Source organism: Lichenihabitans sp. Uapishka_5 (genome assembly GCF_033947565.1).
In the GTDB taxonomy this organism is placed as follows: domain Bacteria; phylum Pseudomonadota; class Alphaproteobacteria; order Rhizobiales; family Beijerinckiaceae; genus Lichenihabitans.
In genome coordinates this window covers 112,455-168,771 of the sequence record NZ_JARPVX010000002.1, presented here as the reverse complement: position 1 = coordinate 168,771, position 56,317 = coordinate 112,455, and the positions used below count along the sequence as shown (strand labels likewise).

General features: G+C 66.0%; 54 protein-coding genes and 1 tRNA gene (2 of these 55 only partly in view). 33 read left to right on the top strand and 22 right to left on the bottom strand.

Annotated features, from left to right (window positions below):
* A protein-coding gene (locus P7D22_RS01805) for an MFS transporter (RefSeq protein ID WP_319932481.1) crosses the window boundary here: on the top strand, positions 1-1,097 show its 3' portion. The gene continues 172 nt to the left of window position 1, outside the view; the window shows 1,097 of its 1,269 coding nt (coding positions 173-1,269); its start codon lies beyond the left edge, outside the window; its stop codon occupies positions 1,095-1,097.
* A gap of 66 nt (positions 1,098-1,163) precedes the next feature.
* Positions 1,164-2,987, top strand: a complete 1,824-nt coding sequence (locus tag P7D22_RS01800) for an ABC transporter ATP-binding protein (protein WP_319932480.1) — start codon at positions 1,164-1,166, stop codon at positions 2,985-2,987.
* 27 nt (positions 2,988-3,014) lie between these two features.
* On the opposite strand, the gene mtnA is transcribed toward P7D22_RS01800, so the two are convergent.
* Complete coding sequence (gene mtnA, locus P7D22_RS01795; protein WP_319932479.1) at positions 3,015-4,115, bottom strand: S-methyl-5-thioribose-1-phosphate isomerase; 1,101 nt, start codon at positions 4,113-4,115, stop codon at positions 3,015-3,017.
* A 282-nt stretch (positions 4,116-4,397) separates the two neighbouring features.
* Between mtnA and P7D22_RS01790 the strand changes: the two genes are divergently transcribed.
* Positions 4,398-5,753 carry an NAD(P)-dependent oxidoreductase gene (locus P7D22_RS01790; RefSeq protein ID WP_319932478.1) on the top strand — a complete coding sequence of 452 codons (1,356 nt, stop codon included), beginning with the start codon at positions 4,398-4,400 and terminating at the stop codon, positions 5,751-5,753.
* Between the two features lie 4 nt (positions 5,754-5,757).
* Entirely contained in the window at positions 5,758-7,068 is a 1,311-nt protein-coding gene (gene preA / locus P7D22_RS01785; RefSeq protein WP_319932477.1) for an NAD-dependent dihydropyrimidine dehydrogenase subunit PreA, read from the top strand.
* A 50-nt stretch (positions 7,069-7,118) separates the two neighbouring features.
* On the opposite strand, the gene P7D22_RS01780 is transcribed toward preA, so the two are convergent.
* From P7D22_RS01780 to P7D22_RS01770, 3 genes are read right to left on the bottom strand one after another with little or no spacing between them, the layout of a single operon-like run.
* Positions 7,119-7,625: a hypothetical protein gene (locus P7D22_RS01780; protein ID WP_319932476.1), complete on the bottom strand. Its 507-nt coding sequence runs from the start codon at positions 7,623-7,625 to the stop codon at positions 7,119-7,121.
* Positions 7,625-7,831, bottom strand: coding sequence for a TOBE domain-containing protein (locus P7D22_RS01775; RefSeq protein WP_319932475.1), 207 nt, complete (start codon positions 7,829-7,831; stop codon positions 7,625-7,627). The genes P7D22_RS01780 and P7D22_RS01775 overlap by 1 nt, the downstream gene beginning before the upstream one ends.
* A gap of 53 nt (positions 7,832-7,884) precedes the next feature.
* Complete coding sequence (locus P7D22_RS01770; protein ID WP_319932474.1) at positions 7,885-8,523, bottom strand: TetR/AcrR family transcriptional regulator; 639 nt, start codon at positions 8,521-8,523, stop codon at positions 7,885-7,887.
* Between the two features lie 134 nt (positions 8,524-8,657).
* Between P7D22_RS01770 and P7D22_RS01765 the strand changes: the two genes are divergently transcribed.
* The 4 genes from P7D22_RS01765 to P7D22_RS01750 all read left to right on the top strand — a co-directional run bounded on the left by P7D22_RS01765 (position 8,658) and on the right by P7D22_RS01750 (position 12,935).
* Complete coding sequence (locus P7D22_RS01765; RefSeq protein ID WP_319932473.1) at positions 8,658-9,905, top strand: Zn-dependent hydrolase; 1,248 nt, start codon at positions 8,658-8,660, stop codon at positions 9,903-9,905.
* Between the two features lie 26 nt (positions 9,906-9,931).
* Complete coding sequence (hydA, locus tag P7D22_RS01760; protein WP_319932472.1) at positions 9,932-11,359, top strand: dihydropyrimidinase; 1,428 nt, start codon at positions 9,932-9,934, stop codon at positions 11,357-11,359.
* Between the two features lie 2 nt (positions 11,360-11,361).
* A complete protein-coding gene (locus P7D22_RS01755) occupies positions 11,362-11,805 on the top strand; it encodes a GNAT family N-acetyltransferase (protein WP_319932471.1) in 444 nt (147 codons plus the stop codon).
* A 68-nt stretch (positions 11,806-11,873) separates the two neighbouring features.
* Positions 11,874-12,935: a phosphoesterase gene (locus tag P7D22_RS01750; protein ID WP_319932470.1), complete on the top strand. Its 1,062-nt coding sequence runs from the start codon at positions 11,874-11,876 to the stop codon at positions 12,933-12,935.
* On the opposite strand, the gene pncA is transcribed toward P7D22_RS01750, so the two are convergent.
* Both pncA and purB read right to left on the bottom strand, forming a co-directional pair.
* The gene (pncA, locus tag P7D22_RS01745; protein WP_319932469.1) at positions 12,916-13,545 is read right to left on the bottom strand and encodes a bifunctional nicotinamidase/pyrazinamidase; all 630 of its coding nucleotides are present in this window, start codon (positions 13,543-13,545) and stop codon (positions 12,916-12,918) included. The genes P7D22_RS01750 and pncA overlap by 20 nt on opposite strands.
* A gap of 78 nt (positions 13,546-13,623) precedes the next feature.
* Positions 13,624-14,931 (bottom strand): adenylosuccinate lyase, encoded by a 1,308-nt coding sequence (gene purB / locus P7D22_RS01740; RefSeq protein ID WP_319932468.1) that lies wholly within the window; start codon positions 14,929-14,931, stop codon positions 13,624-13,626.
* Positions 14,932-15,167: 236 nt separating this feature from the next.
* Between purB and P7D22_RS01735 the strand changes: the two genes are divergently transcribed.
* The 6 genes from P7D22_RS01735 (at position 15,168) to P7D22_RS01710 (ending at position 20,794) form a co-directional block, all read left to right on the top strand.
* Positions 15,168-16,085 (top strand): branched-chain amino acid ABC transporter permease, encoded by a 918-nt coding sequence (locus P7D22_RS01735; RefSeq protein WP_319932467.1) that lies wholly within the window; start codon positions 15,168-15,170, stop codon positions 16,083-16,085.
* Between the two features lie 4 nt (positions 16,086-16,089).
* Entirely contained in the window at positions 16,090-17,478 is a 1,389-nt protein-coding gene (gene livM, locus P7D22_RS01730) for a high-affinity branched-chain amino acid ABC transporter permease LivM (protein ID WP_319932466.1), read from the top strand.
* Positions 17,478-18,404 carry an ABC transporter ATP-binding protein gene (locus P7D22_RS01725; RefSeq protein ID WP_319932465.1) on the top strand — a complete coding sequence of 309 codons (927 nt, stop codon included), beginning with the start codon at positions 17,478-17,480 and terminating at the stop codon, positions 18,402-18,404. Before livM ends, P7D22_RS01725 begins: the two co-directional genes overlap by 1 nt.
* Positions 18,401-19,168: an ABC transporter ATP-binding protein gene (locus P7D22_RS01720; RefSeq protein ID WP_319932464.1), complete on the top strand. Its 768-nt coding sequence runs from the start codon at positions 18,401-18,403 to the stop codon at positions 19,166-19,168. The genes P7D22_RS01725 and P7D22_RS01720 overlap by 4 nt, the downstream gene beginning before the upstream one ends.
* Entirely contained in the window at positions 19,168-19,521 is a 354-nt protein-coding gene (locus P7D22_RS01715; RefSeq protein ID WP_319932463.1) for a DUF6867 family protein, read from the top strand. Before P7D22_RS01720 ends, P7D22_RS01715 begins: the two co-directional genes overlap by 1 nt.
* 154 nt (positions 19,522-19,675) lie before the next feature.
* Complete coding sequence (locus P7D22_RS01710; protein ID WP_319932462.1) at positions 19,676-20,794, top strand: branched-chain amino acid ABC transporter substrate-binding protein; 1,119 nt, start codon at positions 19,676-19,678, stop codon at positions 20,792-20,794.
* 63 nt (positions 20,795-20,857) lie between these two features.
* Here the strand turns inward: P7D22_RS01710 and P7D22_RS01705 are convergent, their stop codons facing one another.
* Entirely contained in the window at positions 20,858-21,589 is a 732-nt protein-coding gene (locus tag P7D22_RS01705) for a cytochrome c biogenesis CcdA family protein (protein ID WP_319932461.1), read from the bottom strand.
* A 112-nt stretch (positions 21,590-21,701) separates the two neighbouring features.
* Positions 21,702-21,774, bottom strand: a tRNA-Ile gene (locus P7D22_RS01700).
* A gap of 15 nt (positions 21,775-21,789) precedes the next feature.
* Between P7D22_RS01700 and P7D22_RS01695 the strand changes: the two genes are divergently transcribed.
* The gene (locus P7D22_RS01695) at positions 21,790-22,632 is read left to right on the top strand and encodes a DnaJ domain-containing protein (protein WP_319932460.1); all 843 of its coding nucleotides are present in this window, start codon (positions 21,790-21,792) and stop codon (positions 22,630-22,632) included.
* A gap of 64 nt (positions 22,633-22,696) precedes the next feature.
* On the opposite strand, the gene P7D22_RS01690 is transcribed toward P7D22_RS01695, so the two are convergent.
* Positions 22,697-24,349, bottom strand: a complete 1,653-nt coding sequence (locus tag P7D22_RS01690) for a D-alanyl-D-alanine carboxypeptidase (protein ID WP_319932459.1) — start codon at positions 24,347-24,349, stop codon at positions 22,697-22,699.
* Between the two features lie 545 nt (positions 24,350-24,894).
* Between P7D22_RS01690 and clpS the strand changes: the two genes are divergently transcribed.
* The 4 genes from clpS (at position 24,895) to P7D22_RS01670 (ending at position 30,136) form a co-directional block, all read left to right on the top strand.
* Complete coding sequence (clpS, locus tag P7D22_RS01685) at positions 24,895-25,287, top strand: ATP-dependent Clp protease adapter ClpS (RefSeq protein WP_319932458.1); 393 nt, start codon at positions 24,895-24,897, stop codon at positions 25,285-25,287.
* A gap of 13 nt (positions 25,288-25,300) precedes the next feature.
* Positions 25,301-27,751 carry an ATP-dependent Clp protease ATP-binding subunit ClpA gene (clpA, locus tag P7D22_RS01680; protein ID WP_319932457.1) on the top strand — a complete coding sequence of 817 codons (2,451 nt, stop codon included), beginning with the start codon at positions 25,301-25,303 and terminating at the stop codon, positions 27,749-27,751.
* A gap of 97 nt (positions 27,752-27,848) precedes the next feature.
* Positions 27,849-28,988, top strand: coding sequence for an Mrp/NBP35 family ATP-binding protein (locus P7D22_RS01675; RefSeq protein WP_319932456.1), 1,140 nt, complete (start codon positions 27,849-27,851; stop codon positions 28,986-28,988).
* A 20-nt stretch (positions 28,989-29,008) separates the two neighbouring features.
* Entirely contained in the window at positions 29,009-30,136 is a 1,128-nt protein-coding gene (locus P7D22_RS01670; protein WP_319932455.1) for a TRAP transporter substrate-binding protein, read from the top strand.
* A gap of 13 nt (positions 30,137-30,149) precedes the next feature.
* On the opposite strand, the gene moaA is transcribed toward P7D22_RS01670, so the two are convergent.
* The 3 genes from moaA to P7D22_RS01655 form a co-directional block, all read right to left on the bottom strand.
* On the bottom strand, positions 30,150-31,154 hold the full coding sequence (gene moaA, locus P7D22_RS01665) for a GTP 3',8-cyclase MoaA (protein ID WP_319932454.1): 1,005 nt from the start codon (positions 31,152-31,154) through the stop codon (positions 30,150-30,152).
* Between the two features lie 75 nt (positions 31,155-31,229).
* Positions 31,230-32,774, bottom strand: coding sequence for a monocarboxylate uptake permease MctP (mctP, locus tag P7D22_RS01660; protein WP_319932453.1), 1,545 nt, complete (start codon positions 32,772-32,774; stop codon positions 31,230-31,232).
* 23 nt (positions 32,775-32,797) lie between these two features.
* Positions 32,798-33,013, bottom strand: coding sequence for a DUF3311 domain-containing protein (locus tag P7D22_RS01655; RefSeq protein WP_319932452.1), 216 nt, complete (start codon positions 33,011-33,013; stop codon positions 32,798-32,800).
* A gap of 71 nt (positions 33,014-33,084) precedes the next feature.
* Here P7D22_RS01655 and P7D22_RS01650 point away from each other — a divergent pair, with 71 nt between their 5' ends.
* On the top strand, positions 33,085-33,447 hold the full coding sequence (locus tag P7D22_RS01650; RefSeq protein WP_319932451.1) for a DUF971 domain-containing protein: 363 nt from the start codon (positions 33,085-33,087) through the stop codon (positions 33,445-33,447).
* Between the two features lie 55 nt (positions 33,448-33,502).
* Here P7D22_RS01650 and P7D22_RS01645 read toward each other — a convergent pair whose 3' ends face one another.
* The 3 genes from P7D22_RS01645 to P7D22_RS01635 all read right to left on the bottom strand — a co-directional run bounded on the left by P7D22_RS01645 (position 33,503) and on the right by P7D22_RS01635 (position 35,594).
* A complete protein-coding gene (locus tag P7D22_RS01645; protein ID WP_319932450.1) occupies positions 33,503-34,153 on the bottom strand; it encodes a L,D-transpeptidase in 651 nt (216 codons plus the stop codon).
* 91 nt (positions 34,154-34,244) lie between these two features.
* Positions 34,245-34,577: a hypothetical protein gene (locus tag P7D22_RS01640; protein ID WP_319932449.1), complete on the bottom strand. Its 333-nt coding sequence runs from the start codon at positions 34,575-34,577 to the stop codon at positions 34,245-34,247.
* A 129-nt stretch (positions 34,578-34,706) separates the two neighbouring features.
* On the bottom strand, positions 34,707-35,594 hold the full coding sequence (locus P7D22_RS01635) for a cation diffusion facilitator family transporter (protein WP_319932448.1): 888 nt from the start codon (positions 35,592-35,594) through the stop codon (positions 34,707-34,709).
* 141 nt (positions 35,595-35,735) lie between these two features.
* Here P7D22_RS01635 and P7D22_RS01630 point away from each other — a divergent pair, with 141 nt between their 5' ends.
* From P7D22_RS01630 to P7D22_RS01600, 7 genes are all read left to right on the top strand, one after another.
* Positions 35,736-36,677 carry a nucleoside hydrolase gene (locus P7D22_RS01630; RefSeq protein WP_319932447.1) on the top strand — a complete coding sequence of 314 codons (942 nt, stop codon included), beginning with the start codon at positions 35,736-35,738 and terminating at the stop codon, positions 36,675-36,677.
* A gap of 57 nt (positions 36,678-36,734) precedes the next feature.
* Positions 36,735-38,546 carry a glycoside hydrolase family 15 protein gene (locus P7D22_RS01625; protein WP_319932446.1) on the top strand — a complete coding sequence of 604 codons (1,812 nt, stop codon included), beginning with the start codon at positions 36,735-36,737 and terminating at the stop codon, positions 38,544-38,546.
* Between the two features lie 103 nt (positions 38,547-38,649).
* Positions 38,650-38,922, top strand: coding sequence for a hypothetical protein (locus P7D22_RS01620; RefSeq protein ID WP_319932445.1), 273 nt, complete (start codon positions 38,650-38,652; stop codon positions 38,920-38,922).
* A gap of 84 nt (positions 38,923-39,006) precedes the next feature.
* Positions 39,007-40,524: a histidine--tRNA ligase gene (hisS, locus tag P7D22_RS01615; protein WP_319932444.1), complete on the top strand. Its 1,518-nt coding sequence runs from the start codon at positions 39,007-39,009 to the stop codon at positions 40,522-40,524.
* A 133-nt stretch (positions 40,525-40,657) separates the two neighbouring features.
* Entirely contained in the window at positions 40,658-41,752 is a 1,095-nt protein-coding gene (locus P7D22_RS01610; protein ID WP_442916004.1) for an ATP phosphoribosyltransferase regulatory subunit, read from the top strand.
* Positions 41,749-42,750 (top strand): ATP phosphoribosyltransferase, encoded by a 1,002-nt coding sequence (hisG, locus tag P7D22_RS01605; protein WP_319932442.1) that lies wholly within the window; start codon positions 41,749-41,751, stop codon positions 42,748-42,750. Before P7D22_RS01610 ends, hisG begins: the two co-directional genes overlap by 4 nt.
* Before the next feature lie 137 nt (positions 42,751-42,887).
* The gene (locus P7D22_RS01600) at positions 42,888-43,337 is read left to right on the top strand and encodes an META domain-containing protein (RefSeq protein ID WP_319932522.1); all 450 of its coding nucleotides are present in this window, start codon (positions 42,888-42,890) and stop codon (positions 43,335-43,337) included.
* A gap of 31 nt (positions 43,338-43,368) precedes the next feature.
* On the opposite strand, the gene nagA is transcribed toward P7D22_RS01600, so the two are convergent.
* From nagA to P7D22_RS01585, 3 genes are read right to left on the bottom strand one after another with little or no spacing between them, the layout of a single operon-like run.
* Complete coding sequence (gene nagA, locus P7D22_RS01595) at positions 43,369-44,550, bottom strand: N-acetylglucosamine-6-phosphate deacetylase (protein WP_442916000.1); 1,182 nt, start codon at positions 44,548-44,550, stop codon at positions 43,369-43,371.
* Complete coding sequence (locus P7D22_RS01590; RefSeq protein ID WP_319932440.1) at positions 44,547-45,587, bottom strand: SIS domain-containing protein; 1,041 nt, start codon at positions 45,585-45,587, stop codon at positions 44,547-44,549. Before P7D22_RS01590 ends, nagA begins: the two co-directional genes overlap by 4 nt.
* Before the next feature lie 5 nt (positions 45,588-45,592).
* Positions 45,593-46,621, bottom strand: a complete 1,029-nt coding sequence (locus P7D22_RS01585; protein WP_319932521.1) for a 2'-deoxycytidine 5'-triphosphate deaminase — start codon at positions 46,619-46,621, stop codon at positions 45,593-45,595.
* Between the two features lie 330 nt (positions 46,622-46,951).
* Between P7D22_RS01585 and P7D22_RS01580 the strand changes: the two genes are divergently transcribed.
* The 6 genes from P7D22_RS01580 to mazG all read left to right on the top strand — a co-directional run bounded on the left by P7D22_RS01580 (position 46,952) and on the right by mazG (position 52,665).
* Entirely contained in the window at positions 46,952-47,254 is a 303-nt protein-coding gene (locus P7D22_RS01580) for a hypothetical protein (protein ID WP_319932439.1), read from the top strand.
* A 127-nt stretch (positions 47,255-47,381) separates the two neighbouring features.
* Positions 47,382-48,749 carry a cysteine--tRNA ligase gene (gene cysS / locus P7D22_RS01575; RefSeq protein ID WP_319932438.1) on the top strand — a complete coding sequence of 456 codons (1,368 nt, stop codon included), beginning with the start codon at positions 47,382-47,384 and terminating at the stop codon, positions 48,747-48,749.
* Positions 48,750-49,250 (top strand): GNAT family N-acetyltransferase, encoded by a 501-nt coding sequence (locus P7D22_RS01570; protein WP_319932437.1) that lies wholly within the window; start codon positions 48,750-48,752, stop codon positions 49,248-49,250.
* Complete coding sequence (gene cimA / locus P7D22_RS01565; RefSeq protein WP_319932436.1) at positions 49,250-50,836, top strand: citramalate synthase; 1,587 nt, start codon at positions 49,250-49,252, stop codon at positions 50,834-50,836. Before P7D22_RS01570 ends, cimA begins: the two co-directional genes overlap by 1 nt.
* A gap of 294 nt (positions 50,837-51,130) precedes the next feature.
* Positions 51,131-51,793 (top strand): cold-shock protein, encoded by a 663-nt coding sequence (locus tag P7D22_RS01560; protein WP_319932435.1) that lies wholly within the window; start codon positions 51,131-51,133, stop codon positions 51,791-51,793.
* A 62-nt stretch (positions 51,794-51,855) separates the two neighbouring features.
* On the top strand, positions 51,856-52,665 hold the full coding sequence (gene mazG / locus P7D22_RS01555) for a nucleoside triphosphate pyrophosphohydrolase (RefSeq protein ID WP_319932434.1): 810 nt from the start codon (positions 51,856-51,858) through the stop codon (positions 52,663-52,665).
* Here mazG and hflX read toward each other — a convergent pair.
* The 4 genes from hflX to P7D22_RS01535 form a co-directional block, all read right to left on the bottom strand.
* The gene (hflX, locus tag P7D22_RS01550) at positions 52,662-54,056 is read right to left on the bottom strand and encodes a GTPase HflX (protein ID WP_319932433.1); all 1,395 of its coding nucleotides are present in this window, start codon (positions 54,054-54,056) and stop codon (positions 52,662-52,664) included. The genes mazG and hflX overlap by 4 nt on opposite strands.
* Positions 54,057-54,078: 22 nt before the next feature.
* On the bottom strand, positions 54,079-54,339 hold the full coding sequence (gene hfq, locus P7D22_RS01545) for an RNA chaperone Hfq (RefSeq protein ID WP_319932432.1): 261 nt from the start codon (positions 54,337-54,339) through the stop codon (positions 54,079-54,081).
* A 114-nt stretch (positions 54,340-54,453) separates the two neighbouring features.
* Positions 54,454-55,821: a nitrogen assimilation response regulator NtrX gene (ntrX, locus tag P7D22_RS01540; protein ID WP_319932431.1), complete on the bottom strand. Its 1,368-nt coding sequence runs from the start codon at positions 55,819-55,821 to the stop codon at positions 54,454-54,456.
* Between the two features lie 6 nt (positions 55,822-55,827).
* Positions 55,828-56,317, bottom strand: the end of a protein-coding gene (locus P7D22_RS01535; RefSeq protein WP_319932430.1) for a sensor histidine kinase NtrY-like. Its footprint extends 1,754 nt past the window's final position; the window shows 490 of its 2,244 coding nt (coding positions 1,755-2,244); its start codon lies beyond the right edge, outside the window; its stop codon occupies positions 55,828-55,830.

The window sequence follows — 56,317 nt, the reverse complement described above, 5'->3', positions numbered from 1 at the left end:
TGACGGTTGCCGGCCTGATCACCCTGATGTTGCAGGTGCCGTGCGGGGCGCTTGTGGATTCGGTGCGATCGTTGCGGGCCGCGGCGGCGGTGGCGGTGTCCGCAATCGGGGCGGCGGCGTTTGCGCTGGCGGTCTGGCCGGTGTTTCCCGTGGTGCTGGCGTCGCGCATCATGCATGCCGCCGGCAGTTGCGTTCTCGGGCCCGCGATCGCGTCGATGAGCCTGAATTTTGCCGGTTCGGCCGGCATCAGCACACGCCTCGGCCGCAATGCCTCCTTCGCCTCGATCGGCACCGGCCTCGCGGCCGCCGGCATGGCGGCCTGCGGCTATTACCTGTCGAGCCAAGCCGTGTTCCTCGTGGCCGCGGCCTTGGTCGGACCGGCGTTGATCGCCTTGGGCCGGATCAGGGCCGCCGAAGTCACCCCGCAACATTCGGGAGCGGCGGCCGCGCATCGCGGGCCGTCGTGGCGCGAAACGCGACAGGGTTTGGCGACGCTATTGCGCGACCGGGCCCTGATGGTCTTCGCCTTCTGCATCGTGCTGTTCCAGCTTGCCAACGCCGCCATGCTGCCGCTCGCCGCCAGCATGGTGACGCTGCGATCCGCCTCGGCCGCCACCGTGATGGTGGGCGCCGCCGTGGTGGTGCCGCAACTCATCGTCGCGGTCCTGTCGCCCATCGTCGGCACCAAGGCCCAAAGCTGGGGGCGCCGGCCGTTGCTGATCATCGGCTTCGCGGCCCTGCCGGTGCGCGCCCTGTTGTTTGCCGTCATCGTCAACCCGAACCTGCTCGTGGTGGCCCAGATGCTCGACGGCATCTCGGCCTGCGTGCTCGGCGTACTGGTGCCCCTGACGATGGCGGACGTCACCCGCCGCACCGGGCATTTCAACTTGGCGCAAGGCGCGATCGGATGCGCGGTCGGCATCGGAGCCTCCATCAGCACCACGCTGGCTGGCAAGCTGTCGGACCTCTACGGCAGCTATGCGGCCTTCGTGGCCATGGGGGTCGTCGCGGCCGCCGCCGTGATCGTGGTGGCGCTGTTCATGCCCGAAACCCGCACGGCGCCCGGCGATGCCCCACGGGAGCAAACGCCGGCATGAAAGAGCGGCGATCCGCTGCCTAACGCGGGGCACAACGAAAATCTTTCGGCCTCGCCCGGAATTTGCATGACGCAGGTGCTACAACGACGCCAACGAAAGCGATGGGGCGGGCGCATCATTTCTGAATCGCTGGATGAATATGCGGACCGTCCGTTCGCCTTCTTTCTTCGTTACATCCGACGAAGGCCCGTCTCCCATGGGGCGATCCTGGTGTGCGTGCTCGGCGCCGTCGGGTTCTCGATCAGCACGCAATACGGCATCAAGTCCCTGGTCGACACGCTGTCGAAGGGCCAGGACGGCGGCGCCAACCCGTGGGCCGCCTTCACGCTGCTGGTCAGCTTCATTGCCTGCGACAATTTCCTGTGGCGCATCGCCAGCTGGATCGGCAGCTATGCCTTTGTGGGCGTCACGGGCGACCTGCGATCGGACCTGTTCCGCTACCTCACCGGTCATGCGCCGAGCTATTTCGCCGAGCGCCTCCCCGGCGTACTGACCAGCCGGATCACCGCGACCTCGAATGCGGTGTTCACCGTCGAGAACATGTTCGTCTGGAACGTGCTGCCGCCTTGCGTCGCCACGGTCGGGGCCATCGCCTACCTTTCGGCGGTCAGCGTCCCCATGGCGGGGTTCCTCATCGTCGTCGCGGGCGCCGTAATGGTGCTGATGTTCAAGATCGCCGCCGCCGGGCGACCGCTGCACCACGATTTCGCCGACAAGGCCGCAGCGGTCGATGGCGAAATGATCGACGTCATCGGCAATATGAACCTCGTCAAAGCCTTCGGCGGCATCACGCGCGAACATCTGCGCTTCGACCTGACGGTCGGGCGCGAGCTGGTGGCCCGCCGTCGCAGCCTGCAATATCTCGAGAAGATGCGCCTGCTGCACGCCTTTGTGGTGGTGGTGATGACCTGCGGCCTGCTGGGCTGGGCCATCACGCTGTGGAAGGCGAAGCAGATCAGCACCGGCGACGTGGTGCTGGTCGCCACACTCGGCATCTCGGTGCTGAGCGCAACCCGCGACCTGGCGGTGGCGCTGGTGGATGTGACGCAACATCTGGCGCGATTGTCCGAGGCGCTGCGCACCTTGCTGACGCCCTATCAGATGACCGACCATCCGCAAGCCGAGGCCCTGGTGGCCGGTGGGGCGCGCCTCACCTTCGAGCGCGTCACCTTCGCTTATCCGACCGGCCGCACCATCTTCGACACCATCACCATCGACATTCCTGCCGGACAGCGCGTCGGGCTCGTGGGCCCGTCCGGTGGCGGCAAGTCGACGCTGATTTCGCTATTGCAACGCTTCTACGACATTCAGGGTGGCCGCATCCTGATCGACGGCCAGAACATTGCGCGCATCACCGAGACCAGCCTGCGCGACGCCATTGCGATCGTGCCGCAGGATACCGCGCTGTTGAACCGGAGCCTCGCCGATAACATTCGCTACGGGCGGCCCGACGCCACCGATGACGAAGTCTGGGCCGCCGCCATCGCGGCCCGGTGCCGGCCCTTCATCGAGAACCTGTCCGAGGGGCTCGACACGATGGTGGGTGACCGCGGCACCAAGCTGTCGGGCGGCCAACGCCAGCGTATCGCCATCGCGCGGGCCTTCCTCAAGAATGCGCCGATCCTGCTGCTCGACGAGGCCACATCGGCGCTCGATAGCGAATCCGAGGAGGCGATCCGTCAGGCATTGGAACGCTTGATGAACAACCGCACGGTGCTGACGGTGGCGCATCGCCTGTCCACCCTGCGGGGCTTCGACCGCATCCTGGTCTTGCGCGGTGGTCAGGTGGTGCAGGATGGGCCGCCCGACGAGCTGATGCGCGTCGAGGGTCCTTATCGTGATCTGATCAACGAGGAGGTCAGCCGCTTGGCGCCGCAGGCGGTCGCCTGAAGGCTGTCCGAGCTAAGGACGTAAGACCTACGCGGCCGCCGCTTGGGGAAATAGGGACAGAAGCCCGGCTTCCGAAGCCTCGCACAGGCCGCGCTCGGTGATCAGCCCCGTCACCAGCCGGGCCGGCGTGACGTCGAAGCCGTAATTCAAGGCCGGGCTGCCTTTCGGGGTGACGCGCACGGTGGCGATGTCGCCAGCCTCCGTTTCACCGGTCATGTGCGTCACCTCGGCGGCCTCCCGCTCCTCGATCGGAATCTCACGCACGCCATCGCGCATGTGCCAGTCCACCGTCGAGGACGGCAGGGCGACATAGAACGGCACGCCATTGTCGTGGGCCGCCAAGGCTTTCAGGTAAGTGCCGATCTTGTTGCACACGTCCCCGGTGCGGGTGGTGCGGTCGGTGCCGACGATGCAGAGGTCGACAGAGCCATGCTGCATCAGGTGGCCGCCGACGTTGTCGACCACGATCGTATGCGGCACCCCTTCGGCCGCGAGCTCATAAGCCGTCAGGCTCGCGCCCTGGTTGCGGGGCCGCGTTTCGTCGACCCAGACATGAACCGGCACGCCGGCCCGATGGGCCTTGTAGATCGGCGCCAGCGCGGTGCCCCAGTCGACCGTCGCCAGCCACCCCGCATTGCAATGGGTGAGCACGTTGATCGGCCTGCTGCGGCCGGCGTCGGTCCAGGCCTGGGCGATGAGATCGGCGCCATGCTGGCCGAGGGCGGAACAGACCGCCACATCGTCGTCCGCGATGGCGGCGGCTTCCGCATAAGCGGCGTCGCGCCGCTGGTCCGGCCGCAAGGGCTGCAACAGCCGGCGCATGCGTTCGAGGCCCCAGCGCAGGTTGACGGCCGTCGGGCGGGTGCCGAGCAGGTGCTGGAAACTTTCCGCCAAGGCGGCATCCGATGGATCGGCCTGCATGGCGAGGGCAAGGCCATAGGCGCCTGTGGCGCCGATCAGCGGAGCGCCCCGTACCGTCATGTCCCGGATCGCGGTCGCGGCCTCTTGCCAGCTGCGAAGGGTCGCCACAACGAAACGGTGCGGCAGGGCCCGCTGGTCGATCACATGCACCGAAGGGCCGTCGCGATCGGGCCAAATGGTGCGGAAGGGCGTGTCACCGATCTTCATGCGCGGGGTCGCGGTCCTCTGAGGGATGATGCCGGGCAACCTAGGCGAAACCGCCGCTCCGGCGCAATCGGGCGGCGGCGACACGGAGTGCTGGGGCCAGCGTCGGCGTCATCGGCAACGAATCTGGGCTGGTGATCGACCAACCGGTTCGAAGCTGTGCAGCATGCCTGAAAACGAGGCGCAATCGTTCCACATGGGCTGGTGCTTCACCTTGACAAGAACCGTTCCAAACTGGGAACCTGACCGCACGGTCAGGTTCATGGCCGGATGTGGGAGGGTGCCATGGGTTATGCCTCCGCCGGGATTGCCAGCCACAGGCTGCCGGCTGACGATTATGCCAAAAATTTCAGCGACCTCACGCCACCCTTCACGCCCCATGAGGCCGTTGTGGCGGCCGACCGTTGTTATTTCTGCTTCGACGCCCCCTGCGTCCAGGCCTGCCCGACCCACATCGACATCCCGCTGTTCATTCGCCAGATCACCACCGGCAACGCGGATGGCGCGGCGGAAACCATTCTCGACGCCAACATCATGGGCGGCATGTGCGCCCGGGTGTGCCCGGTCGAGCAATTGTGCGAGGAGGCCTGCGTCAGGGAGCATGCGGAAGGCAAGCCGGTGCGGATCGGCTCGTTGCAGCGCTATGCCACCGACGCGCTGATGGCCAAGGATCAAGGGCAGCCCTTTGGGCGCCAGCCCGCGACCGGGCGGCGCGTGGCCGTCGTCGGGGCAGGGCCGGCCGGCCTGTCCTGCGCCCATCGCCTCGCCATGCTGGGCCATGACGTCACGATCTTCGACGCCAAGCCGAAGCCTGGCGGCCTCAACGAATACGGTATCGCCACCTACAAGACCACGAACGACTTTGCCCAGCGCGAGGTGGACTTCATCCTGTCGATCGGCGGCATCACGATCCGGCACGACATGGCGCTCCGCCGCGACGTGACGCTGGCGCAGTTGCAGGCCGACCACGATGCCGTCTTCCTCGGCCTGGGGCTGGCCGGCTTCAACAGCCTGAGCGGCTTCCCGCCCTTCGCCGAGGTCACCGACGCAGTGCCGTTCATCGAGGCCTTGCGGCAGGCGCCCGACAAGGCGGCCGTGCCGGTCGGCCGGAAGGTGGTGGTGATCGGCGGCGGCATGACGGCGGTGGATGCCGCCGTGCAGGCCAAGAAACTCGGTGCCGAGGAGGTGACGATCGCCTATCGGCGCGGGCCCGAGCACATGAAGGCCAGCGCCTTCGAACAGGATCTGGCGAAGACCAGCGGCGTGACGATCCGCCATTGGGTCACCCCCACCGGCTTCGAGGGCCGGGAGGGTCGGCTGGTGGCCGCCAGTTTCACCCATGCACCGCCCGGTCTGAACGGGTCTGCCGAGCCGCTCAGCATTCCGGCCGACATGGTGCTGGCCGCCATCGGCCAGACGTTCGACGGCGATCCGCTCGATGGCGCCATGACGCTTTCAGGCGGCCGCATTCTGGTGGATGCGGAGCGGCGCACCTCCGTGCCGGGCCTGTGGGCCGGTGGCGATTGCGTGTTCGGTGGCCAGGATCTGACGGTCGCGGCCGTGGAGGACGGCAAGCAGGCGGCCTTGTCGATCGACCGGGCCCTGCGCGATGCTCAACCCTCGTCCCAAGCGGCGGAGTGAACCCATGGCCAGCCTTGCCACCGATTTTCTTGGCATCAAGTCGCCGAACCCGTTCTGGCTCGCCTCGGCGCCCCCGACCGACCGCTACATCAACGTCACCCGCGCGTTCCGGGCCGGCTGGGGCGGGGTGGTGTGGAAGACGCTTGGCGAGGACGGACCGCCGGTCGTCAACGTGTCGGGCCCGCGTTACGGCGCCATCTATGGGTCCGACCGGCGGCTGATCGGCCTCAACAACATCGAACTCATCACCGACCGGCCGCTGCAGGTGAACCTGCAGGAGATCAAGCAGGTCAAGCGCGAGTGGCCCGACCGCGCCATGGTGGTGTCGATCATGGTGCCCTGCGAGGAGGAAAGCTGGCGCCGCATCCTGCCGCTGGTGGAGGATACCGGCGCCGACGGCATCGAGCTCAATTTCGGTTGCCCGCACGGCATGTCCGAGCGCGGCATGGGGTCGGCCGTAGGACAGGTCCCGGAATACATCGAGATGGTGGCGCGGTGGTGCAAGGCCACCACTCGCATGCCGGTGATCGTCAAGCTGACGCCCAACATCACGGACATCCGCCGCCCGGCCCGCGCCGCCAAGGCCGGCGGCGCCGATGCCGTGTCGCTCATCAACACCATCAATTCGGTGATGGGCGTCGATCTCGACCGCATGTGCCCGACCCCGCATGTCGACGGCAAGGGCACCCATGGCGGCTTCTGCGGCCCGGCCGTGAAACCCATCGCACTCTCCATGGTGAGCGAGATCGCCCGCGATCCCGAAACCTACGGCCTGCCGATCTCGGCGATCGGCGGCATCACGACGTGGCGCGACGCGGCCGAGTTCATGGCCATGGGGGCCGGCACCGTGCAGGTCTGCACCGCCGCCATGACCTACGGCTTCAAGGTCGTCGAAGAGATGATCACCGGCCTTCAAGGCTGGATGGACAGCAAGGGGTACCGCGACCTCGAGGCGTTCCGGGGCAGGGCGGTCGGCAACACCACCGATTGGCAGTTCCTTAACCTGAACTATGCCGTCAAGGCCCGCATCGACCAGGACCTCTGCATCAAGTGCGGCCGCTGCCACATCGTGTGCGAGGACACTTCGCATCAGGCGATCTGGCCGGTGGTCAACGGGCAGCGCAAGTTCGTCGTCAACGACGCCGAATGCGTGGGCTGCAACCTGTGTGCGGACGTGTGCCCGGTGGACGGCTGCATTTCGATGGAGCCGCAACACCAGGGCGTCGACCCGCGCACCGGCCTCGACTACGGCCGACCCTACGCCAACTGGACCACGCATCCGAACAACCCGGCCGCACGGGTCACGGCCGAATAAGTCCCGTTCCGGCCCTCAGGCCCGACCGCAGGCGGGCGTGAGGGATCGCATCATTGTTCCTTCGGCAGCACTTCGAGCTTCAGCGTGTCGGATGCCGCATCGCTGATCTCGATCGTGGCAGGCCCGACCGCCATCGGAAACCGCACGCTTTTGTGCACGACCTTGCAGCTGTGGCTGCCGGTGAAGCCGCTTTGCTTCACCGTCTTGCCGTTCTGCTCGACATCGACCCAGGCCTCGTCGGACAGCGTCACCTGATAGGTGTCGGCGGCCGCGAACGGCGGCAGCGTGAAGGTGCCGCCGTAGGCCGGCGCGTGCTTCGGCGTGCGGCCGGGCGATACCGCGTAGCCGACCGAGTCCTGCGGGACGAGCTTCAGCGTCACGGCTTCGGAGACGCCGGGAAGGGTTGCGCCGCTCGCGACGGAAGGCAGGCCTTCGCCCTTGAAGGCCGTCATCTCGCGGTTCATCGGCCACTTGAAGCTGGTGCAATCGGCGTCCTGCGCCTGGACGGGGCCGGCCAGCAGCGCGAGGGGCGACGCGAAAAGCGAGACGGCGCGCATCAATCGACCCCGACCATGACGTCGGACGCCTTGATGACCGCATAAGCATCCTGGCCCACCGTCAGCCCGAGGTCGGCCACGGCCTCATTGGTGATGGACGCCGTCACCACCGACCCGCCGACGTCGATGCGGACATGCGAAGTGGTTTGACCCTTGATGATGTCGAGGATCTTGCCTTTGATCTGATTACGGGCGCTGAGACGCATCGATGGCTCCATGAAAGCCACAACCATGCGCGACGCCCCGGCGGGCGACAAGACTATTCGGGCGCGATGTCGGCACGAGGCGCAGCCAGGACGCCGCCGACCAGGATCGCGATCACCTGCCGCTTGGCCTCCGCAAAGGCCGCGTCGTCGAGCGCCATGCCTCCGTTCAAGGTGGCGATCTGATGCGCGAAATCCGCGTAATGCTGGGTCGTGGCCCAGATCATGAAGAACAGCGTGCGCGGCTCGACCGGTTTCAGGGCGCCCGCTTCGATCCAGCGTCGCACCACGGCGCCCCGCGATTCGACCCAGTCCCGCAGCGTCGTTTCCAGAAAATCCTGGATTTCCGGCGCCCCGCGCAGGATTTCGCTGGCAAAAATGCGGGACCCTTGTGGCCGTTGCCGCGCCAGATCCATCTTGGCCCCGATATAGCGGCCCAGCACTTCGGCCGGTGGGGCGTCGGCCTCGAAGGCCTCGGCGGCCGACAGCCACGCGGTCAGCACGCCCTTCAACACCTGGCGGTAGAGCTCGGCCTTGGTGGCGAAGTAATAATGCAGGTTGGCCTTCGGCAACCCGGCCCGGGCGGCGATCTCGGCCGTCGTCGCGCCGCTGAAGCCACGCTCGGCGAAGACCGCTTCGGCGGCTGCCAGGATGGCGTCTTCGTGGCCGGTCCGTATCGATGAAGGCTGTCGCATCCTGCCCATAAGATTTGCAGCAGCCTCTAGACAAGGTGCAGGATGGAGCCGGTCGGGAGTTTGACCATCCGGTCAGAATGACGCTAGCCTCCGGGTGCCTTCGCATCTCAGCGGCGCGGTCACAAGAGTTCTGGATGTCCGACCTGTCCAACATCCGCATCGATGGCCGACGGCTGTGGGACAGCCTGATGCAAATGGCCGAGATCGGGGGAACCGAGAAGGGTGGCTGCAAACGCCTGACCCTGACCGATGTCGACCGGCAGGGGCGGGCGCTGTTCACGCAATGGTGCGAGTCGGCCGGGCTGACGATGAGCATCGACGACATGGGCAACATGTTCGCGCGACGGGCCGGGCAGGACCCGAGCCTCGCTCCGGTGATGATGGGCAGCCATCTCGACACCCAGCCGACCGGTGGCAAGTTCGACGGCGTGCTCGGTGTTCTGGGCGCCCTCGAGGTGATACGAACCCTCGACGATCTGAAGATCAAGACGAGGCGGCCGATCGAGATCGCCAATTGGACCAACGAGGAAGGCTCCCGCTTCGCGCCGGCGATGATCTCGTCCGGCGTCTTCGCGGGCGCCTATACGCGGGACTTCGCTTATGGGCTGACCGACGCCGACGGGCTCCGCTTCGGCGACGAGTTGGAGCGCATCGGCTTCAAGGGGTCGGAGCCGGTGGGCGAGCGGCCCGTGCATGCCTTCTTCGAACTGCACATCGAGCAGGGGCCGATCCTGGAGGACGAGGCCGTAGAGATCGGCGTCGTGACGCACGGGCAGGGCCAGCGCTGGTTCGAGGTGGTGCTGACCGGCTTCGAAAGCCACGCCGGATCGACCCCGATGCCGCGCCGCCGTGACGCCCTGCTGGGTGCCGCCCGCGTGGTCGAACTCGTCAATGGGCTTGGGCTCGCTCATCCGCCGCTCGCGGTGGCCACCTGCGGCATGCTGAACCCGTATCCGAACAGCCGCAACGTCATCCCGGGCCAGGTCTTCCTCACCTGCGAATTTCGCCACCCCGAAGCCGCAACGCTCGACGCCATGGAACATGACCTGCGCGACGGCATCGCCCGCATCGCGGCTGCCACCAAGCTCGAGGCCGAGGTCAAAAAGGTGTTCGACTACCCGCCTGTGCCGTTCGACGCGGGCTGCATCGCGTCGGTGCGGCGCGGTGCCGAAGCTTATGGCTACAGCCATCGCGACATCGTGTCGGGTGCCGGCCACGACGCCTGCTACCTGGCCCGCGTGGCCCCGACCGCGATGATCTTCACGCCCTGCGTCGATGGTGTCAGCCACAACGAATCCGAAGACATCAAGCCCGAATGGGCGACGGCCGGCGCCCAGGTGCTGATGCACGCCGTGCTCGAGACGGCGGACGTCGTCGGCTGAACCCCTGAACGGACGGAGGACGCATCATGTCGCTGGTCATCAAGGGAGGCACCGTCGTGACGGCCGACCGCACCTTCGCGGCCGACGTGCTGATCGAAGGCGAAGTCATCGCGGCGATCGGGCCAAACCTGTCGGGTGACACGATCGTCGACGCGACAGGCTGCTATGTCATGCCGGGCGGCATCGACCCGCACACCCACCTGGAAATGCCCTTCATGGGCACCACCACGGTCGACGACTACGCGATAGGCACCCGGGCGGCGCTGTCGGGCGGCACCACCATGGTGGTGGATTTCTGCATCCCCGACCACGGTCAGGGCCTGATGGACGCGATGGCGGACTGGGACCGCCGGGGCAGGGGCGCGGCCGCCGATTATTCGTTTCACATGGCCATCGTCGAATGGGACGAGCGGGTCAGCCGCGAAATGGCCGATGTGGTGGCGCGCGGCGTCACCACCTTCAAATATTTCATGGCCTACAAGGGCGCCCTGATGGTCGACGACGGCCAAATGTTCGCCTCGTTCCGGCGCTGCACCGAGCTCGGCGCCATGCCGCTCGTCCATGCCGAGAACGGCGAGGTCGTGGCGGCGCTGCAAAAGCATTACATGGACATCGGCATCACCGGCCCCGAGGCGCATGGCTATTCGCGCCCCCCGGAGGTCGAGGGCGAGGCCGCCAATCGCGCCATCATGCTGGCCGACCAGGCGGGTGTGCCGCTCTACATCGTCCATACCTCCTCGATCCCGGCCCACGAGGCGATCCGCCGGGCACGGGCACAAGGCAAGCGGGTCTACGGCGAACCGCTGATCCAGCACCTGTGCCTCGATGAAAGCGAATACCTCAACCCGGACTGGGACCATGCGGCGCGACGTGTGATGTCGCCGCCGTTCCGGGCCAAGCACCACCAGGATGACCTTTGGCACGGGCTGCAATCCGGGTCGTTGCAGGTGGTGGCCACCGACCATTGCGCCTTCATGACCGAACAGAAACGCTTCGGCCGCGGTGATTTCACCAAGATCCCGAACGGTACCGGCGGGCTCGAGGACCGGATGCCGGTGCTGTGGACCCGGGGTGTCGCCACCGGGCGGCTGACCATGAACGAGTTCGTGGCCGTGTCCTCGACCAACATTGCCAAGATCCTCAACATCTACCCCCGCAAAGGTGCGATCGCGGTGGGATCGGACGCCGACATCGTGGTGTGGGACCCGAAGGCCAGCAAGGTGATCTCGGCCAAGACCCAGAAGTCGGCGATCGACTACAACGTCTTCGAGGGCATTGCCTGCGAGGGTCTGCCGCGGGTGACGCTGTCGCGCGGCACAATCGTCTACCAGGAGGGCAAGGTCCTGGCCGAACCCGGACGCGGACAGTTCATCGCCCGTGAGCCATTCCCGGCCGCCGCAAAGGCGCTCGGCCTTTGGAAAGAAACATCGGCGCCGCGCAGCGTCGCGCGATGACGATGGATCTCGCAGAACCCCAGCCGGTCGTCGTCGCTTTCGGATCGGCCCTGCATCGCGACACCCTGGCGTTTCGGAACGCCCATCTACGCCGCCCCATCGGGCTGGTGCAGACCGAGGCGGAACTCGTCGGTGAGGCCGAGCAGATGCACATGGCCCTGGTGCGGGATGGCTCGGTGCTTGGCACCGTGGTGCTGAAGCATGGACACGGCGGCATCGCCAAGCTGCGCCAGATGGCGATCGATCCCGGCCTCAGAGGCACGGGTGCGGGGCGACACCTCGTGGCCTTTGCGGAATCTCATGCGCGCCAGGCGGGAGCCCGTCGGATCGAGTTGCATGCCCGGATCAGCGCCCGCGGCTTCTACGAGCGATTGGGCTATCTGGCGTTCGGTCCGGAGTTCCTTGAGATGACGCTGCCGCACATCGCCATGGCGCGCGACATTTAGCGGCTGCACGCCGACCGGAACCGCGTGGCGTCGTATGGGTTCGGGCAGGGACGATGAGGAGCCTGCCCTTGCCCACCGATACCGCGATCCGCTTCGAACAGGCCTTCTCCCGCTTCGACGCCACGAAGCCGATCCTGGTCGTCACCCATAACGATGCCGACGGCCTATCGGCCGGAGCTATCTTCCAGCGTGCCTTTGCGGCTTTGCGCCGAGCCTCGGAGGTGCGGGTGCTCGGACGCGGCGAGTCGGCCTGGGACGATGCGATTCAGGCCGAATGGCGCGACCGAGATCTCGGTGGCATGATCGTCGCCGATCTCGGCACGCGCGGCGGCCCGCTCGGCACCGACGCGACGACAATCCTGATCGACCACCACGTGCCGACCGGTGTGCCGGACGGCGTCACGGTGTTGTCCGGCTTCGATGAAGATCCGATTCCGACCAGCAGTTTGCTGGCGCTTCGCTGCGCCGCGCCGCTGACCGGCAACGACGACCTGTTATGGCTGGCGGCCGTCGGCCTCATCGGCGACCTCGGTGACAAGGCGCCCTTCGAGGCGTTGGCGACGGCCCGAGCCCGCTTCGGCGTGACAGCCCTCAAGGATTTGGTGGCGCTCGTCAACGCGCCGCGCCGGGCATCGGCTGGCGACGCCGGGCCGGCGCTGCAGCTTCTGTTGCAGGCCGAAAGCCCGAAGGACGCGCTGAAGGGGTCTCATCCGGAACGGGCGTTGCTTCAAGCCGCGCGGGAGGAGGTGAAGGCGGCGCTGGAGATCGGCAAGCGTCAGCCCCCTCGGGTCGTGGGGGATGTGGCCTTGATCGCCCTCGATACGGCCTGCCAGATCCATCCCCTGGTGGCCCAGGCCTGGCGCATGCGGCTGAAAGACAAGATCGTCATCGCGGCCAACACCGGCTACCGGCCGGGCTGGGTGCATTTCGCGACCCGCAGCGCCACCGGCCGCAACCTGATCGAGTTTTTGCGCACGGTTCGACCTGAGGGTGCCGACGATCATTACGGCAATGGGCACGAGCAGGCGACCGGCGGCGCCCTGCGGACCCAGGATTGGCCGGAGTTCCTCGACCGACTCGGTTTTTCGCCCGCGCCCTGGGGCTTGCGGGCTAGAAGTCCGCCAGCGTGAGCGGACGCACGCCGGCCGCCTTCATGTCCTGCGCGGCCCGTGCCATCGATCCGGCTGCGTCAATGCCGCGGGTCGCATCGGTGACGAGCCACGTTTCAAAACCGGCGCGTGCGGCATCGATGGCGCTCCAGCCCGCACAAAAATCGGTGGCGAGGCCGCACACCACCACGCGGCGCAACCCGCGCTCGCGCAGGTAGCCCGCGAGACCAGTGCCGGTGCGCCCATCGGCTTCCACGAAGGCCGAATAGCTGTCGAGCGCGCGTCGGTAGCCCTTGCGGATGATCAGCTCCGCACGCGGGATGTGCAGGCCATCCGCCAGCGCCGCGCCGGGTGACCCCTGCACGCAATGGTCTGGCCATAACATCTGGCTGCGCCCGTCCGGCAAAGCCACGCTGCCGAAGGGCGTCTGGCCCGAGTGGCTCGACGCAAACGAGACATGGCCGGCGGGGTGCCAGTCCTGGGTCAGCACCACATGGGCGAAGCGACCCGCGAGGTCGCGGCAGGGTGCCACGATCTCGTCGCCCCCGACCACCGCCAAGGCGCCGCCGGGGAGGAAGTCGTTCTGCACGTCGACGACCAGCAGGACGTCGGTGGCTTCCGGTACGAACATGCTGGCTCCGGGTTGGTGGGCATCCTTGCTGGGGTCGGCCCGGTGCTACGCGCCGGGCGGCATGTCGCTAAGCGACCGTCACGCCGTCCCGAACACGCGGGCGAAGATCGTTTCGACGTGCTTGAAATGATAGTCGAGGTTGAACAGGCCCTCGATCGTTTCCGGCGACAGCTTGGCCGACACCTCGGGATCCGCCTTCAACAGCGGCAGGAACGCGCCCTCGCCCCGCCACACCGGCATGGCGTTGCGTTGCACCAGCCGATAAGCGTCTTCGCGCGAAACGCCGGCTTGCGTCAAAGCCAGCAGCACGCGCTGCGAATGCACGAGGCCCCCGAGCCGGTCGAGGTTCTTCTGCATGGTCTCGGGATAGATCAGCAGCTTGTCGACCACGCCGGCGAGCCGCGCCAGGGCGAAGTCGAGCGTTACCGTGGCATCCGGCCCGATCATGCGTTCCACCGACGAATGCGAAATATCGCGTTCGTGCCAGAGCGCGACGTTCTCGAGCGCCGGTGTGACCATGCCGCGCACGAGCCGCGCCAGACCCGTGACATTCTCGGTCAGCACCGGGTTGCGCTTGTGCGGCATCGCCGAGGAGCCCTTCTGCCCCGGCGAGAAATATTCCTCGGCCTCCAGCACCTCGGTCCGCTGCAGGTGGCGGATCTCCACGGCGAGCCGCTCCATGCAGGACGCCACGACCCCGAGCGTCGCGAAGAACATCGCGTGACGATCGCGCGGGATCACCTGGGTGGAGATCGGCTCGATGCTGAGGCCCATCTTGGCCGCCACATGGGCTTCGACGCGCGGGTCGATGTTGGCGAAGGTGCCGACCGCGCCCGACAAGGCGCAGGTTGCAATTTCCTGGCGCGCCAACACCAGGCGGGCGCGGCAGCGGTCGAATTCTGCGTAAGCGTAGGCGAGCTTCAGCCCGAAGGTGACCGGCTCGGCGTGAATGCCGTGCGATCGGCCAATCGTTGCCGTGAACTTATGCTCGATCGCCCGCTTCTTGAGCGCCGCCAGCAGGGCGTCGACGTCGGCGATCAGGATGTCGGCGGCCCGGCTGAGCTGCACCGCCAAACAGGTGTCGAGCACATCCGAGGATGTCATCCCTTGATGCACGAAGCGGGATTCCGGCCCGAGGAACTCGGACAGATGGGTCAGGAAAGCGATGACGTCGTGCTTGGTTTCGCGCTCGATGGCGTCGATGCGCTCGACATCGAAGGTCACATCGCCCGCCTTGGCCCAGATCGCCTCGGCATCCGCCTTCGGGGTGACGCCGATCTCCGCCAGGGCATCCGCCGCATGCGCCTCGATCTCGAACCAGATGCGGAAGCGCGCCTGCGGCTCCCACAGCTTGACCATGGCGGGGCGGGAATAGCGCGGGATCATGGGCGGCTCGGTGTGAGGCAGGGTGATAGGTGTCGCCCTAGCATGGGGCAGGGCGGGATGACAGCCGCAAGCCCACCGCGGCTTGTGGCCGGCCCGCACCGTTGTTGGGGATTCCGCGTCCAACCTGTGACGGAAAAAAGACAGAGTGATTGCTCAACGGCATAGCACTTGCTAATCGCTTTGCACGTGATGCGGTTCTGCCGTGCGCGGCATGCAAAGCGGAGCTGACGCAGCGAATGGAACTCTTCCTCCAGCAGCTCATCAATGGGCTGACGCTCGGATCGATCTACGGGCTGATCGCCATCGGCTACACGATGGTCTTCGGCATCATCGGCATGGTCAATTTTGCGCATGGCGACGTGTTCATGCTGTCGGCCTTTATCGCGCTCATGATCTTCACGATCCTGACGCAACTGCTCGGCGTCACATCGCTGCCCTTCGCCTTCGTGGTTGTGTTGCTCGGCGCCATGGTGCTGACGGCTTTGTGGAACTGGGCCATCGAGCGGGTCGCCTACCGACCGTTGCGCGGCTCGTTCCGCCTGGCACCGCTCATCTCGGCCATCGGCATGTCGATCTTCCTGTCGAACTTCGTCCAGGTGGTGCAGGGCCCGCGCAACAAGACCATTCCGCCGATGTTCGATCAGGTGATCCACGTCACCTCCGGCGGCACCTATGACGTGACGCTGTCGATCAAGCAGATCCTCATCATGGTGGTGACGGCCGTTCTGCTGCTGGGCTTCTGGTACCTCGTGCAGAAGACCTCGCTTGGCCGTGCCCAGCGGGCTTGCGAGCAGGACCGCCGGATGGCCGCCCTGCTGGGCATCGATGTCGACCGTACCATCTCGCTCACCTTCGTGATCGGCGCCGCATTGGCGGCCGTCGCGGGCGTCCTCTACATGAGCTATTACGGCGTGGTGAACTTCGCCGATGGCTTCATTCCGGGCGTCAAGGCCTTCACGGCCGCGGTGCTGGGCGGCATCGGCTCGTTGCCGGGCGCCGTCCTTGGCGGCCTGCTGATCGGACTGATCGAGGTGTTCTGGTCGGCATATTTTTCAGCCGACTACAAGGATGTCGCTGCCTTCTCGATCCTGGCCATCACGCTGATCTTCATGCCCTCCGGCCTGCTCGGCCGGCCCGAGATCGAGAAGGTCTGAGCCGATGCAGATCCAGGCCAGCAAGCCCGTGGTGGCCCAGGCGGTCGAGCCCGGCTTCGACCTCGGGGCCGCCGTCAAGGACGCGGGCTTCGCGGCCCTGGTGACGCTCGGGCTTTCGTTCCCGATCCTCGCCTTCCGCACCCAGGAAGACATGTCGAACCACCTTGTGGTGGTGCCGCGTTGGTCCTGGCCTATCGTGGCCGCCATTCTGGTGTTCGTCGGCCGGCTCGGGTCGTTGGCGTTCCGGGCCAGGCGGGGCGCCACGCCATCGCGGGCCGCGCGGGCGCCCTCGCGCTCTTCGGCCTTTCTGGTCCAATATGCCGCCTGGTTCGGCATCGCGGCGTTGATCGCCTTTCCGCTCGTGATGGTGCTGGCACTCGGAGCCGGCGGCTCGCTGAAGTGGATCAACAATTACGGCATCCAGATTCTCATCTATGTGATGCTGGGCTGGGGTCTGAATATCGTGGTCGGCCTGTCGGGCCTGCTCGACCTCGGCTACGTAGCGTTCTACGCGGTCGGCGCTTATTCCTACGCGCTGTTGTCCACCACCTACGGTCTCAGCTTCTGGGTCTGCCTGCCGCTCGCCGGCATCTTGGCGGCCTTCTGGGGCGTCATCCTGGGCTTTCCGGTGCTGCGACTTCGGGGCGATTATCTCGCCATCGTGACGCTGGCCTTCGGCGAGATCATCCGGCTGGTGTTGATCAACTTCACCGATCTCACCAACGGGTATGCGGGCATCTCGTCGATCCCGCGCGCCACCTTCTTCGGGGTGCCGTTCACCGATGGCGACGACGGTTTCGCGCACATGTTCGGCCTTGAATTCTCGCCAATCCAGCGCACCATCTTTTTGTTCTACCTCATTCTCGCCCTGGCGCTTCTCACCAACGCAGTGACGTTGCGGCTGCGGCGCCTGCCGGTCGGGCGCGCCTGGGAAGCCCTGCGGGAGGACGAGATCGCCTGCCGGTCGCTCGGGATCAATACTACCAACACCAAGCTGACCGCGTTTGCGCTCGGCGCCATGTTCGGCGGCTTCGCGGGTTCGTTCTTCGCGGTGCGCCAGGGGTTCGTCAGCCCGGAATCCTTCACCTTCATCGAATCGGCCACGATCCTGGCCATTGTGGTGCTGGGCGGCATGGGCTCGCAGATCGGCGTTGCCCTCGCGGCGGTGTTGATGATCGGCGGCACCGAAATCCTGCGCGAGCTCGACTTCCTGAAAGCGGTGTTCGGCAACAACTTCGATCCCGTACAATACCGCATGCTGATCTTCGGGGCCGGCATGGTGGCCATGATGATCCTCAAGCCGCGCGGCATCATCTCGACCCGCACGCCCTCCATCTTCCTCAAGGAGCGCAGGGCCATCTCCGGAGACCTCGTGAAGGAAGGGCACGGCTGATGGCGTCTTGGGAAACGGACCCGCTGCTCGTCGTCGAGCACCTTACGATGCGGTTCGGTGGCCTCGTGGCCGTCAACGGCCTCAGCTTTTCGGTGGGGCGCAGCGACATCACGGCGCTGATCGGTCCCAACGGCGCCGGCAAGACCACGGTCTTCAACTGCGTCACGGGCTTCTACAAACCGACCGAAGGGCGCCTCGCCCTGGCCCGACAGGGCATCGCGGCGGCCCCGGACGTCGCGCACCTGACCAGCACGGGCTCGCGTCACGGACGCAGCAATTCGGGCGACGTCTACCTGCTGGAGCGCATGCCCGGCCACGAGATCGCCGGGCAGGCCCGCGTGGCCCGCACATTCCAGAACATCCGCCTGTTCACCGGCATGACGGTGCTCGAAAACCTGCTCGTGGCGCAGCACAATGCCTTGATGAAGGCTTCCGGCTTCACGATCGGCGGCATCCTTGGTCTCGGCGGCTACAAGGCCAAGGAAAAGGCGGCCGTCACCAAGGCCACCGAATGGCTCGACCGCATCGGCCTCCTGAACCGGGCCGACGATCCGGCCGGAGACCTGCCTTATGGCGACCAGCGGCGTCTCGAGATCGCGCGCGCCATGTGCACCGACCCGATCCTGTTGTGTCTCGACGAACCGGCCGCGGGTCTCAACCCGCGCGAGTCGCTCGAACTCAACACGCTTCTCCGCACGATCCGCAAGGACCACGCCACAGCCGTGCTGCTGATCGAGCACGACATGAGCGTCGTGATGGAGATCTCGGACCACGTGGTGGTGCTCGATTACGGCACCAAGATCGCCGACGGCACGCCGGCGCAGATCCGCGACGACCCGAAGGTGATCGCCGCCTATCTGGGCGTCGAGGACGAGGAGGTCGAAGAGGTCGAACACGAGATCGACCTGGCCGAGGAGGCATCGTGAGCGTCGCAACCGAGACCGTGTCGCTCCGACCCGCGGCTGGCGTGACGCCGCTGCTGACCATCCGCGGCGTGAAGACCTATTACGGCAAGATCGTCGCCCTGAAGGGCGTCGATCTCGATGTCAACCAGGGTGAAATCGTCACCCTAATCGGCGCCAATGGCGCCGGCAAATCGACTCTGATGATGACCATCTTCGGCAGCCCGCGGGCCCGCGAAGGCGTGATCTCGTTCGACGGCCGGGACATCACGCGGATGCCGACGCATGAGATCGCCCGCCTGTCGATCGCCCAATCGCCGGAAGGGCGGCGAATCTTCGGCCGCATGACGGTTTACGAGAACCTGCAGATGGGCGCCTCCATCAACAAGTTCGCGTATTTCGATCAGGATCTCGAGCGCGTCTTCGTGCTGTTCCCGCGTCTCAAGGAGCGCATCCATCAGCGTGGCGGCACCATGTCGGGCGGCGAGCAGCAGATGCTGGCGATCGCTCGGGCGCTGATGAGCCGGCCGCGCCTGCTGCTGCTCGACGAGCCTTCGCTCGGATTGGCGCCGCTGATCGTCAAGCAGATCTTCGACGCCATTCGACACCTCAACAAGGAAGAAGGGCTGACGGTGTTCCTGGTGGAGCAGAACGCGTTCCATGCCCTGAAGCTGGCCGACCGCGGCTATGTGATGGTGAACGGGCTCGTCACCATGTCGGGCACCGGACGTGAGCTGTTGGCCAAGCCGGAAGTGCGCGCCGCCTATCTCGAGGGAGGGCATCACTGATGAACGGCTTGCTTTACACCGCCGACGATGGCGGGTTGCTGCATTTCCTGCTGATCACGGTGCTGATCGGCGGCGTGCTGGCCTGGCAGGCCGGGCGCGCCATTGCCGGAACATGGCGCGGCTTCTGGATGGTGCCGCTCTACATGCTGCTGCTCGCGGCCGGTGTGCGCTTCCTTCACTATGCGCTCGTTGGCGAAGACCTGTTCAGCCTGCAATATTTCGTCGTTGCATTCGTGCTGGCCTGCTTGGCGTCCGGCTATGGCTATCGGTCGCGCCGCTCGGAACAGATGAGCACGCAATATTCCTGGATCTATCGTCGTTCGGGTCCGCTCGGATGGGCCATGAAATCTTGACCCTGCGGTTCTTCACCACCGCAAGGAAAAGACGGCGCCCATCTGCCGCGAATCGACGTGACAAGCTTTGGAAGATGCGCAACATTTCCAGAGTGGATCGCTTGGCTCGGCGCCCAACCACTGCTGATAGTCTTTCAACGTATCGGGGATTGATATGAAACAACTTGGATTGACCGGCTTCGTGCTGGCCGCGGGCCTGGCCTTTGCCGGTGCCGCCCATGCGGACATCAAGCTCGGTGTGGCGGGCCCGATCACCGGCGCCAATGCCGCCTTCGGGGCGCAGCTGCAGCGCGGCACCGAACAGGCCGTCGAGGATCTGAACGCCAAGGGCGGCGTGCTCGGCCAGAAGATCTCGGTCGAGGTCGGTGACGATGCCGGCGACCCAAAGCAGGGCGTTTCGGCCGCGAACCGCTTCGTCGGCGACGGCGTCAAGTGGGTGGTGGGCCACTTCAACTCGGGCATCTCGATCCCGACCTCCGACGTCTACGAAGAAAACGGGATGCTGCAGATCACCCCGGCATCCACCAACCCGAAGTTCACCGAAACCGGCAAGTGGAACACGTTCCGCACCTGCGGGCGCGATGACCAGCAGGGCGACGTTGCGGCGAAGTACATCGTCGACAACTTCAAGGGAAAGAAGATCGCCATTCTTCACGACAAGACCACCTACGGTAAGGGTCTCGCCGACGCCACCAAGGCAGCCATGAACAAGGCCGGCGTCAAGGAAGTGGTCTACGAGGGCGTCAACACCGGCGAAAAGGATTATTCGGCCGTCGTTTCGAAGGTGAAGGCGTCCGGCGCCGACCTGGTTTATTGGGGCGGCCTGCATCCCGAAGGCGGCCTGATCCGCCGCCAGATGACCGACCAGGGCATCAAGGCCGTGATGATGTCGGGCGACGGCATCACCGACAACGAGTTCGCGGCCATCGCCGGCCCGGGTGCCGAGGGCACCCTGATGACCTTCGGCCCCGAGGCAAAGAACCGCCCCGAGAACGCCGCCATCGTGAAGGAGTTCACCGACAAGAACTTCGATCCGCAGGCCTATACGCTGTATAGCTATGCGGCCGTGCAGGTGATGGCGGAAGCCGCCGAAGCCACGAAGTCGGTCGACCCCAAGAAGATGGCCGAATACATGCACGCCGGCCACACGTTCAAGACCGTGCTGGGTGATCTGTCCTTCGACAAAAAGGGCGACCTGAGCAAGGCCGGCTACGTGATGTACACCTGGAAGAAGGGCCCGGACGGCAAGATCACCTATTTCGAAAACAAGTGATCCGTCGCCGTCTCGTCTAAGAATTGTCTCGGCCCCCGATCCTTGCGGATCGGGGGCTTTGTTTTATCCAAGTGCCGCCAGACCCGGGAAGGTCTGCAGGAGCCAGAACGACAGGCTCTGCATGCCGCCGCTCAGAAAGGCGAGGCCCGTCAACACCAGCAATCCTCCGGCCACCTTCTCGACGGCTGGGAAATAACGACGAAAGCCGCGTGAAAACCGCACGAAGCCTCCGACCATGAAGGCCGATGCCACGAAGGGCAGGCCGAGGCCGGCCGAATAGGCCGCCAGAAGTGCCGCGCCGCGGCCGACCGTGGCTTCCGATCCGGCGATCGCCAGGATCGCGGCCAGGATCGGTCCGATGCAAGGCGTCCAGCCGAACGCGAAGGCGAGGCCCATCAGGTAAGCAGGGCCGAGACCCGTCGCCCGTTCCACGCTGACGCGCTTCTCCCGATACAGGAAGGCGAGCCTGAACAGCCCAAGGAAGTGCAGCCCCATGACGATGATCGCGAGGCCGGCCGCAGCCGACAGCAGGGTGTCGAAGCGGCGGATCAACTGCCCGAAAGCCGAGGCGGTGGCGCCGAGCGCCACGAAAACCGTGGTGAAGCCGGCTACGAAGACGAGGCTCGCCAGCACGATCTGCCGGCGCGAGCGGCCGTCGCTTTTGTGCTGCAGGGTATCGAGCGTGGTACCGGCGAGGTAGCACAGGTAGGGCGGCACGAGCGGCAGCACGCAGGGGCTGAGAAACGAGACCAGACCTGCCAGGAAAGCGGCCGTAACGCTGATATGGGGTGACATCCCCCGTCCTAGCCGAGAAGCGGGGCCGCGCTCAACAGCACCCGGACGCGTTTTGGCGACCACCGATCGAAGAGGCTGAGCCACCAAGCGGCCCGAGAACCCGAAGTGCCGGTGGGCCGGGAGGGACTTGAACCCCCAACCAGACCGTTATGAGCGGCCGGCTCTAACCATTGAGCTACCGGCCCGTGCCGTGACGCGGGATGGCAGAACCCTACACGCGAGCCGTTAACAAGACCAGCCTGATGCCGCCCGGCACGGCCTTGCGCGGCGCGGTGTGGCGGGCCAGAACCGCCGCCATGCCCATGCTCGTCGCCGGCCTTCTTCTGCTCTGGCTGTCCTCCATTCTGCTGAGGGGCGTTCAACGCGCCAATCCTGCGGCGCTGGCCCGGCTGCTCCGGCAGGGCGGCGGCAGCATCGCCTTGCTGCTCGCGGCCGCCATGATCCTGCGCGGCGAGTTGAACGTGGCGCTGCTGGCGGCTGGCGTGGGGCTATGGCTCGTGGCGAAGCCGGCAGGCGCCTCGAGACGATTGTGGGCATCCTGGCCGGGCGGCTTCACGGGGCGGGTGAGACCCGACGCGGGTCCGATCCGCGTCCGCACCAACACGCTCGATGTGGTCATCGACCGCGCTGCTGGCCTGATGCGCGGTCAGTTCACCGGCGGTCCTCATGCGGGACGGCTGCTCGAATCCTTGTCAGGCCCCGAATGTGCTGCGAGCTATCGCTGGTGCATCGGTGCCGATCCCGAGGCCGCTCGCGTGCTGGAAGCTTATCTCGACGGCCGGTTTCCCGGATGGCGCGTAGCAGCGGAGTTCGGTGATGACACGCGGCGCACGGAGGCGGGCGGCAGGACGGGGCGCCCGGTGCGCATGCCGGACCACGAGGCTTACCATGTGCTTGGCCTTGCGGAAGGCGCGAGCGGGGAGGAGATCGCGCGCGCCCACCGGGCCCTCATGAAGCTGCATCACCCCGACCATGGTGGCTCCACCGCGATGGCGGCCCGGGTGAACGAAGCCAAAGATGTTTTGATGCGCCGGCATCGGTGAACTCGCTACGCTTGATGCTGAACAGGCGGTCGGGCGGCCGAGGCCGTCCGGGGCGAAGGGCGACTCAATCCTTGGTGGCAAAGCACGCGAAGCCCGACCGCTTCAGGGTCCGGCACGCGTCCTGAGCCTGATCCGGGCCCAGGCCCGCGAAGCGGGCGCGATACAGGAGCGTACGTCCCTTGCGCACCTTCTCGGTGACGGGTCGCGCCGAGCCGAGGGCCGAGCGGCCGTCCGTCTTCGCCTTGTCGAGCAGGGCATCGGCTTCCCGGGCGGTTTTGGTGGCGCCGACCTGGATGGTCCAGTCGCCACGCCCTTGCGGCGAAGCGGCGGCGTCACGCGTGTCGGCCCGACCGGGCCTGATAGACGAGGTCACGTCGTCGGCAGCCGCGCTGGCCACCCGCACGGGCTTGGCAGGCACGGCGGCTTGCCGGGCCGGTGCCGCGCCGGTGACCCACTTCATGCTGGATGGGGTCGCGGTTGCAGGTGTCACGGCGTCGCGATCGGTCGGAACGACTCGGCTGCTCGTTGAGCCGTCGAGCGCGCTTCGGCCGCGATCGGCCGCCAGCACTGCAGGACCACGGGCGGTCTCAGCAGTGCGCGGCGCGCCTGTCACGAAGGCGGGACGCACATCGGCCGTCCGCATGCGCTTCATCGGCATGGGCGGCACCGCCATGGTCGGCGCGATGAGGCTCGGGCTGGCGCTGACGGTCGGGCTGCTGTCATGGGCTTCGGCATCGCCACCGTCGGCGTCGTCGTCCTGCTGCGCCACCGTGGCGGCAGGCTCCTCGATGGGCTTTTCTTCCTCGATCTTACCGGCGACGCGCGTCGGTGCGGCCTGTTCGAGGTGCTGGGCGATCAGCCCTTCCATGATGTGGTCGCGACCGGCCGCCGACTTGCCGCCCATCACCACGGCCACGATGTGGTGGCCGCCACGATTGACGTTCGACAGCAGGTTGAAACCGGACGCGTTGGTATAGCCGGTCTTGATGCCGTCCATGCCTTCCACCCGTTCCATCAGGTGGTTGTGGTTCGCCATGGTCTCGCCCGCATAGGTGAAGCTCGGGGTCGAGAAGAAGTGGTAGTAGGTCGGGAAGCGGTCCTGAATGGCGCGGCCGAGCAGCGCCAGATCGTGTGCCGTGGTAATCTGCCGGTTGTCCGGCAGACCCGAGGCATTGACGTAAACGGTGCGGAACATGCCAAGCGCATGCGCCTTGCGGGTCATCAGTTCCGCGAAATGATCTTCGTCGCCGCCACCGACGGCTTCCGCCACCGCGACCGCCATGTCGTTGGCGGATTTGGTCACGATGGCCTTGATGGCGTCCTCGACGCGGATCGTCGAGCCGGGCCGCAGGCCCAGCTTGGTGGGCGTCATGCTGGCGGCGTGCCGCGACACGGGGATGCGGGTGTCGAGGCTGATGTCACCCGACTGCAGCTTCTCGAACAGGAGGAACAGCGTCATCACCTTGGTGATCGACGCAGGATGGCGAAGCTCGTTCTCGCGGTCGGCGTAAAGGGTGCGGCCGGTGTTGACGTCCACCACCAGCGCCGCAAAGGCCGGCGACGATTGCGCCGAGCCGGAGGGGCGCGCATGGGCCGCTCGAACGCCGTGATGATGGCCGCGCGCTTCGGCAGTCGTCGAGGCGATCAGCGCAAGAGCCAGCCCGAGGCCCGCCAAGGCGCGCCTGCGACCGCTCGCTGTGCTGTTGAGAACCACCATCGCCAACCTCGATCGCGTGATGCCGTCCGGGGTACGGAATGGCGGCACCGTGACCCGAAGGGCACGCAAGGAAAGGCTATGACAGCGCAGTTACAGCGCCGTTAATGCGGCCCGGGATGGTGTCCGCGATCGTTCGAAACCGATGCAATCCGCCATCTTCGAACCGCCGTGCGGCACCGCAGCATTCTCCCTGCCAACCCAAACGGCGGGCGCCTGCTAAGCCGATCGGAGATCCACGGTCGGTCAGCGCCGCTCAGGTGAACCGCGCCGGCACCGCGGCGACGAGGCCGCCCCTGCGAGACGCAACCTGCACGCCATTCCGTTCGGCTGTTCGGCGGGCATTGCTGCGCTGGCGTTGCAATAGGGCAACAAGCGTGCCAGCATTCCCGCATGCTCGGCAGCCTTGAACGCGCCATGATCGAAACGCAGATTCCTGACGCTGCCGCTTCGGCCCACTCTGGCAAAGGTGCGCTGCGATACCCATGTCCCACCCAAGGGCGCCATCCTGGGCAGCCTGCCGCCGCAACTGCAAGGACATCGCCATCGTGACGGTCGGATACGCGCGCCCGGTCCATGACCTCACGGGTGCATCGAGCCGGCCTGTTCCACGGGCGGCCCGGGAGCCGCGACGCAACGGGGATGGGGCGGGAACGTCCGTCATCACTCGACCGAAGACGCAGACCAAGAAGCCGAGCATGTACCGTGTGCTGCTTCTGAACGACGACTACACGCCGATGGAATTCGTTGTCGCCGTGCTGCGGAAATATTTCAACAAAACGGCCGATGAGGCCAGCAACATCATGTTGCACGTGCACCACCATGGGGTCGGCGAATGCGGTGTATTCACCTACGAGGTGGCCGAAACTAAAGTGACGCAGGTCATGGACTTCGCGCGCAAGAACCAACATCCTTTGCAGTGCATCATGGAAAAGAAGTGAGGCCGGTGCCGACATGCCCGCATTTTCACGTTCGCTCGAACAGTCCCTCCACCGCGCGCTGGCCATCGCCAACGATCATCACCATGAATACGCGACGCTCGAACATCTTCTGCTTTCGCTGATCGACGACGGCGACGCCAATGCCGTGATGAAGGCTTGCTCGGTCGATGTCGACGCTTTGAAGAAGACGCTGGTCGACTACATCGACCAGGAGCTCGAAAGCCTCGTGGCAGAAGGCAATGACGATGCGAAGCCGACGGCCGGCTTCCAGCGTGTCATCCAGCGCGCCCACATCCATGTGCAATCGTCTGGCCGCGAAGAAGTGACGGGAGCCAACGTGCTCGTGGCCATCTTCGCGGAACGCGAAAGCCACGCGGCCTATTTCCTGCAGGAACAGGACATGACCCGCTACGATGCGGTCAATTACATCAGCCACGGCATCGCGAAGCGACCCGGCACCACCGACAGCAGCAAGGGTCCGCGCGGTTCGGACGACGACAACGAAGGTCGAGAAGGCAAGGACGGCAAGGAGCAGGGCGACTCGAAGAAGAAGGAAGGCGCTCTTGAGGCTTATTGCGTCAACCTCAACAAGAAGGCCCGCGATGGCCGCATCGATCCGCTGATCGGCCGCGAGACCGAGGTGCAGCGCACCATCCAGGTGCTTTGCCGTCGCCAGAAGAACAATCCCCTGCTGGTCGGCGACCCAGGTGTCGGCAAGACCGCCATCGCGGAGGGCCTGGCCCGCAAGATCATCAAGAACGAAGTTCCCGAGGTGCTGGCCGGCGCCACGGTGTTCGCGCTCGACATGGGCACGCTTCTCGCTGGCACGCGCTATCGCGGCGACTTCGAAGAACGGCTGAAGCAGGTCATGAAGGAGGTCGAGAACCACAAGGGTGCGATCCTCTTTATCGATGAGATCCATACGGTGATCGGGGCTGGTGCGACCTCGGGTGGGGCCATGGATGCCTCGAACCTGCTGAAGCCCGCCTTGGCCCAGGGGTCGCTGCGCTGCATCGGCTCGACCACCTACAAGGAATACCGTCAGTATTTCGAGAAGGACCGGGCCCTCGTGCGACGGTTCCAGAAGATCGACGTGAAGGAGCCGACCGTCACCGACGCGGTGGAAATCCTGAAGGGTCTCAAGCCTTATTTCGAGGAGTTCCACAAGGTCCGCTACACCGCGGAAGCCGTTCGGGCCGCAGTGGAACTGTCGGCACGCTACATCCATGACCGCAAGCTGCCCGACAAGGCGATCGACGTGATCGACGAAACGGGCGCCAGCCAGATGCTGCTGCCTGAGCCGAAGCGAAAGAAGACGATCGGCATCAAGGAGATCGAGGCCACCATCGCCACGATGGCCCGCATCCCGCCGAAATCCGTGTCGAAGGACGACGCCGAAGTGCTCCAGCACCTCGACGACACCTTGAAGCGCGTGGTTTATGGACAGGATGCGGCCATTGCGGCCCTGACCTCGGCCATCAAGCTCGCCCGCGCCGGTTTGCGCGATGGCGAGAAGCCGATCGGCTGCTACCTTTTTTCCGGCCCCACGGGTGTCGGCAAGACAGAAGCGGCTCGTCAGCTTGCGTCCGGCCTCGGTGTCGAATTGGTCCGTTTCGACATGTCGGAATATATGGAGCGCCACACGGTAAGCCGACTGATCGGTGCACCGCCCGGTTACATCGGCTTCGATCAGGGCGGTCAGTTGACCGATGCGATCGATCAGCACCCGCATTGCGTGCTGCTGCTCGATGAAATCGAGAAGGCCCATCCGGATCTGTTCAACATCCTGCTTCAGGTCATGGACCACGGAAAGCTGAGCGATCAGCATGGCAAGCAGGTCGACTTCCGCAATGTCATTCTGATTATGACGACGAATGCGGGGGCGGCCGATATGGCGCGAGAGGCGATCGGGTTCGGCCGGTCCAAGCGGACGGGCGACGATGTCGAGGCGATCAACAAGCTGTTCACGCCGGAATTCCGTAACCGGCTCGATGCCGTGGTGCCGTTCGGCCATCTGCCGGTGTCGGTGATCGGCAAGGTGGTGGACAAGTTCGTCTTGCAGCTCGAGGCGCAGTTGGCGGATCGCAATGTGGCGATCGAGCTGACCGAGGAAGCCCGCAAGTGGCTGATCGACAACGGCTACGATGAGGCCATGGGTGCCCGCCCGATGGGGCGTGTCATCCAGCAGCACATCAAGACGCCGCTGGCCGACGAGGTGCTGTTCGGTCGTTTGAAGAATGGTGGGACGGTTCGCGTGGTGGTGTCGGGCGGCGAAGGGGCCGAGCGCAAGCTTGGATTCGTGTTCCCCGAAGGACCTGTGCTGCCGCGGCCGGAACGCGACATCGTCGAGGCTGGCAAGAAGCGGAAAGCCAAGGCCGAGGGTGAGGCGTCGGACACGGACGGCGGGTCCGGCGACGATGCCGCCGACGACACGGATGCCAAGTCGGTCACGGCACGTTCCTGATCCACATCCGTCTGGTATGAACCAAAAGGGGCTCCGGGCCGACGAGGTCCGAAGCCCCTTTTGTTTGAAGCCGCGACCTTCGCATGGTTGATCCGCAATGCTGACTGAGAATGACATCATCACCGCCTTATCGGGCCTGACGGGGGCCGATGGTCGGACGCCGCTGGCCCAGTCGGGTCTGCTCGGCGGCGTAGTGATCCGTGAGGATCGGGTGTTCGTCACGATCGAAGGCGGGGGGCAGCCCGCCGCTGGGCTCGAAGCGCTGCGGGCCGAGGTGGAGCGACGGGTCAAGGCCGTGCCGGGCGTCGCGGCCGCCTTCGTGACGGCGACCGTCGAAAAGCCGGCCGGTAGCGCACGCCCGCAATCGACGACCGCTCCGGAGCCGCATGGGCATTCGCATGCGCCGGGTCCGCGGGCCCAGGCGGCCCGGACGTCGCAAGGTGTGCCGGGCGTCAAGACCATCATTGCGGTGGCGTCGGGCAAGGGGGGCGTCGGCAAGTCGACAACCGCCTGCAATCTGGCGTTGGCGCTGTCGGGCTTTGGACTGTCGGTCGGGGTGCTGGATGCCGACATCTACGGGCCCTCGATGCCGCGCCTGCTCGGCCTCACCGGTAAGCCGGAGGTGGTTGAGGGTCGCATGATGCGGCCGCTCGAAGGCTATGGCATCAAGGTCATGTCCATCGGATTCCTGGTCGAGGAGGAAACGCCGATGATCTGGCGGGGCCCAATGGTGATGTCGGCCCTGACCCAGATGCTGCGCGAGGTGCAATGGGGCGAACTCGACGTGATGGTGGTCGACATGCCGCCCGGAACCGGCGACGCCCAACTCACCATGGCGCAATCCGTGCCGCTCGCGGGCGCCGTGATCGTGTCGACGCCGCAGGATCTCGCCCTGATCGACGCGCGGCGCGGTATCGCCATGTTCCGGCGGACCGAGGTGCCGATCCTCGGCGTCGTCGAGAATATGAGCACCTTCATCTGCCCGGCCTGCGGGCATCGGTCGGACATCTTCAACCATGGCGGAGCCCGGCACGAGGCCGAGCGCCTTGGCGTTCCCTATCTGGGTGAGATCCCGCTCGCCATGCCGATCCGCGAAAGTGCCGATGCAGGGCGGCCCATCGTCATCTCCGATCCTGGCGGGCCGCAGGCCGAAGCCTATCTCGGCATTGCGCGGCGGCTGCTCGATGTGCTGTCGGGTGCCCGTCAGCGGACGGCGCCGCGCATCGTGGTCGAATAAAGCGCCGGAGACTGCGATCCATGACCCGGAATCCTGATCGCCGGACCCTGATGGCGGGACTGTCTTCCGGCAGTCTCGCGGCTTTGTCGGCACAGCCGGCGCGGGCCGAGACGCCGCAGCAACCCGAGGTGACCTGGCGCCTGATCTCGAGCTTTCCCAAGTCGCTCGATCTGATCTACGGCGGTGCCGAACGCTTCGCGAAGACGATCGGCGAGTTGACTGGGGGACGCTTCAAAATCGAGGTGTCGCCGCCGACCGAGGCCGTCGGCGGGCTCGCGGTGCTGGACGCCGTCAAGGCCGGCACGATTGAAGCCAGCCAGACTTCGCTCGACTATTTTTACGGCAAGGACCCGAGCTTCGCGCTCGCGACCGGAATCCCATTCGGCATGAATGCGCGCCAGCACTATGCTTTTGCGACCCAGGGGGCCGGCAACGCCCAGGTGGACGCGCTGTTGGAACCCGACAACGCGATGGCGTTTCCGGCCGGCAACACGGGTGCCCAGATGGGCGGCTTTTTCAAAAAGGACATCCGATCGGCGGCCGATCTCGACGGGCTGAAGATCCGCATCGGCGGTCTGGCCGGGCGGGTGCTGCAGAAGCTTGGTGCCGTGCCAGTCGCGACGCCACGGGCCGAGATCCTCGGCGCGCTTCAATCCGGCGCGCTCGATGGCGTGACCTGGGTGAGCCCGCACGACGACGAGATCTTCACCAAGGATGACGGGGCGACGGGTATCCAGAAACTTGCGCCGAACTATTATTATCCCGGGTTCTGGAAAGGTTCTGCGATGGTCCACATCGTTGTGGACCGGACCAAGTTCCAGGCGCTGCCGGCGTCCTACCAGGCGGCCATCCGGGTCGCAGCCGCGGATGGCTATGCCGACATGCTGGCCCGCTACGACACGGCCAACTCGGCCGCCCTGCGCCGCCTCGTGATCGCCGGCGCGCAATTGCGCCCGCTGCCGCAAGACATCCTGGATGTGGCCTACAAGGCGACCACGGATGTGCTCCGCGAGATCGGCGACGGAAATGCCCGGTTCAAGGCGAACCTCGACACCTTTCTGGCCTTCCGCAACGAAGCCTATCTGTGGTGGCAGGTGGGCGAATACACCTTCGACAATTTCAACATCCGGCAGCGCGCCAAGGGCTGAGCCACCCGTCGGCTTAACCGCCCGTGACGCTCATGGTCCGGGCCACTCGCGCCTTGGCGCTCTGCCGGTCGGCCACGAAATCGTGGCCCTTCGGCTTGCGGGCTATGGCTTCGTCGATCGCCTGGTGCAGGTCATCGTCGCGGGATGATCCGCGCAAGGGCGCCCGCAGGTCGGTCGCATCGTTCTGGCCGAGGCACATGTAAAGCGTCCCGGTGCAGGTGACGCGCACGCGATTGCACGATTCACAGAAGTTGTGAGTCAAAGGGGTGATGAAGCCGACCCGCCCGCCGGTCTCGACCACTTCGTCGTAACGGGCCGGGCCACCGGTGCGGAACGCCAGGGGTTCCAGGGTGAACTCCTGCATCAAGCGGGCCCGCAAGTCACCGAGCGACAGGAACTCGTCCGCCTTGCGACCGAAATCTTCGCCGAGCGGCATCATCTCGATGAACGTGAGATCCATGCCACGCCCGTGCGCCCAGCGCAGCATGGCGGCGGCCTCACCATCGTTGACGCCACGAAGCGCCACTGTGTTGATCTTGACCGAAAGCCCAGCCCGCTGGGCCGCGTCGAGACCGCGCATGACGCGGTCGAACTCCGGGCGGCGGGTGATGCGCGCGAAAGTTGCGGGGTCGAGCGTATCAAGCGACACGTTGATCCGCTTGACGCCCGCGGCGGCCAGCGCCGCGGCATGCTCCTCAAGCCGGGTCCCGTTGGTGGTCAGCGTCACCTCGTCGAGGGCGCCGCTCACGAGATGTCGCGATAGCGAGCGAAACAGCGCCAGGATGTCACGGCGCACCAGCGGTTCGCCGCCGGTGATGCGCAGCTTACGCGTCCCTCGGCTGACGAAGGCCGAACAAAGCCGATCCAGTTCCTCGAGCGTCAGCAGGTCACGGCGCGGCAGGAACGACATGGATTCGTCCATGCAATAGGTGCAGCGCAGGTCGCAGCGATCCGTCACCGACACACGTACATAGGTGATGGCCCGACCAAACGGGTCCACCAGGGGCGTGGCGCGCATACGCGCGATGTCCGAAGCCGAAGGTTGGATCATCACATTGAGATAGGGCTTGGAGCCGGCTTACGGTAGTGCGGCCTAGACGTAGTCCGCCGCAACCGTGTTGTCCCGCGTCTCGGGCATGCCACGCAGGGCATTGATGACCAGTGTGCCAAGCAGCGCCACGACGATGTTGACCACGAGGCCATAGATGGCCGCATAGGCCGGAATCGTCAGCCCGAAGAGCGTCACCGCGTAAGTGGCATTCTTGAATCCTGTGAGCGCCACCATCCAGGTGCCGAGCCCGATGCCGGCTGCCCAGCCGAGCAGCAGCGCCCAGGAGCTGAGCCGCCGGGTGTAAAGGCCGATCAGCACCGCCGGCAGAGTTTGGCTCATCCACACGCCGCCGAGCAGCTGCAGTTGGATGGCATAGTCGAGCGGCAGAAACAGGATAAAGAACAGGGCGCCGAATTTCACCACCAACGAGAACAGCTTGGCCATGCGGGATTCGTCGGCCGCGCTGGCATTGGGGTTGATGAACTCGACATAGATATTGCGGGTCCAAAGATTGGCGGCCGCAATCGACATCACGGCCGCCGGCACGAGGGCTCCGATGCCGATCGCCGCGAAGGCGAAGCCGGTGAACCAGTCAGGGAACAGTTGCAGGAACAGCGCCGGTACAGCGAAGTTCGCCTTGTATTGGGCAAACATCGCCTTGAAGGCGGGGTTCTGGTCGACATGGGCCGCATAGGCCATGAAGCCCAGGAGCGAGATCAGCGCCAGGACGATCGAATAAGCCGGCAGCAGCGCCGAGTTGCGGCGGATGACGTCGCGGCTCGATGAGCTAAGCACCGCCGTGATAGCATGCGGGTAGAGGAAGAGGGCGGCGGCCGAGCCGAGTGCCAGACTGGCATAGGATGTGTAGGCCCCGGTCGAGCCGGCCGGCGGCGTGGCGAGGATCAGGTTCTTGGCCGGGATGGCGGCGAAGATGCCCGAGAAGCCGCCCAGCTTGCCGGGAATGACGATCAGGGCCGCGAAGATCGTGATGTAGATCATCACGTCCTTGACCACCGCGATGGCGGCCGGCGCCCTGAGGCCCGATGTGTAAGTGAAGGCGGCCAAGATCACGAAGGCCAGGATGAGCGGCACCTCGCCGAGCCAACCGGTCGAGCCGAGGCCAAGCGCCGCGATCACCACCTGCAATCCTTCGAGCTGCAGCGCGATATAGGGCATGGTGGCCAAGAGGCCCGTCACCGTGATGGCCAGCGCCAACCAGCGATTGCAGAAGCGGCCGCGCACGAAATCGGCCGCCGTCACATAGCCGTGCTGGCGACACACGGACCAAAGTCGCGGGAAGACCACAAAGGTCATCGGATAGACGATGGTCGTATAGGGCACGGCGAAGAAGGCCAGGGCGCCCGCCCCGAAGGCCAGCGCCGGGACGGCGATGAACGTATAGGCGGTGTAAAGGTCGCCGCCGAGCAGGAACCAGGTGACCAGCGTGCCGAAGCGACCGCCGCCCAGGCCCCATTCGTGCAGCAGGTCGAGGTCGCCCCGCCGCCAGTTGGCGGCCATGAAGCCCACCAGCGTCACCACCCCGAAGAACGCGACAAAAACCGCGAGCGCAATCCAGTTGACCGGCATCGACCCTTACCCTCGTTCGTTGTTCAGGAGCGTCGCGTCGCGAAGAACACGATGCCCGTGAGGGCGGCGCTGATCAGGACCCAGATCATCTGATAGGCATAGAAGAACGGAAAGCCGAGGATGGTCGGCTCGACCCGGTTGAAGAAAGGAACCCAGAGGACGGCGGGATAGGTGGGCAGCAGAAGCAAATACCAGTTCGACCACAAGCGTGGGCGCACCCCGTCCCGGTTCCCGTTCAATGCTTCCTCCCTTTCTTGTTATGGCTTCGTCTATAGCTCAACCGAGATGACGTGCAATGCAGGATGGTTCGATGGCCGAGACCCATGATGCGTGGCCGACGGAGCTACGGCTGAAGGAGGCGGGCCGCATGCTGTCGGTCACCTTCGAAGACGGCCTTCGCTTCGACCTGCCGGCCGAATACCTGCGGGTGGAAAGCCCCAGCGCCGAGGTGCAGGGCCATTCCGCGGCCGAGCGCAAGACCGTCGGCGGCAAGCGCAACGTGCGCATCCTGGCCGCCACGCCGGTCGGCAATTACGCCGTCAAGCTCCGCTTCGACGACGGGCACGATTCGGGTCTGTTCACCTGGCGCTACCTGCACGAACTCGGCACCGGCCAGGACGCGACCTGGAACGCCTATCTGGTGGCACTCGCGGACAAGAAGCTGAGCCGGTGACGTCGAAGCCCAGGCAGGAGCCGCGCGCCCTGCCGGGTCGCAGAACGGCGCTCGCTCAGGGCGCCACGATGGCGCGTGTGCCGACCTTCACGCGGTCGTAAAGGTCGGCCACGTCGTCGTTGGTCATGCGAATGCAGCCGGACGATACGGCCCGTCCGATCGTATCGGGCTCATTCGAGCCGTGAATGCGGAACTCGCTGCTGCCGAGATACATCGCACGCGCCCCGAGCGGGTTGTCGAGCCCGCCTTCCATGTGTCGGGGCAGGTCGGGGCGCCGCCGCAGCATGGCGGCCGGCGGCGTCCAGCCGGGCCATTCGCGCTTGGCCGTGATGGTCTTGCTGCCGGACCAGGCGAAGCCCGGGCGCCCGACCCCGACGCCATAGCGCAGGGCTTGATGGTCGGGCAGGACAAGGTAAAGCCGCTTCTCGGTCGTCGACACCACGATGGTGCCGGCCGGGTAGGGGCCGTCGTAGCTCACGAGCTCGCGCGGAATGGGGCTTGCCATCGGCTGGATGTCGGCATCGCTCGGCGCATAAGCGGCGGCGTCTCCCGCGGGATCCGCATAAGGGTCGGGTTCAGCCGACGCGCGTGCCGGCAACCCTCCATCGGCGGGATCGAGGAAGAAGGCATTGCCGGCGTGAGCCGAGGCCACGGAAGCCAGGAAACCCACGACGGCGCCCATCAGGGCAGGGGACAAACGCGACATCCGAGTGCCTTTTTCTAAACGGCTTGAGTCGGTCGAGAGCCGGAGCAAAACCTCGGTCGCGGCTCGATCGAAGATCAGCGTAAGATGCGCTTCAGGTGGCGCGCTCGAGCGAGATCAGCCGGCGGGCCAGCTCGCGTTGACTGCGACGCAGATCGGCAATCTTCAGCGAAGCCGAGCGACCATCGTTGGCGGTCTGGGCCAGCAAGGCATTCTCGGAAGCGTGGATCTCCACGTCGCACCGCGTGAGGGTGAAGTTCACGGCCGCCTCGAGCGCCGTGGCGCTGGGGGCCGCCACGCGGGCCTGTGTGGCGATGCAGTCGTCCGCATCGTTGACGGCATTCTTTTCCTTGATCGGCTGCAGCAAGGCGCAGGCGGACAGCACAAGGGCGGCGGGGACGATGGGGATAAGCCGGGTGATCTGCATGCCTGCCTCGTGAACTGGCTTCCACCCTAGCTGAACGGCCGCGCCCAAGCTGTGGAAAGAACGCAACACTCCACCAATATTCCACAGCGGTCTGTACCGAGCCGGATACGCAACATCGCGTCGGTGCCGCTACAGCACCACGATGCCGGAATGCTTGGCCTTGGTTTCCGGCTCGACATGAATCGAGACAGCGCTGTCCGGGATGTCGGCCCGCAGGGCCCGCTCCAGGCGATCGCAAATGTCATGTGCGGCCGTCACCGTCATGTCGCTGGCCACCACGAGGTGGAATTCGATGAAGGTCATCTTGCCGGCCCGGCGCGTCTTGATGTCATGCGCCTCGACGGCGCCTTCCGCGTTGGTGGCGATCAATTCCCGCACGCGGCCCAGCATCGCCTCGGGCACGGCCTCGTCCATCAGGCCGCCGACGCTATCACGCATGATGTGCCATCCGGCCCAAAGGACGTTCAGCGCCACCAACACGGCCAGAACGGCATCCAGCATCGCAATGCCGGTGGCGAAGACCAGCGCCACGCCGACGATGACGCCGAGCGAGGAGATCACATCCGTGAGGAGATGCTTCCCGTCGGCCTCGAGCGCCACAGACCGGTGCGCGCGACCCTGGCGCATCAACACCACCGACCATGCCGCGTTGATGCCGGTCGCCACGGCACTGATGGCAAGGCCCATCAACGGCGCCCCGAGAGGGGCAGGCGCCACGAATCCGTTATAGGCTTCCCGCAGGATGGCGCAGGCCGCAACGACGATCAGCACGCCTTCCACCACGGCCGCCAGATATTCGGCCTTGCTGTGCCCATAAGGGTGCTTGGCGTCAGCCGGCTGCATGGCGATGCGAAGCGCCACGAAGGCTGCCAGCGCGGTCGCGACGTTGACGATGCTTTCGAGGGCGTCGGACAACAGGGCGACGCTGCCCGTCACCGCATAGGCGGCATATTTGATCGCCAGCACCAGCACCCCGACCGCGATGCTGCCCAGAGCGACCGATTGTATTCTGCTCATTGCGCCCCCAAACCGATCGCGGCCTGGACTTGGCCCAAACCTGCCCGGCAAGGCAAGGTTCGATGCGGCGAGACGGACCGCCGGCATTGACGCTTGCGGCGTTTCGGGCGACGTCGATGCGACGGATCGGGAGTTCGACCCATGGCGCGCAAGATCATCATCGATACCGATCCGGGTCAGGACGACGCGGTGGCGATCCTGCTGGCCCTCGCCTCACCCGAAGATGTGCAGGTGCTCGGCATCACCACGGTCGGGGGCAATGTTCCGCTCTGGCGCACGACCGAGAACGCGTTGAAGATCAGCGCCCTGGCCGGATATCCTGAGCTTCCAGTCTACCCGGGTTGCGCGCGGCCGATGCTGCGCCTACCGGTCACGGCCGAACACGTGCATGGTGAAACAGGGCTGAACGGGTGCGAGCTGCCGACCCCGACCGCGAAGCCCCAGGCCCAGCACGGCGTCGACTTCATCATCGAGACGATCCGATCGGAGCCGGAAAAATCCGTCACGATCTGCACGCTCGGCCCGCTCACCAACCTCGCTATGGCGCTCGTCAAGGCGCCGGATATTGCACCGCGGATCGATGCCGTGGTCAGCATGGGCGGCGCCTACTTCGAGGTGGGCAACATCACGCCGGCGGCCGAATTCAACATCTACGTCGATCCGGAGGCGGCCGCGGTCGTGCTGGGAAGCGGCATTCCGGTGACGCTGCTGCCGCTCGACGTGACCCACCGGGTGCTCAGCACCGTGGCGCGCCTCGACCGGATCGCGGCGATCGGCAACAAGGCCGGTGGCGCGGTGGCGGCGCTGCTCGGCTTTTCCGAACGCTTCGATCTCGAAAAATACGGCTGGGCCGGCGCGCCCCTGCACGATCCCAACGTCATCGCCTATCTGATCGCGCCCGACCTCTACCAGGGGCGGCACATCAACGTGTCGATCGAGACCGCGAGCCCGCTGACGCTCGGCATGACGGTGGCGGATTATTGGCGCGTCACCGACCGGGCGGCGAATTGCACCTATATTCGTGAGGCCGACGCAGATCGATTCTACGACCTTCTGGTGGAGCGGCTGTCCCGACTGCCGTGAGGCGCTAAAACCAATTCGGGCTTTGTGCGTTCGCTAGCGAAACCAAGGGAGAGTCGTATGGCGTTGCGCATCGAGGATTACGCGCTCATCGGCAATTGCGAAGGGGCGGGCCTTGTGGGGCGCAACGGCTCCATCGACTGGCTGGGGCTGCCGCGCTTCGATTCCGCTGCCTTCTTCGCAGCCCTGTTGGGCAATCAAGACAACGGTTATTGGCGCATCGCCCCGGTGGACGAGACTGCCCGGGTCACACGACAATATCGCAAGGGGACGCTCGTTCTCGAGACGACTTTCGAGACCGACGCCGGCACCGTGGTGCTGACCGATTGTATGGGCCGTCGCGAGGGCCACGCCGACGTGGCGCGCCAGCTTCGTTGCACGCGGGGCAGCGTGGCGATGCAGATGACGCTCTGCGTACGCTTCGACTATGGCCTCGTAGTGCCATGGGCCAGTCGTCTCGATGACGGCCGCTTGTCGATGATCGCGGGCCCCGACAGGCTGGTGCTCGACGCCAGCGTTCCCCTGCGCGGCGAGAACATGACGACCGTCGCAGACTTCACGCTGAACCAGGACGAGGAACAAAGCTTCACACTCAACTGGTCGGCCTCGCATCGGCCGCTGCCGGCCCGCCACTCCGTCGGCGAAGTGATCGAACGTGCCACCTGGAACTGGCGGGAATGGTCGAAGGGTTTCAAGGCCGAAGGCAGCGGCGAATGGGCGGACCTCGTGCTTCGCTCCTTGATCACCCTGAAGGCGCTGACGCATTTCGAGACCGGCGGCATCGTGGCGGCGGCCACCACCTCGCTGCCCGAGCAGCTCGGCGGCAGCCGCAACTGGGATTACCGTTATTGCTGGCTGAGAGACGCCACCCTGACGCTTTATGCGCTGGTGGATTCGGGCTTCCTCAACGAGGCTGTGGCATGGCGCGCCTGGCTGTTGCGGGCCATCGCGGGCTCGCCGGCCCAGATGCAGATCATGTACGGGGTGGCGGGCGAGCGCCGTCTCGATGAGTTTCAGATCGATTGGTTGAGCGGCTATGAGGGCTCGAAGCCCGTGCGGGTCGGCAATGCCGCATCGGGGCAACTGCAACTCGATGTGTTCGGCGAGGTTCTGGGCGCCATGTACCAGGCGCGCTGCTTCGGCATGGACCACGACGTGGCCGGCTGGCAGCTGGAAAAGAAGCTCATCGAGCATCTGGACGGCATTTGGCGGGATCCCGACGAAGGGATCTGGGAGGTGCGCGGCGGTCGCCGGCAGTTCACCCATTCGAAGGTCATGGCCTGGCTGGCCTATACGTCGGCCATCAAGTCGGTCGAGGAATTCGGCCTCGACGGTCCGGTCGAGCAATGGCGCAAGACGCGGGACGAAATTCACCAGCAGGTCTGCGACCAGGGGTTCGACAAGGCGCTGAACAGCTTCACGCAGTCCTATGGCGCCAAGGCGCTCGATGCGAGCCTGCTGCTGATCCCCATCGTCGGCTTCCTGCCGCCCGACGATCCCAGGGTGATCGGCACCGTCAAGGCCATCGAGGGATCGTTGCTGCACGACGGTTTCGTGGCACGCTACGACACCGGCAGCGCGGTCGACGGACTGAGCGGCGGCGAGGGGACCTTTCTGCCCTGCTCATTCTGGCTCGTCGACGTTTACACCATGATGGACCGGCGGGACGAGGCGCAAGCCATGTTCAAGCGCCTGGTGGGGTATTGCAACGACGTGGGATTGATCTCGGAAGAATTCGATGTGTCGGCCCAAAGGCTCGTCGGCAACTTTCCCCAGGCCTTTACCCATGTCGGCCTGATCAACAGCGTCCACAATCTCGAGCGCAGCGCGGGGCCGGCCAGGCACCGGGCCAAGAGCGGCGACAGCGCCTGACGACTAGCCGGAGCGCACGAGCAAACTTTTGCAGGGGCTCGCCGTTGTTCTCGGTGGGCTCGAAGGCCCGGCGCGTGACCAAGCGCGAGGCAAAGGAATATTCATGTCGATCAAGTCTATGGGCTATGGAACTGCTCTCGCGCTCGCGGCGACCTTGGTGTTGGGCGGTCAGGCCTATGCAGCGGGCCGCGGATCGGCGGACGATCAACTGGCCTGCACGCCCGACGTTTACCGCCTGTGCAGTTCCTCCGTGCCGGACGAGGATGCGATCGTGGCCTGCCTCAACCGCAACCTGCCGAGCCTGAGCCCTGCCTGCAAGACCGTGATGACGCGCCCGGCGACACCCGCGCAAGGCGACACCGACCAGGACGACTGAGGACACCCCGGCATGGGGTCACGAGCCTTGCTTGCAGGGGCCGCGAGTCGCTAGAAGGCGCCTCGCGTTCTTTACGAGGCCCGCATGTCCGATCCTATCCCGACCGAGCCTTTACTCGCCAAGGCGCGTCTGCCGCGCGGGCTCGTCGACCGGCATGCGCAGGACATCGCGGCAACAGACCGCATCATCTCCAGCATCCGCGAGACTTACCGCCTTTACGGCTTCGAGCCGGTCGAAACGCCGTTCATCGAATATACGGACGCGCTGGGCAAATTTTTGCCTGATCTCGACCGGCCGAACGAGGGCGTCTTCTCGTTCAAGGATGACGACGAGTCCTGGCTGTCCCTGCGCTACGACCTGACGGCGCCTCTGGCGCGCTTCGTGGCCGAGAACTATCAGGCGCTGCCGAAGCCCTACCGCAGCTATCGCGCCGGCTATGTGTTCCGCAACGAGAAGCCCGGTCCCGGTCGTTTCCGCCAGTTCATGCAATTCGATGCCGACACGGTCGGCTCGGCCAGCGTCGCAGCCGATGCGGAATTCTGCATGATGGCGGCTGATTGTCTGGAGCGGCTCGGGATCGGCCGTGGCGACTACGTGCTGAAGGTCAACAACCGCAAGGTCCTCGATGGCGTCATGGAGGCGATCGGCCTTGGCGGCGCGGCCGATGCCGGGCGTCGTCTCACGGTGTTGCGCGCCATCGACAAGCTCGACCGGCTCGGCCCCAAGGGCGTGGCGGCCTTGCTGGGCAGCGGCCGCAAGGACGACAGCGGCGACTTCACCAAGGGGGCCGGCCTCGACGCGGCGGAGATCGAGCGCGTGCTGGCCTTCACCGGGGCCGGGCAGGGGCAGACGGATGCCACCCTCGCGGCATTGCGCGCGGTGGTCGGCCGCTCGGAGCGCGGCCTCGAAGGCGTGGCGGAACTCGAGCAGATAGCCGCCTTGGTGGCGGCCGCCGGCTATGACGATGGACGCGTGCGCATCGATCCGTCCGTGGTGCGCGGCCTCGAATATTACACCGGCCCCGTCTTCGAGGCGGAACTCACCTTCGCGGTGCCGGGCGACGACGGCAAGCCGGTTCGGTTCGGCTCCGTGGGCGGCGGTGGCCGATATGACGGGCTCGTGGCTCGCTTCCGCGGCGAGGTGGTGCCGGCGACGGGATTTTCGATCGGCATCTCGCGTCTCCAGGCTGCCTTGAAGGCAGTCGGCAGCCCTATCGTGGCCCATGCGGCGCCTCCCGGCCCCGTGGTGGTGACGGTGCTGGATCGCGATCAGCTAGCGCGCTACCAGGCTCTGGTGACGATGTTGCGCCAGGCCGGCATCGCGGCGGAACTTTATCTCGGCGGCTCGGGCCTGAATGCGCAGCTGAAATATGCCGACAAGCGCGGCAGCCTGTGCGCCGTGCTGCAGGGCAGCAACGAACGCGACGCCGCGGACGGCGCCACTGTGGTGATCCGCGACCTGGTGCTTGGGGCCGAACTCGGCCGCGCCAGCAAGGACCGGTCCGACTATGTCGAACTGCGCCAGAAGGCACAGGCGACGGTGCCCGAGGCGCGCCTTGTCGAGGCCGTTCGAGAGGTTCTGGCGCGCCACGCAACGGCGTGAAGCGCCGGCGTTCACGGTGATGGATGAATTCGCTCGCAGCCGGCATCGACGATGCTAGAAGCGCGGGCAGGGTAGGGATGGCGGCGTCGTAGTGCCTCACGAGAGCGAAACCACCGGGATCGGCCGCCGCAACATGTCGGCCCTGATGTCCGTCCTGCAGCAAGCCCGTTATGCGTCGGTGACGCCCGACATCCTTCAGGAGGCGGCGCCCTTCCTCGATCTCGGTGGCGAAGAGATCCGCGCCAGCCTGTTCTTCACGACCGACCAGACGGGTCGGGAACTCTGCCTGCGGCCGGAGTTCACCATTCCGGTCTGCCGTGCCTATCTGACGTCCGCCGATGCAGGGACGCCGACGCGCTACAGCTGCGCGGGCCCGGTGTTCCGCATGCGGGCCGGCGAGCCGGCCGAAACGCTTCAGGTCGGGCTCGAAAGTTTTGGGCGCACCGATACGGCGGCAGCCGACGCCGAAGTGTTGGGCCTAGCCTCCGAAGCGGTCCGGGCCGCCGCCGGCGGCAGCCTGACCACCATCTTCGGGGATGCCGGCCTGCTGGCCTCCCTGCTCGACGCCCTGCGGTTGCCGGCCTTGTGGCAACGCCGACTGAAACGCGGCCTCGACAAGGGCGAGAGCGCCGCGACGGTTCTGGCTGCGGCGCCCACCACGGCCGCCGATCATTCCGGCGTGCTGGCCGCAATGGCCGGCACCGACGCGGCCGGCGCCCGCGCGCTCGTCGACGATCTCCTGTCGATCGCGGGGATCGCCAGCGTCGGTGGCCGTTCGGCGTCCGAGATCGCCGAGCGCTTCCTCAGCCAGGTCGCCCTGCGGGCGGCGCCACCATTCGGGCCGGAACAACGATCGATCCTCGACCGCTATCTCGCCATTGCGGGCGAGCCCGACGCAGCTGCCCTCGCTCTGCGGGCCCTGGCCGAAGAGGCTGGGCTCGACCTATCGGCGGCGCTCGACCTGTTCGAGGCGCGCATCAGCCTGATGGCGATCGAAGGCGTCGACCTCGCCACCACCCGGTTCTCGGGCGCCTTTGGTCGCAACCTCGATTATTACACGGGCTTCGTTTTCGAGGCTCGCTTGGCGGGGCTGCCTGGAGGGCCGGTGCTGGTCGGGGGCCGCTACGATCGTCTCGCCCAGGCGCTCGGCAGCACGGTGCCTGTCCCGGCCGTCGGCGCCGCGATCTGGGTCGACACCCTTCATCCCGGGCAGGGAACACCACGATGACGACGAGCCGTCCGCTTGTGCTGGCCGTTCCATCCAAGGGCCGCATGCAGGAGAACGCCGCCGGCTTCTTCGCGCGTGCGGGACTGACGCTGCAGCAGGGCCGTGGCGCCCGCGATTATCGCGGGACCCTGGCGGGCTTCGACGACGTCGAGGTCGCCTATCTGCCGGTGGCCGACATCGTCAGCCAGCTGGCCGAGGGCGCCGTGCATCTGGGCGTCGCGGGCGAGGACCTGTTGCGTGAGCAGGTGGCCGACGCCGGCGCACGCGTCGCCCTGCTGTCGAAGCTCGGCTTCGGCAACGCCAATGTGGTGGTGGCGGTGCCGCAAGCCTGGATCGACGTGCGCGGCACGGCCGATCTCGAGGATGTGGCGGCCGTGTTCCATGCCCGGCGTGGGCGCCGGATGCGCGTAGCCACCAAATACATCAATCTCACCCGCGCCTTCCTGTCGTCGCGGGGCGTCACGGATTACCGGATCGTGGAAAGCCTCGGCGCCACCGAAGGAGCACCCGCCTCCGGGACGGCCGAGTTCATCGTGGACATCACCACCACCGGGGCGACGTTGACCGCGAACGGCCTCAAGGTGCTGGACGATGGCGTGATGCTGCGGTCCGAGGCGAACCTGATGGCCTCGCTGACAGCGCCGTGGTCGGACGCCACCCTGGCGGCGGCCCGCATGATCCTGGCCCGCATCGCGGCCGAGGAAGCCGCCCGCCTGTCCCGCGAGGTCCGGGCCCAGTTCGAAGCAGGCGCGCCGGACCTCGGCCCCGAAGCCGCGGCCCGCTTTGCAGCCGAGCGGTTTCCCTCGGGAAGCCCCGATTTGCAGATCTTCCACTGCGCGGCCGGGCAGGTGGGCCCGTTGTCGGATTGGTTGGTGGAGCGCGGCGCCGGCAAGGTGATCGTGGCCCCCATGGATTACATCTTCGCGGCCGCCAATCCGCTCTTCGACAGCCTTGTGGGCCGCTTGCCCTCCGGCGGTCGCAGCGAGCCGGTGCCTTGATGTCGTCCCAAACCTGACGTTGTTCTGCATCACTCCGTCTGCTACCGCGATCAACGATCACCATGGGCCGGAGAACCATGCCGTTTTTGCCACGTCGCCCCCACGTCGCTCGCCGCCGCGGACTTTCGTTGCGCCTCATGCTGGTCGCCGGGCTCGCATTGCCGCTGTCGACGCCCGTGCTGGCCCAGGCAGGCCCCAAGCTGCTGCGCAAGCAGAAGGAAGAAGTCTACAAGCCCACAGGGGCGGCGGAACAACAGTTCCCCTTCGGCGCCACCTGGATCCTGTATGACATCGGGGGCCGGAGCCTGTCGGGCGACGCGCCGAGCTTCAGCCTCGACGACAAGCTGCGCGCCACCGGCTTCGGCGGCTGCAACACCTTCTCGATGGCGCTCTATCCGATCAAGGACCAGAAGCTTGCGGCCGGCTCGATCGCGATGACGCGCAAGAACTGCGGCAAGCCCGTCGACGACACCGAGCACGACATCCTGGTTGGGCTGCACTCGCTGCCGAAATGGCATCTCGAATCCAACGGCGACCTGACCGTGGTGGGGCAGGGGCCTGCGATGCGGTTCAAGCGCGGGCTATGAACCGGTTCCGGGCGTTGAGCGGGTTCTCGGCCTAAGCGGCACTGACCCCAGGGGCCCTAGGTTCTCGCCGCCCCTGCCCGGCGATCCACACGCCTTCGACCTGCAGCTTTGGCGACAGCAGCACCAGATCGCCGCAATATCCGGGCGCGATCCGGCCGCGATCGTGGTCGAGCCGCAGGAACATCGCCGGATAAAGGCTCGCCATGCGCAGCGCCTCGCCGAGCGGCACGTCGAACGCCGAGACCGCATGGCGGACCGCGGCATCCATCGTCAGGTCACAGCCCGCCAAAGTGCCGTCATCGAGCGTCAACCGCGAGCCCTTGCGCGTCACGCGACGGCCCGACAGGGTGAAGGTGTCGCCCGGCGCCCCGGCCGGAGGCATGGCATCGCTGATCAAGAACAGCCGGGCGGGGCCCTTCTTGGCCCGCAAGGCCACGCGTGCCGCCGCGGCATGCACATGGTGCCCGTCGGCGATCAGGCCGCACCACAGGGCGCCGTGGTCGAGCGCCGCGCCGACGAGGCCCGGCCCACGGTGGCCGAATTGGCTCATGGCGTTGAACAGGTGGGTGATGCCGCGCGCGCCCGCATCGGCGGCCGCGCTGGCAATCTCGTAACTGGCGTCGCTATGCCCGAGGCTGACGATGATGCCGGCGTCGGACAACCGCCGAATCTGTTTTGGCGTCGCATTCTCGGCCGCGACGGTCAGCAACACCGTGTCGAGACCAAGCTCCAGCAGACTGTCGACATCCGCATCGCTCATCGGTCGGATGAGGTCCGCCGCATGGGCGCCCTTGCGGGCCCGACACAAGAAGGGTCCCTCGAGGTGAATGCCGGCGATGCCGGGCCGCCGTTCGGCCAGCGCCTGGCGGATCGCCACAACGGCCCGCGCCCGCGGGGCGTCGGCGTCGGTGATGAAGGTCGGCAGCATGGCCGTGGCGCCGAAGCGGCGGTGCGTTTCGGCGATCGCCATGGCGCCCGCGAGATCGGGCGCCTCGTTGAACAACACGCCGCCGCCGCCATTCACCTGCGCGTCCACGAAGCCCGGCACCAGCAGAAGATCCGGGCCGAGATCCTCGACCGGCAGACCGGACGGCAGTTGGGCAGCCGGCACCACATCCTCGATGCGGCCCTGGCTTAGCAGCACGGCATGGTCGTCGAGGAACTGTTCGCCGGTGAACAGCCGGCCGACCCGCAGGGCGCTGTCGAGCATCACACCGTTTCCGTGACTTTGCGCAGCAGACTGGGCCGGTCCGGGTCGTGTCCGCGGGCCCGGGCGATCTGTTCGGCGAAACCGTAGAAGGCCAGCAGCATGGCCAGGGGGTCGAGGGCGGCATGGCCGGTCGCGACGCAGGGCAGGGCGCCGGTACCGTTCTGGCCGGCTCCGACCGCGAAGACATGGCCTTGCGCGGCGCGCAAACGCGCCACGGTCTCCACCATGCCGGGCTTGGCCGCGTCATCCTGCAGGAACGCCAGGACGGGAAAGCGCGGCTGCAGCAATTGAAGCGGGCCGTGCATCACCTCCGCCCCGGAAAAGGCTTCGGCGTGCAGCACCGCCGTTTCCTTGAACTTCAGCGCCGCCTCGGCGGCCACCGGCAGAGCCGGTCCGCGTCCCACCACATAGGCCGAAGTCGCCGCGGTGAAGACCGGCAGCGCCTCGCTCCACTCGCAAGCGAGCGTCCGGTGCAGGCTTTCGGGAAGCCGCATGATGGTGCGCCGCAGCTGGTCGTCGTCCTTCCATTCGGCCACCAGCGAGGCGAGCGCCACGGCCGAGCCGAGGCAGGTCTTCGTGGCGGCGACGCTCTGCTCCGGGCCCGCATGCAGCGGGATGGTGACGTCGGCGGCGCTCGCCAACGGCGACGCCGGCTGGTTGCAGACCGCGATCGAAAAGGCACCGGCCTCGCGGGCCGCCTGCTGCAGCGCCACGATGTCGGGGCTTTGGCCGGATTGCGACACGGAAATCACCAGGGCGTCGCGCAAGCGAAGCGGTGCTCGATACACCGAGGCCACCGATGGGCCGACCGAGGCCACCGGCACGCCCAGCAGGATCTCGACGAGATATTTGAAATAAGCGGCGGCGTTGTCGGAGGAGCCGCGCGCCGCCGTGACCACGACCCGCGGGTCGATCCCGCGCAGCTTTCGCCCGAGCGTCGCGAAGGTGCCGGACTCACGCTCGACGAGCCGCGCCACCGCGTCGGGTGTTTCCAGGATCTCGGCGCGCATGAATGTGTTCGGGGCGGCATCTGTCTGCATGGCGATCACACGAAATGCTTGGAGAGTTTCAGGCCCTGGCCCTGGTAGTTCGATAGGATGCCCTGCCCGTAGAGTTGATCGGGCCGCGCCAGCATGGGCTCGTATTCGAGGGTGCCGACACGCTGCCCATGCTCGAGCAAGAAGGGCACGTCGTGGCTGCGCACTTCGAGCACCACCTTGCTTCCAGACCCGCCCGCTTCGGGAAGCCCGAAACCGGGGTCGAGGAACCCGGCATAATGGACCCGCGCCTCCCCGACGGACGTGTCATAGGCCACCATCTCGGCGGCCTCGCTGGCCGACACCTGCACGTCCTCGAGCGAGGCCAGGATGTAGAATTCATCCGGCACGAGCACGAGGTCCCGCCGTCCCGGCACGCTGAACAGAGGCTCCCAGAATTCGTCGCGCGGGTAGGCCGCGACGCGAGCCAGATCGACCACGCCCGAAGCCCGACGGGCGCGGTAGCCGACGATCCCATCGGAGCTGTCCGGGTCGAGGTTGATGGTGACGTCGCTGGTCCGCTTGGCCTGCATGGCCCCGGTGTCGCGCTGCCGAAAGCGGATCTGGTTCAACGTGGCGCCGACCTCCGCGAGAACCGGGAACGAGCGGGGCACCACCTCGGCATAAAGTGGCCCCGCATAGCCGGACGGAATATCGTCGAAGGCCGAGCCGCGATCCGTGATGAGCCGCACGAAGATATCGAGGCGCCCGGAGGAGCTTTTCGGGTTGGCGCGGGCGCTCGTATCGGCGGGGAGCCGCAAGCTCTCCATGAGCGGAATGATGTGAACGCAATTGCGTTCGAGCACGTTCGGCCCCGACAGGTCGACCGCATGCGTGGCCAGATCGCCGAGGCGCTCGGCGACGGTGCGATGCGGCCCCGGCAGGAAGCTGGCCGGCACCCGATAGGCTCGGTCGCCCAGCCGAAGGTCCATGCTGGCCGGCTGAATCTGCCGATCGACGACCGGCATGCGCGCCGCCACCACGCCGTCGGCCAGCGCCTGCCTGATGCGTTGCGATGGCCAGATTCGAAAGGTCATGCGGCGGCGTCCCCAAGCGTCGCTGTCCCCCTTGGCGCCTTGGGCCCCTTCGGACATGAACCCTCCGTAGACCGCAGCGGCAAACCCGTCCAGCGTCCCGCGCCGCCATGCTGAATGCCGGACCGGCGCATGGCGGCCGAACCTCCTCGATCGGATCACATCTTCGTATGCGACAAGGGCTGACGCAACGGCGACACTGGCGATGTTTCCTGGCCTGTGTCATTTTTGAAGCACGGTCGAGCCATTGATTCGCACCCGGACGCCAGCAAGCGTGACGGGGCGAAGGACAGACGCCGAAGGCGCGACGACCGGCAAGGGAAGGAGACAAGCATGCGCGTGTCCGACATCCTGACATCCTGCGCCCACCATCATGTCGCGGCCGCCGCAGTGGCCTCGATCGGCGGTGATTTCGCCGCAAACGTGCGGCGCCGGGCCAACGGCGCCGGTGTGACGATCGGCGATTTCACCGCTGAACGCGTCCGCATGTTCTCCGGCCGTGCTAGCGAAGGAGACTGGCGCGTTGTCGCGGCCACCATGGAGGGCCAGGATCTGGCGCTTCTTTCGGGCCTGCAGGTGGTGATGACCCGTATGATGGCCGAGGACGGCCGCGCACCGGCTCCGGAGCACACTTGAGGTTGTAGGGCGCATGCCGCCATGGCATAGGCTCGGAGCCGATGGCCACGGCGGCGCACTGAAGAGATCCGGATCAGTCGGCTCGTGAGCGGGCGGCCTGCCATCACCAGCCGATGATGGATGCCCGATGGGTTTGCGCTTCTACGATACGCTTGGCCGCCAGAAGACCGATTTCGTGCCGCTGAACCCGGAACGGGTCCGGCTTTATGTGTGCGGGCCGACCGTTTACGACCGGGCCCATATCGGCAACGCGCGCCCGCTGATCGTCTTCGATGTGCTGTTCCGCCTCCTGCGCGAGCGTTTCGGCGCCGCTCACGTGACCTATGTGCGGAACATCACCGACGTCGACGACAAGATCATCACGCGCGCGGCCGAGCGCGGCATTGCCATCGAGACGCTGACCGAGACGACGACGGCCGAGTTCCTCGACGATGTGGCGGGCCTCGGCTGCCTGCCGCCGACCGTGGAACCCCGCGCCACGGCCCATATCGCCGAGATGATCGCCATCATCGAAAAGCTGATCGCCTCCGGTCATGCCTACCAGGCCGAGTCACACGTGTTGTTCGATGTTGCGGCGATGCCGACCTATGGGGCCTTGTCGCACCGCGACCTCACCGGAATGCAGGCCGGCGCTCGCGTCGAGGTCGCATCCTATAAGCGCGGCGACGCGGATTTCGTGCTGTGGAAGCCCGCCGCCGCGACCGAGCCCGGCTGGGACAGCCCCTGGGGCCGCGGTCGCCCCGGCTGGCATATCGAGTGCTCGGCCATGAGCTGGCGCTACCTGGGCGAAACGTTCGACATCCACGGCGGCGGCCTCGACCTCATCTTTCCCCATCATGAAAACGAGATCGCGCAATCCTGCTGCGCTTTCGGTCGTGATGCCATGGCCCAAACCTGGATGCACAACGGCTTCCTCCAGGTCGAGGGTGAGAAGATGTCGAAGTCGCTCGGCAATTTCGTCACCATCCGGGATCTTTTGACCGGGGATTCGTTCGGCGGTCGCGCTTGGCCCGGCGAGGTGCTGCGCCTCGCCATGTTGCGCACGCATTATCGCCAGCCGATCGACTGGACCGTCCGGGCCCTTGTCGAAGCCGAGCAAACGCTTGACCGCTGGTATGCCGCAATCGGCAATGAGGGCGCCGACGCCAGCCCCGGTAAAGACGTTGTGTCGGCCCTGGCCGACGACCTCAACACGCCGGCCGCCCTGGCGGCTTTGCACCAGCTGGTGTCGTCCGGGGCGCATGCGGAGGCCCGCGCGTCGGCGCGCCTGCTCGGCCTGTTGCAGGAAACGGGCTCGGCTTGGGCCGCGCGGAAGCAAGCGGGCGTCGATGCGGCCGCGATCGAAGCCCGCATCGCCGAGCGGCTGGCTGCGCGCCGCGCCAAGGACTGGGCCGCCTCCGACCGCATCCGGGATGAACTCGCGCGAGACGGCATCCTGCTGAAGGACAATAAGGACGGCACCACGGGCTGGAGCCTTTCCCGAGGACATGGCTGAATGACCCGACCGACCCAGATCGCCCTTCGGCCCATGCTGCCCGACGATGGCCCCATACTGGCCGCCATCTTCGCGGCCAGTATCGACGAATTGACCGGCGACGATTACGCGCCAGCCCAGCAGGCCGCATGGATCGGCACTGCCGACGATGAAGCGTCCTTCGCCAAGCGCCTCCAAGCGCAACTGACGATCCTCGCCACAGTGGCGGGCGAAGTCGCTGGTTTCGCCTCCCTGAAGGGGCAGGACGAACTCGACATGCTCTATGTGCAGCCCGATGCCGTGGGGCAGGGGGTAGCCTCCGCGCTTTGCGATGCCTTGGAGAAGATTGCCAAGGGTCGTGGGGCAGGCGGCTTGCGGGTGGCGGCGAGCGACACGGCGCAGGGCTTCTTCGCCAAACGCGGCTACCTGGCGCTGCACCGTGAAACCGTGCCGCTCGGCGACGAATGGCTCGGCCGCACGGCTATGCGCCTGACCCTGGCGGCCCCGGACACCGAGCACTGATGCGGGAACGCCTCACCCTTTTCGACACCACCTTGCGGGATGGGGCGCAAACCACCGGCGTCGACTTTTCGCTCGAAGACAAGCGACAGGTCGCGGCGCTGATCGACAGCCTCGGCATCGATTACATCGAAGGCGGCTACCCCGGCGCCAACGCCCGGGACACCGCGTTCTTCGCCGACCCGCCGCCGCTGCAGGCCCGTCTCGCAGCGTTCGGGATGACCAAACGGGCAGGGCGGTCGGCCGCCAACGACCCGGGCGTGGCCGCCCTGCTCTCGACGGGCGCCGAGGCGATCGTCTTCGTAGCCAAGGCCTGGGACTACCATGTGGACCTCGCACTCGGCATCAGCCTCGCCGAGAACCTCGAGGTGATCCGCGACTCGGTGGCGACCGCCCATGCGGCCGGGCGCGAGGTGATGCTCGACGCCGAACATTTCTTCGATGGCTATAAAAGCAATCCCGGTTTCGCCATGGACTGCCTCGAGGCGGCCCGGAGCGCCGGCGCACGATGGATGGTGTTGTGCGACACCAATGGCGGCACCTTGCCGGACGAGGTGTATGCGATCGTGTCGGCCGTTTGCGCGACCTTGCCGGGGGATCGGATCGGCATTCACGCCCATAACGACACGGGGCAGGCGGTGGCGAACTCGCTCGCGGCCGTGCGGGCCGGCGCGCGGCAGATTCAGGGAACCCTCAACGGCATCGGCGAACGCTGCGGCAATGCCGATCTGGTGAGCCTCATACCGACGCTGGCGCTGAAACCCGCCTATGCGGATCGGTTCCAGATCGGCGTCGGCGAGCGGCAGCTCGCATCCCTGACCAAGGTTTCGCATGCCTTCGACGAGCTACTGAACCGCGCCCCGGACCGGCACGCGCCTTACGTGGGCGCCAGCGCCTTTGCGACCAAGGCCGGCATCCACGCGTCCGCCGTGGTGAAAGATCCACGCACCTACGAACACGTGATGCCCGAATCAATCGGCAATGTTCGCAAGATCCTGGTGTCCGAACAGGCCGGGCGGTCGAACGTCCTGGCCGAGCTTGGCCGGCTTGGCATCGAGGTGCGCCGGGACGATCCGCGCGTCGTACGGCTGCTCGACGAATTGAAGGAGCGCGAGGCGCTCGGCTATGCCTATGAGGGTGCCGATGCGTCCTTCCTGCTTCTGGCCCGGCGCATCCTCGGCGAGGTGCCGCACTTCTTCGATGTCGAGCGCTTCAGCGTCAGCGTCGAGCGCCGCTACAACGCAGCCGGCGAACGGGTCACGGTGTCCGAAGCCATCGTCAAGCTGACGGTCGACGGCGAAACCCTGATCTCGGCCGCCGAAGGCAATGGCCCCGTCCATGCGCTCGACCTCGCGCTGCGCAAGGACCTCGGCCAATACCAGCGCCATATCGACGACCTGAAGCTGCTCGACTATCGCGTCCGCATCTTCCAGGGCGGCTCCGATGCCGTGACGCGGGTGTTGATCGACTACGGCGATGACGCAGGCCGACGCTGGTCCACCGTGGGCGTATCGGCCAACATCATCGATGCCTCGTTCCAGGCCATGGTGGATGCGATCACCCATAAACTCATGCTCTCCGCCTCCTGACCGGCAAGCTCAGGTTCCATAATATATCTTATGCGAATCTGGTTTGCTGCCGCGTTTGGCTGGATTTTCAGCATCGCCGAGGCTGAAGAAATTGCACGAGCTCCAGGGGGAACCCGCTAGGCACCGGTTCCACTTTGTGCCACAAATGGCGAGATCATTTCCGGACGTGCTCTTATGGGTCATTCCAGCGCGCTCGGTTGGGTCGAAGTGGGTCAAGCCAGCTGTTTTCGGCACGAACGCATTGTTGTGGCGAGTAGGACGGGCGAAGTATTTCGGTGAAGTCGAGCGGATAGCATGAGCAAAGGTAGAGACTTTCGGGGCCCCCGTAAGCGCGGCTTCGATGACGACGGTCCTGCTCCGTACGAGCCCCGCCCCTCCCGGCCTCCTCAGCGTGGCTTTGGCGGCGGCGGCTTTGGTGGCGGTCCCGACATGATGGCGTCTTCGCCTTCCTCCACTGCGGCGTCCGTCGATGCGGTCGTCAAGTGGTTCAAGTCCGACAAGGGCTTCGGTTTCGTCGAGCTGTCGAACGGCGCTGGCGATGCGTTCCTGCATATCGGTGCCCTGCAATCCGCTGGCTTCGAGACGGTGCCTCCGGGTGCGCGCCTCAAGGTTCAGGTCGGCAGCGGCGCCAAGGGTGCGCAGGTGACGCGCGTGCTTGAGGTCGACACCGCTGGTGCGGCCGAACGGGCTCCTCAGCGGACGACCGATGCGCCGCGTGGTCCGCGCAGCCGTCCCGATCCCGCTACGGCCATCCAGATCTCTGGCAAGGTCAAGTGGTTCGACGACACCAAGGGGTTCGGCTTCGTGTCGAGCAACGACGGTGGCAAGGATGTGTTCGTCCACATCTCGATCCTCGGCGCTGCCGGCCTGTCCCATCTGGCTGAAGGCCAGGCGGTACAGATGCGTGTGGTCGACACCCCGAAGGGTCGTGAAGCCCTCTCGATCGCCCTCGGTTGATCTTCGTGGGGGCCTTGTAGGCCCCCACTACACGGCCAAAGCCGGTATGCTACAGGATGTCCATGGAACGCTCCCGGGACATCACTGACCTCCTCTCTATCATGGCGGCTCTACGACATCCCGAGACCGGGTGCGCTTGGGACGTCCAGCAAAGCTTCGCTTCGATCGCACCCTACACGGTCGAGGAAGCCTATGAAGTCGTCGACGCGATCGGGCGCGGCGACCTCGAAGACCTTCAGGACGAACTCGGCGACCTCTTGCTGCAGGTCGTGTTCCACGCCCGGATTGCCGAAGAGCAGGGCGCTTTCGACTTTGGTCATGTGGTCGAGGCGATCACAGCCAAGATGATCCGCCGTCACCCGCATGTGTTCGGTGCGGTTCGTGAACTGTCGCCCGAACAGGTCAAAGGCCTATGGGCAAACATTAAAGAGGGTGAGAAGGCCGCCCGTCAGGCCCGACGCGGCCTGGAGCCCTCAAGACACCTCGATGAGGTGCCCCGCAACCACCCTGCCCTGACGCAAGCCCTTAAGCTTCAAAATCGGGCGGCCGCCGTCGGCTTCGACTGGCCCGATCTGGCGCCTGTGGCCGCCAAGGTGCGGGAGGAGATCGACGAGGTTGTGGACGCCGAAGCGACCGGAACCCGATCGGAGATCGAGGACGAGATCGGCGACCTGCTGTTTGCCGTCGTCAACTTGGCGCGCCACGTCGATGTCGACCCCGAGGCGGCCCTGCGCCGCGGCAACGACAAGTTCCGACGACGCTTCGGCCATATCGAAACGTCCTTGGCGGCCCAGGGTCGAAGCCTTGGCGAGGCTACGCTCGCCGAGATGGAAGACCTTTGGGGCGATGCGAAAGCTGGCGAGAAGGCTTAAGCTTCCGGCGCGGCCTCTGTGACATCGATCGGCCGCGCCAGCGGGAATCGATGCTTCAGCCGATCGACCCGCTGGTTGTGAACCCGCACCCTGACCTGGATCTGCGACTCTGCATCGACGCGGTCCAGCACTTCGCCATGCTCGTACACCCAGTGCAGGGCGGGGCCGTCTGCGGAATCGAGCGTCAGGTCGAAGGTGACCCTGTCGGTCGACAGATGCCGTTCGATGCGCTCGAGAAGCGCCTCGCACCCCTCCCCGCTCAGGCCCGACACCAGAACAGCCTGATCGATCGACTGATGCCCGGCCAGCACCGCCGCCTTGTCGGCACGTTGCTCCTCGTCGAGCAGATCGAGCTTGTTCCAGACCTCGATGACCCGTCCATGATCGGTCGGGTTGATGCCGAGCTCCTCCAGGATGCCGGCCACGTCGTCGCTCTGCGCCTTCGTATCGGGGTGCGAGATGTCGCGAACGTGCAGCACGATGTCGGCCGAGACCACCTCTTCCAGCGTTGCCCGAAAGGCGGAGATCAACGTGGTCGGCAGGTCGGAGATGAATCCCACCGTGTCCGACAAGGCCACCTTGCTCCGATGGGGAAGCTCAAGCAGGCGCACGGTCGGATCGAGCGTGGCGAACAGCATGTCGTCGGCCAACACGCTGGCCTGGGTGAGCCGGTTGAACAGCGTCGACTTTCCGGCATTGGTGTAGCCCACGAGCGCCACCACCGGGAACGGAACGTCGTCACGGCGTTTGCGGTTGATGGAGCGGGTGCGACGCACATGGTCGAGATCGCGCTCGATACGGCCGATGCGGTCCTGAATCAGCCGGCGATCCGTCTCGATCTGCGTTTCACCGGGACCACCCAGGAACCCGAAGCCGCCGCGCTGTCGTTCCAGATGGGTCCATGAGCGGACAAGGCGCGATTTCTGATATTCGAGGTGCGCAAGCTCGACTTGCAGCGCGCCCTCACGCGTCCGGGCGCGCCGGCCGAAGATTTCGAGGATGAGCCCCGTCCGGTCGATCAGCTTGCATCCGAAGGCCTGCTCGAGATTGCGCTGCTGCACGGGCGACAAGGCGCAATCCATGATCACCAAGGACACGTCCTGGGCCTTCACGTCCTGCGCCAGCTCTTCGACCTTGCCGGTGCCGAGGAAGGTGGCCGGCCGGATGTCGGACAACATCACCACCCTGCCCTCGACGACATCGAGTTCGATGGCACGCGCCAAGCCGACCGCTTCCTCGATCCGTGCCTTGGTGGATCGCTCGGACGACAACCGTCCCGCCTCGGCGCTTCGACGCCGCTCGTTCAGGTACGGTCCTATAACGAGCGCCCGCGTGGCCTCGGCCGCAGCGCGCTCCGCATCGAGGAAGTGGACGAGCCCGTGGTCGCTCACGCGTGTGACCGCTGACGGCTCATCAAGCCTTGTCGCCTTGCGTCACATCCTCGGCGGCCTCAAACATCTGAATGGGATGGCCGGGCATCACGGTCGAGATCGCGTGCTTGTAGACCAGCTGGGCATGGCCATCGCGACGCAGCAGCACGCAGAAATTGTCGAACCATGTCACCACGCCCTGCAGCTTGACGCCATTGACCAGGAAGATGGTGAGCGGGACTTTGTTCTTCCGAACGTGATTGAGGAAGGTGTCCTGAAGGTTCTGCGCGCGTTCAGCAGCCATGTTGTTCTTGTCCTTGAGGTCGCATCGAGAGGCTCGACCCTGTCACTTTATTGAAGCACCGGGGTTTTGAACACCCCCGTCCCGGGCCCCTCGCCTGCCGGTTCGACCGTAAGATCAATCGATTCCCAATGACTTCAACTTGCGATGCAACGCCGACCGCTCCATCCCGATGAACTCGGCCGTGCGTGAGATGTTGCCGCCGAAACGGCTGATCTGGGCCACCAGATATTCCCGCTCGAAGGCTTCCCGCGCATCGCGCAGCGGAAGGCTCATCAGGCGCTCGCCCCCTGCCCCATTCGGCGTCGAGGGCACAAGGGCTCCGACCTCGGACGGCAGCATATCGGCCGTCACCTCGGCCTCTGCGTCGCCGGTGGCAAGAATCATCAGCCGCTCGACATTATTGCGGAGCTGCCGGATGTTGCCCGGCCAGTCGTGCGACTGAAGCACCGCCATGGCGTCGGGCGCGATGCGCCGCTTGGTCAGGCCGCTGTTGACGGCGATCTGATCCATGAAGAACGTGATCAGTTCGCCGATGTCTTCGCGGCGCTCGGACAAGGACGGCACCCGGATCGGAACCACCGACAGACGGTGGAACAGGTCTTCGCGGAAGGTGCCGGCCGCGATCCCCTGGGCCAGGTCTCGGCTCGTCGATGACATGATGCGGACGTCGACATGCACGCGGGTGCTGCCGCCGACCCGCAGGAAGTTCTGGTCGACCAGGACGCGCAAGATTTTGCCCTGCGTTTCCTTCGGCATGTCGGCCACCTCGTCGATGTACAAGGAGCCGCCATGCGCCTCCTCAAGCGCACCGACTTTGCGGCTGTGGCCTTCCCCACCCTCGGTGCCGAAAAGCTCGACCTCCATCATCTCGGGCGTGATGTTGGCGGCATTGATGACAACGAAAGGCGAAGAGGCGCGCGCCGATGAGTCGTGGATCATCCGGGCCGCAAGTTCCTTGCCGGATCCCGGCGCGCCGGTGATCATCAGGCGGGAATTGGCCGGTGCGACACGCTCCACCGTCTGACGCAGCTGGTTCACGGCGCTCGACTTGCCGACGATGCGGTTCGGCGTATGCGAGCGGACTTTGAGGTTGGTGATCTCGCGCTTCAAGCGCGAGGTTTCGAGCGCCCGGTCAGCCACCAGCACCAGCCGGTCGGCCTTGAACGGCTTCTCGATGAAGTCATAGGCGCCAATCTTGATCGCCGACACCGCGGTTTCGATGTTGCCGTGCCCGGAGATCATCACCACCGGCAAGGTCGGATGCTGTTCCTTGATGATTTCGAGTAGCTGCAGCCCGTCGAGGCGCGATCCCTGCAGCCAGATGTCGAGGAACACCAGGTGCGGCCGCCGCGCGCCGATCATCGCCATCGCTTCGTCGGAACTCTTGGCCGTGCGCGTGCCGTGGCCTTCGTCCGACAGGATGCCGGCCACGAGTTCCCGGATGTCGGTCTCGTCGTCAATAATGAGGATGTCGGTCGCCATGTCAGGTCACGCCTTCTTCATCATCGGTTCGGCCGCTTCTGCGGCTGTCGGCTGGATCTTGCCCGGTCCGCGGGCGGGCCAGAACAATCGGACCCGGGCGCCGCCACCGGCAGGGCCGGTCCGATCGTTGTCCAACAGATCAAGGCCGCCGCCATGGTCCTCGAGGATCTTGGCCACGATCGGCAGGCCGAGGCCCGTCCCCTCCGCTCGCGTCGTCATATAGGGCTCGAGCAGCCGTTGTCGGTTCTCGGTCGGGAAACCCTTGCCGGTGTCGTCGACATCGATCGTCACCGTGCCATCCTCAAGCTTCAATGCCACGGTCACGATGGCCGGCCGGGACAGGGCCGGATCGGCGGCCGCGATCCCTTCCGTGGCATTCTTGACGATGTTGGTCAGCGCCTGGGTCAATAGTCTGCGATCGAACCGTGCCCGCACAGGCTCGTCCGGCACCTCGGCCTCAAAGCTCAGGTCGGGGTGGCCGACCCGCATCAGGAAC

Coding starts and splice junctions, on each gene's coding strand:
- P7D22_RS01765 (WP_319932473.1), top strand. CDS start 8,658: ATGTCCGACCTGTCCAACATCCGCATCGATGGCCGACGGCTGTGGGAC.
- P7D22_RS01630 (WP_319932447.1), top strand. CDS start 35,736: ATGGCGCGCAAGATCATCATCGATACCGATCCGGGTCAGGACGACGCG.
- livM (WP_319932466.1), top strand. CDS start 16,090: ATGCAGATCCAGGCCAGCAAGCCCGTGGTGGCCCAGGCGGTCGAGCCC.
- moaA (WP_319932454.1), bottom strand. CDS start 31,154: ATGCGCGCCACGCCCCTGGTGGACCCGTTTGGTCGGGCCATCACCTAT.
- P7D22_RS01585 (WP_319932521.1), bottom strand. CDS start 46,621: ATGACCTTTCGAATCTGGCCATCGCAACGCATCAGGCAGGCGCTGGCC.
- P7D22_RS01590 (WP_319932440.1), bottom strand. CDS start 45,587: ATGCAGACAGATGCCGCCCCGAACACATTCATGCGCGCCGAGATCCTG.
- P7D22_RS01675 (WP_319932456.1), top strand. CDS start 27,849: ATGCTGACTGAGAATGACATCATCACCGCCTTATCGGGCCTGACGGGG.
- P7D22_RS01625 (WP_319932446.1), top strand. CDS start 36,735: ATGGCGTTGCGCATCGAGGATTACGCGCTCATCGGCAATTGCGAAGGG.
- P7D22_RS01725 (WP_319932465.1), top strand. CDS start 17,478: ATGGCGTCTTGGGAAACGGACCCGCTGCTCGTCGTCGAGCACCTTACG.
- pncA (WP_319932469.1), bottom strand. CDS start 13,545: ATGTTCGTACCGGAAGCCACCGACGTCCTGCTGGTCGTCGACGTGCAG.
- P7D22_RS01710 (WP_319932462.1), top strand. CDS start 19,676: ATGAAACAACTTGGATTGACCGGCTTCGTGCTGGCCGCGGGCCTGGCC.
- P7D22_RS01640 (WP_319932449.1), bottom strand. CDS start 34,577: ATGCAGATCACCCGGCTTATCCCCATCGTCCCCGCCGCCCTTGTGCTG.
- P7D22_RS01690 (WP_319932459.1), bottom strand. CDS start 24,349: ATGGTGGTTCTCAACAGCACAGCGAGCGGTCGCAGGCGCGCCTTGGCG.
- cysS (WP_319932438.1), top strand. CDS start 47,382: ATGGGTTTGCGCTTCTACGATACGCTTGGCCGCCAGAAGACCGATTTC.
- cimA (WP_319932436.1), top strand. CDS start 49,250: ATGCGGGAACGCCTCACCCTTTTCGACACCACCTTGCGGGATGGGGCG.
- hisG (WP_319932442.1), top strand. CDS start 41,749: ATGACGACGAGCCGTCCGCTTGTGCTGGCCGTTCCATCCAAGGGCCGC.
- P7D22_RS01560 (WP_319932435.1), top strand. CDS start 51,131: ATGAGCAAAGGTAGAGACTTTCGGGGCCCCCGTAAGCGCGGCTTCGAT.
- preA (WP_319932477.1), top strand. CDS start 5,758: ATGGCCAGCCTTGCCACCGATTTTCTTGGCATCAAGTCGCCGAACCCG.
- mctP (WP_319932453.1), bottom strand. CDS start 32,774: ATGCCGGTCAACTGGATTGCGCTCGCGGTTTTTGTCGCGTTCTTCGGG.
- P7D22_RS01670 (WP_319932455.1), top strand. CDS start 29,009: ATGACCCGGAATCCTGATCGCCGGACCCTGATGGCGGGACTGTCTTCC.
- purB (WP_319932468.1), bottom strand. CDS start 14,931: ATGATCCCGCGCTATTCCCGCCCCGCCATGGTCAAGCTGTGGGAGCCG.
- P7D22_RS01735 (WP_319932467.1), top strand. CDS start 15,168: ATGGAACTCTTCCTCCAGCAGCTCATCAATGGGCTGACGCTCGGATCG.
- P7D22_RS01635 (WP_319932448.1), bottom strand. CDS start 35,594: ATGAGCAGAATACAATCGGTCGCTCTGGGCAGCATCGCGGTCGGGGTG.
- P7D22_RS01695 (WP_319932460.1), top strand. CDS start 21,790: ATGGCAGAACCCTACACGCGAGCCGTTAACAAGACCAGCCTGATGCCG.
- P7D22_RS01705 (WP_319932461.1), bottom strand. CDS start 21,589: ATGTCACCCCATATCAGCGTTACGGCCGCTTTCCTGGCAGGTCTGGTC.
- P7D22_RS01790 (WP_319932478.1), top strand. CDS start 4,398: ATGGGTTATGCCTCCGCCGGGATTGCCAGCCACAGGCTGCCGGCTGAC.
- P7D22_RS01800 (WP_319932480.1), top strand. CDS start 1,164: ATGACGCAGGTGCTACAACGACGCCAACGAAAGCGATGGGGCGGGCGC.
- P7D22_RS01755 (WP_319932471.1), top strand. CDS start 11,362: ATGGATCTCGCAGAACCCCAGCCGGTCGTCGTCGCTTTCGGATCGGCC.
- mtnA (WP_319932479.1), bottom strand. CDS start 4,115: ATGAAGATCGGTGACACGCCCTTCCGCACCATTTGGCCCGATCGCGAC.
- ntrX (WP_319932431.1), bottom strand. CDS start 55,821: ATGGCGACCGACATCCTCATTATTGACGACGAGACCGACATCCGGGAA.
- P7D22_RS01645 (WP_319932450.1), bottom strand. CDS start 34,153: ATGTCGCGTTTGTCCCCTGCCCTGATGGGCGCCGTCGTGGGTTTCCTG.
- P7D22_RS01610 (WP_442916004.1), top strand. CDS start 40,658: ATGTCGGCCCTGATGTCCGTCCTGCAGCAAGCCCGTTATGCGTCGGTG.
- hisS (WP_319932444.1), top strand. CDS start 39,007: ATGTCCGATCCTATCCCGACCGAGCCTTTACTCGCCAAGGCGCGTCTG.
- hydA (WP_319932472.1), top strand. CDS start 9,932: ATGTCGCTGGTCATCAAGGGAGGCACCGTCGTGACGGCCGACCGCACC.
- P7D22_RS01620 (WP_319932445.1), top strand. CDS start 38,650: ATGTCGATCAAGTCTATGGGCTATGGAACTGCTCTCGCGCTCGCGGCG.
- P7D22_RS01775 (WP_319932475.1), bottom strand. CDS start 7,831: ATGCGTCTCAGCGCCCGTAATCAGATCAAAGGCAAGATCCTCGACATC.
- P7D22_RS01770 (WP_319932474.1), bottom strand. CDS start 8,523: ATGCGACAGCCTTCATCGATACGGACCGGCCACGAAGACGCCATCCTG.
- P7D22_RS01580 (WP_319932439.1), top strand. CDS start 46,952: ATGCGCGTGTCCGACATCCTGACATCCTGCGCCCACCATCATGTCGCG.
- P7D22_RS01570 (WP_319932437.1), top strand. CDS start 48,750: ATGACCCGACCGACCCAGATCGCCCTTCGGCCCATGCTGCCCGACGAT.
- clpA (WP_319932457.1), top strand. CDS start 25,301: ATGCCCGCATTTTCACGTTCGCTCGAACAGTCCCTCCACCGCGCGCTG.
- P7D22_RS01600 (WP_319932522.1), top strand. CDS start 42,888: ATGCTGGTCGCCGGGCTCGCATTGCCGCTGTCGACGCCCGTGCTGGCC.
- P7D22_RS01780 (WP_319932476.1), bottom strand. CDS start 7,625: ATGCGCGCCGTCTCGCTTTTCGCGTCGCCCCTCGCGCTGCTGGCCGGC.
- P7D22_RS01650 (WP_319932451.1), top strand. CDS start 33,085: ATGGCCGAGACCCATGATGCGTGGCCGACGGAGCTACGGCTGAAGGAG.
- mazG (WP_319932434.1), top strand. CDS start 51,856: ATGGAACGCTCCCGGGACATCACTGACCTCCTCTCTATCATGGCGGCT.
- P7D22_RS01715 (WP_319932463.1), top strand. CDS start 19,168: ATGAACGGCTTGCTTTACACCGCCGACGATGGCGGGTTGCTGCATTTC.
- hfq (WP_319932432.1), bottom strand. CDS start 54,339: ATGGCTGCTGAACGCGCGCAGAACCTTCAGGACACCTTCCTCAATCAC.